The following is a 56,819-nucleotide window of genomic DNA, read 5'->3' as shown; positions in this document are numbered from 1 at the left end:
CACGATGCGCGGCGTGTGGCGGAAGAACGTGGCTTTCCCCACTATGTCCTGGACTATGAGAACATCTTCAAGGACGCGGTGATTGACGAATTCGCCGACAGTTATTTGGCCGGTGCCACCCCGGTGCCCTGCATCCGTTGCAATGAGCGGGTGAAGTTCAAGGACCTGCTGGAAACCGCCAAGGACCTTGAAGCCGACTGCATGGCCACCGGTCACTATATTCAGCGCAAGATGGGCCCCAACGGTCCCGAGTTGCACAGCGCCGAGGATGCGAACCGCGATCAGTCCTATTTCCTGTTCTCCACCACGCCTGAACAGTTGAACTACCTGCGCTTTCCTCTGGGCCACCTGCCCTCGAAGGATGCGACGCGCGAGATGGCAGCACAGTATGGCCTGGCTGTGGCCGACAAGCCGGACAGTCAGGACATCTGCTTTGTGCCCAACGGCAACTATGCCAGCGTTATCGAGAAACTGCGCCCCGGCGCAGCTGAACCGGGTGAGATCGTGCATGCCGATGGCCGTGTATTGGCGCAGCATGACGGAGTGATCCACTACACAATCGGTCAACGCCGCGGCCTGGGCATCGGCGGGCTGACCGAGCCGCTTTATGTGGTCAAATTGGATGTGGACAAGAAACAGGTCGTCGTCGGCCCCAAAGACATGTTGGCCACCCGCACGATCCCGGTGCGCGAAATTAACTGGTTGGGTGATGAACCATTTACGTCTCGTGATGAATGGCATCTGAAGGTCAAAGTTCGCTCGACCCGCCCCCCGCGCGAGGCAATCATTCGTCCCCTGTCCGACACCACCGCCGAGGTTGAACTGCTGACGCCCGAGGAAGGCGTCTCACCCGGCCAGGCCTGCGTGTTCTATGCATCTGAGGGCAGCCGCATCTTTGGCGGCGGCTGGATCTGGCGCGGCTACTAGGCCGAAACGGGCGTGACCTCGGTCTCGATCTCGACTTGCAGCGCATCGTTGAAGCGGTTGAACGCGCCGGTCAGGGCAATGCGCCATGTCAATTCCACGATCTGAGAATCGTTGAACCATGCGCGCAGGTCCGAGACTTCGGCATCGCGCATCCGGCCTGACCGCGTCGTGACCGCCTCGGCATAGCGCACCACCGCTTTGTCGCAATCGTCCAGTTCGGGGTGATCCTTGACATCAGGCAGACGCGCCGCGCCTTCAGGGCTTAGCCTGGTCACGGTCAGTTGTGGTGTATGATGCGATACGCAATAGTCGCATGCGTTCAATTTGGACACCGTAACCATCGCCAGTTCCAATGCACGGCGCGGCAGGTTTTCTTGCGCCTTGAATGCCGTCAGCATCTCAGCCACGTGTTCCAACACCGCAGGGCTATGGGCAGCAATGCGCGCCCAATTGTCGAATGGCCCATACGCCCCAAGCAGGGCCCGAGACGCGCGCGCGGCCTCGGTCATGTCGTCGTCGACGAGGGGCGGAATTCGGGACATCAAATTTCTCCTTCACCGGACATGGCTGGTCTTGGCGGTGGGCCATAAAGACCTGATAGGGCCGATTTGGTCAACGCATCACAACAGATCGGTGGGCGAGTTGAACAGGATATAGAGCCCGACGCACACCATGACATAGGGCGCGATCCGGTCCAGGCGCGCCACTTGCAGCCCAAGGCTTTTAGCCCGAGGCGCCCCCCAAGCCGCCACCGCGACCAATAGGAACGCGGCCACTACAGCACCCAGCAGGGCGGCCAGTCGGAAAGAAGGTGTGGAATCGGCCAGTAGCGGGGTCATGACGGCAAAGCTGTCGACCGACAGGCTGAGAAACAGGGTTACAACCGAACTGACAGCACCTTTCGCGCTTATGTCCTCGCCCGCGTCCCCGCGATATTGCTGCCAGATGCCGCGCAAGCCGAACACCAAGGGGATGACGCCCAGATATCCAATCCACTCGGGGATGCCGCTTTGATCAAGCCCGATTGCCACGATCATGGCAAGGGACAAGACCATAGCCTGTGCGACCGCAAATCCTGCGATGGCGCGGCGTTGCTCGATAATCAGGATCAGGCCCAACAGTACCGCTAGATTGTCCAGATTGGTCGAGATCATGGCTAAACCGGCCGAGACCGCAAAAAGAACGTGGTCGAGCATCAGCCTGCCATCCGCTCCAGCACGGCGCGGGCAGCGCGTAGACCCGGCGCTTCGCCACCCCGGCCCAGCCGCTGCATTGTCTCAGCCATCGCCTGCTGTTGAAGATCGGGCGTTGCCGCCACCTGCCCCAACGCCTCGGCGATCTTGTTTGGCTGGCAGTCATCAAGCAGGCATTCGGGCACGGTGCGGGTCTCGGACACCAGATTGACCAGTGTGACGGTATCGAGTTTGACCATCCGCTCGGCCATCTTTTGCGTCAGCCAGCTCAAACGATAGGCGATGACCATCGGCGTCGCCTGCGCTGCCAGTTCCAGTGACACGGTTCCAGAGGCAGCCAGAGCCAGATCGGCGGCTGCAAAGGCCGCGCGTTTTTGTGCGGTTGCCTCATCCGCGGGCAAGTTGCGGGGATCTACAACAACTGGATTACCGGGCCAGTTTTCCAGATGCGCCTGAACCGTCTCGACCATATGAGCTACGGCAGGTACCACTATGCGCGTATCGAGGTGATCGCTCAGATAAAGGTCAAGTGCCTGTCCAAAGACTGGGGCCAAGCGATCAACCTCGCCCCGGCGCGAACCGGGCAAGGTCAAGAGGATCGGCGCATTCCCCAGATCATAAGCGTTGCGGAACGCGGCGATATCGTCCTCGGTTGCTATGGGTTCACTTGCGACGGGATGGCCGACGAAATCACATTCCATCCCCGCGCGTTCCATATAGGGCGGCTCGAACGGCAATAGCGCCAGAACGTGGTCGATGACCTTGGCCATCTTGTCCGCCCGCCCCGGTCGCCATGCCCAGACGCTGGGGGCCACGTAATGCACCGTACGAATGTTGCTTTGCGCTTTTACCAGCTTGGCGACGCGAAGCGAGAAATCGGGGCTGTCGATGGTGATCAAAACATCAGGTTGTATGTCCAAAACTGCCTGAGCAGTCTCGGCTATGCGACGTTTGAGATGAAAGAACTTAGGCAGGACCTCGACCAGCCCCATCACCGAAAGCTCGGACATGGGAAAGCGGCTGTTTAATCCTTGCGCCTGCATTAGAGGGCCGCCGACCCCGTCGAACTGCACATCGGGTTGAAGACTGCGCAGCCCTTCCATCAGTGCGCCACCCAAGCGGTCGCCTGACGGTTCACCGGCGACCACGAAAACGCGCATCAGTTCGTCCGCTCGCGCACGTAAAGAAACAGTCCCAGCCGGTCACATTCGGCGATGACTTGCGGCCGTTGCAGCACCATCACCCCACCCTTTTCAATGACGATACCAGACAGCCCGGCGGCCACTGCATCCGCGACGGTATCCGGGCCAATCGCAGGCAAATCGGCACGTCGATCCTGATCGGGTTTGGGGGCCTTGAACAGGACGCCTCCGCCCGCATCGGGCCGTTGTGTCAGCGATTTCAGCATCCAGGCGGTCCCGAAAATCCCCTCGACCGCCAGCGCTTGCCCCTTCGAGACGACGCAAGCTTGCCCGATATCCGCAGCACCCATGGCGCGAACGATCCCAGCTGCTCGATTGGCGTCAGACAGGTCCGCGTCCGATGGCTGAGCCTCGGTCAGCGGTCCAAGAGCTGGCAAAAGGGCTGGCACGATTTCATGGGCGGCACGGACCTGTAGGCCCGCATCTTCAAAAATCCCGATCACCGCTCGCAAGGCCCCATCGTCGCCGGACATGATGGCCTGTTGCAAGATGGGCACCAAAGGCATGGTCGCGGCATCAATCCGGCTTGGATCAATTGCAGGGCGCCGCACCGCGCCTGCCATGCAAATCTGCGTTACGCCGCGTGCTTTCAAATCCGCGATGAATGTCCCCAACTGCTCAAGCGGGAAGGTCATATCCACGTCCAGAGTGTCGGGCGCGAACCCTTCCATCGCGCAGATCACCGGGCGGTTAGCCAGTTGGTCGACCACCTCGGTTGGCAAAGCGCCGGTTCCCGCAATCACGGCCAGCATGGGCTTACTTCCTCGGTGTCAGGAAAGAGCGGTCGGTCTGCCCAGTTACGAAGTCCACGATCCGCTGGACATATTCGCTTTCATTCTTGGCTCCGACGCGGTGGGCGCGCTCCATGAATGTACCGTCGCCGGTCGAAAGTTCCTTGAACGCCGCCCGCAGGGCCGAGATGTCTTCGCGCGACACACCTTTGCGTTTCAAGCCGACCAGATTCAGCCCGTCCAGTTCCCCGCGCGGAGCCTGAACAAGGCCATAAGGGATCACATCATTGGGGACCATGGTCAAAGCACCGATGATTGCGCCACGACCGACACGCACCCATTGGTGCAGACCCGAGATACCGCCAACGATCACGTCATCCTCGATGATACAATGCCCAGCGGCACCCGCATGGTTCACCATGATCACACGATTACCGATCTGAACGTCATGAGCCACATGGACGCCTGCCATCAGAAGACAGTCATCGCCGATCCGGGTCACGCCACCACCACCCTCGGTGCCGGTGTTTACCGTTACATGCTCGCGAATGCGGTTGCGTTTGCCGATCTCCAGCCGCGTGTTTTCGCCACCGAATTTCAGGTCCTGCGGGATTTCACCGATGACCGAGAAATTGAAAACGACGGTTTCATCGCCGATCACCGTATCGCCGGTGACCACAACATGCGACTTCAACTCGACCCGGTCGCCCAGCTTGACCTGGGAACCGACATAGCAAAACGGCCCGATGACACAGCCTTCACCGACTTGCGCACCGTCTTCGATGATCGCGCTTGGGTGAATGCCGCTCATGTCGTTTTTTCCATGTCCCAGTCCACATAGGCAGAGAATTCGGCCTCGGCCGCAACTTCGCCATCAACGGTCGCGCGGCCGGCGAATTTGAAGATCTTGCCGCCCTTCTTACCGCGCACGGTTTCCACATGCATTTCCAGCACATCACCGGGTACGACCTTGCGGCGGAATTTGCACTTGTCGATATTCATGAAGTAGATCAACAGCTCGCTGTCGATCACGTCCATGCCGACACCAAGCATCACACCTGCGGTTTGCGCCATCGCTTCGACGATGGTGACACCGGGCATGATTGGGGTGCCGGGAAAGTGGCCCTGAAAATGGGGCTCGTTCATGGTGACATTCTTGATGCCAACGGCGGATTGATAGCCTGAGATATCGACAACTTTATCAACCAGCAAAAACGGATAGCGATGTGGCAAGATCCGCTGGATCAGCTGAATATCTGCGCTTTTTGTTTCCGAGGTCATCTTTTGGTCGTCCCGTTATGGATTTCTCTTGGACGCGTGGTTAGCAACACAGCGCCGCAAGGGCAAGCGAACCTATTGGTCGCCATTCTTTTCAAGGGCGCTACCATCGCCAATGGCCGCGTTGATCCGTCCAATCGCGATCTCGGTCACATCCGTCCTGTCCGAGCTTAGAAAGACGCTGGAGCGTTCAATAATCACGGTCGCGCCAGAGTCGCGCAACAGTTCAATGAGAACTGGCTGGATCATTTCAAAAAACAACTGTTGCGCCTCATCGCTGCGACGCGCCAAGGCATCCAACTTGGCCCGTTGGCCATCTCTGTGGGACTGAACTTTGCTGTCGAATGCCTCGGCCAAGGGACGGAACTCATCTGCTGGCATTTCAGCCCGCTTTTCGGTCAATTCTTTTTCTTCGCGGCTTAACTCAGCCACGATGCGCTCGTTTTCATCTGCCAGCAAAGTTCCTTCAGCCTCAATCTCGCGCAATATGCGCTGACCGAAGGCAGAATCCGAATACAAACGGTCGCTGGAAATCGTCAGCACGGTCGTTTCTGGCACACCCAGTTGCTGTGCCTCAAGCGGTAGCGCTAAGGCATGGATGAAAATAAAATACAGGGCCCAGATAGGGCCCTGTAGATACGACTTCCAGAAGCTCATCATGAACGGATCAGAACCGTGCCTGAATGGTCAGGTCAAAGTTCTGTTCCTGGTCAAAATCTTCTTTCACGATCGCTTTCGAGAAGTTGAAGCGCAGCGGACCAAAGGGTGTCGTCCAAAGCACGGAAACACCAACAACGTGCCGGACCGACCCGTCCTCGCCCACGATATCCGCTCCTGCTGTGTTCACATCATCCAGATTGTAGAGGTTGCCGACATCATAGAACACCCCGCCCCGCAGGCCCAGTTCTTCGGGCAGGCCCAAAGGAAAGTCCGATTCAAACCGAGCGACCCAGTAATAGTTGCCACCAATGGCGTCATCCTGACCATTCGACAGGTCACGCGGACCCAGACCGGCAGGTTCAAAACCGCGGAATGTGCTAGGGCCAAGAACAAAACGGTCGACTGTGCGGCTGAAATCATCCCCAGTCCAGTGCAATGCGCCCAGTTCGAAAGAGGCACGCAGAACCACCTCTTCGCTCAGGACGCGAGTTTGGGCGATCGCGCGGGCCGTCGTCTGGAAGAACTCATTGTCACCACCCAGACCTGCGGCATCAACGCCAACCTCAAACAGCACTCCGGCATTGGGGTTCAGGCCACCACGACGGCTGTCATACACATACGAGACACCAAGAGCGCTCGTTGTCCGTTCGCCCTGCGCAATCTCGGACGCGACGACAACACCGTTCACTTCGTCGTCCTGCTGCGTCATCTCACTGCGATCCCACTCATAGCGCAGACGCAGAGAAGACAGTTCACCGATGGCGTAGCTCAGCTGGGGACGGAAGAACAGGCTGTCGGTGTCAAAGCTGGCAAAGCTCGAGTTTGTAGTCGCCAGGCCCAGACCCACATCGAATTGCAGTCGGCGTCCCAGCAGGAAAGGTTCAGTGAAATTCAACGTATACTGTTCCGAGTCCTGCGCCGTCGACAGGTTCAGCCCTAGGGTTTGTCCACGACCCAGAAAGTTCGTCTCGGTCAGGCCAACCGCGATACCGAAACCATCCGAGGCGGAGAAGCTACCGCCGAGGCTCAACGAGCCAGTAGGCTGTTCCTCGACATCCACATCGACGATGACTTGACTGGGGGTTGAGCCTTCGCGCGGTTCGACTTCAGCGTTGGCAAAGAAACCCAGAGCCCGAATTCGCTCAGCGGCCTGACGGATCTCGCGTGGATTGAACGGATCACCCTCGACCGTATCGAATTGGCGGCGAATGACACGGTCAAGCGTGGTGGTGTTGCCCTCGATATCGATCCGTTCAACAAAGATGCGCGGACCACGGGTCAGGACAAACTCGACGTCCAGGGTCAATTCGCGCGCATTGCGCGTCACCCGTGGCTCAACCCGCAGGAAATCGACGCCTTGTTTAAGGCCCAACCGCTCTTGCCGAGCGATCGAATTTTCCACCAAAGACGGGGTGTAGGTCACCCCAGGTTTGATTTTGAGCGCCGCTTGGTACTCCGCCGCGTTCACCCCTGGGATTTCACTGACTGTTGTGATGTTCCCGAACGAGAATTTCTGCCCCTCGGTAATGTTCATAACCAGGAAAAAGGCGTCCCGCTCCTGAGTGAATTCAACATTAGTGCTGTTGACGCGGAAATCGACATAGCCACGGGATAGGTAGAAATCCCGAATGACCTGTTTGTCGAACTCAATCCGGTCGCCGATGAACGTATCGCTGCGAATGAAAGTCCGAAGTATGTTTGCCTGCTTAGACTCCAGCACGCGACGCAAGCGACGGTCGGTGAAGGCGCGGTTACCCACAAAGCTGACACGCTCCACCTCGATCGTGGTGCCTTCGGACACTTCAAACACAAGGTCGACGCGGTTGTCACTGCGTCGGATAATGCGCGGAATAACCGTCGCTGACACCCGGCCCTGCGCCGAATAGATCTGCGCGATCAAATCTGCATCGGCTTCGGCAACCTGAGGCGTAAAGACACGACGGGGTTCGGACGAAATCGCCTCGAGCAAGACATCATCCTTGACCCGGCGATTCCCTTCGACGCTGATCTGGTTAATCGTTGGATATTCCTGAACCTCGATCACCAATGTATTGCCGCGCGGCGTCAGTTCGACTGTTTCAAAAACACCACTGTCAAGCAAACGCTGAAACGCGTCATTCAGTTCACCCGCGGTGACAGTCTGCCCCGGTTCGATCCCTGTTCGGGTGATAATCGTGGACGTTTCGATCCGTCGGTTACCCTCAACCTCGAAGGAGTTGATGATGAAACTTTGCGCCTTTGCCGATTGTGGCAGGGCAACTAAACCCACCAGAACAATAAAGGAAAAAACGGATAGCGCCCGCCACAAAATCTTGTTTGCCAGCGTCTGCCCTCCGCAGGATGTGCCTGCGCCTCGCCGATCAGTCATATTTTTCTCTACCCAAAATTATAGGACTTAGAAGCTGAGTAACGGGATTAATTATTCTTGTCAAAAGCCCAAAACAGAAAGCGGCCCAATGGGCCGCCAAACACTTTTCAATTTCGGTGCTTACAGAATCACATGCTGATCAAATAGGCCCAGCCTGCCATCGCAATTGCCGTCGCCGCAAAGAACAGGATCGAGTCCCAGTTCAGCATGAACAGGAAGCTGAAGCTTCGATAGGATTTTTTCAGCGCCTTTGCCATTGTAGCCTCTGACTCAGTTTGGATTTGGTCACAAACCTACAGATTGAATGCGGCGGAATTACGGCTTTTCTGGGCGGCTAAGGCCACATTCAACAGAAGAGATCGTTTGTTACAGAAAATACCATAAGACCAAGGATCAACGAGACCCCGATCCCCATCAATATCCGCAACGCGCCGTCGCTGGGCGGCTTGCCTGTCACGGCTTCATAAGCGTAAAACACCAAATGCCCACCATCCAGTGCAGGGATCGGGAACAAGTTCAGCAACCCGACTGCTGTGGACAAGACGGCAATGAAGAAGATGAAACTTTGCGCGCCCTGACTGGCCATAGCGCCTGACGTTTCCGCAATTCCGATGGGGCCCGAGATGTTGCACGTGCTAATTGCACCCGTCACCATGTGCCACATGCCCGACAGGGACGCGTCGATAATACGCAGGGTCTGACGCGCGCCCCCTGTCACAGAGGCCCACAGGCCGGCCGGTTCGGTCGCCGGTTCCAGCATCATGCCGCCCACAATGCCGATCCGCCAATGTGTGACGTACCCGCCATCAGGCTGCGGCTCATCCGTCCGACGCGGGGCTAGTGCAAAATCCAGCTCGGCCCCTTCACGCCACACGTTCAGCAACAGGACTTTTCCATTCGAGCCTTCGACATGCTCTTTAAGTTGTTCAAACGCAAAGATCGGATCGCCATCGACTGCAGTGATTACGTCACCCGGCTTCAGATCAATGTCATAGGCCGCGCTGCGTGGGGCAAGTTGTTGGATCAGAGGCGGGAACAACCAAGGGCCGGTTACGTCCTGCGTCTGGCCGTCCCTCAGGACAGTATAGTCCAAAACGGGCTGCACGGGTAGCGCATCGGTGAACTGCGTCCAGGCGTCCTGTTCGTCGAATTCGGGCACCTGAATACCGGCGATCGACAAGATCTCATCGCCTTCCCGCAATTGCTGTTCGGTGCCCGGCAGCGGGTGCAGGCTGCCGACGGTTAAAGGTTCCTTGGTCACGCCTTGCGATAGGAAAATTGTGCCAAAAACGATGATCGACATGACGAAATTGAACACCGGTCCAGCCGCAACTGTTGCCGTGCGTGCCCACAAAGGCGCGCCATGCATAGTGCGGCGTAGTTCTTCGGGGCTTTTCTGGGTGATTTCGTCCATCGCCGCCTCATCCTTGCCGGATGCCGCATTGGAATCGCCCAGAAACCGCACGTAGCCGCCAAAAGGCAGCGCAGCGATTTGCCACCGCGTTCCACGCTTGTCCACGCGGCTCAGTAGCACGGGTCCGAACCCAATCGAGAAAACCTCGGCATGGATGCCTGACCAGCGGCCGACGATGTAGTGTCCATACTCATGCACCGCGACGATCACCGACAAGGCGATGACAAAAGCCACAATTGTATACAGCAAGTTTCCAAACTGAGGGATCAGCGAGAGTATGTCCAAAATTCTATCCTGCTCTTTGGCCTATGGCTTCATCGACCCACTTACGTGCCAGATGGTCCGTTTGCAGCACGTTATCAAGGGTCAAAGGGGCATCAATAAGGCTGCTTTGGGCATCAAATCGGTCCAAAACAGCGGCAACGCAATCGGCCATCGACAAAAATCCGATCCTACGCGCGATGAAGTGATCAAGCGCGCGTTCCTTGGCGGCGTTGAACACGGCACCAGACAAGCCGCCACGTTGCATCACGTGCCGGGCCAGTTTCAGCGCAGGATAGCGTGCATCGTCGGGCTCGCTGAACCGCAACTGACCAAGCTTGGCCAGATTGAGCCGTTCGACCGGCAAGTCCTGCCGCGTGGGCCAGTGCAGCGCGTATCCGATGGCGTGGCGCATGTCGGGCGCACCCATATGTGCCATCAACGCCCCGTCGTTGAACCCGACTAGCGCGTGGACGATGGACTCTGGGTGAACCAGAACCTCAACCTGCTCAGGTGAAACCCCGAAATATTCCTTGGTTTCAATTACCTCCAACGCCTTGTTGAACATCGAGGCGCTGTCGATAGTAATTCGTTGACCCATGTTCCAGTTCGGATGGTTGGACGCCTGCTCGACCGTTGCGTTGGCCAGATCACCTAACGGCCAATCGCGGAATGCCCCACCACTGGCTGTGATGATGATCCGCTCGACGGCGCTCATATCCTCTCCGGCCAGGGCCTGAAACACAGCGGAGTGCTCGCTGTCAACCGGCAAAAGGGTAGCATTGTGTTTCCGCGCCGTATCAAGGACCAGCGGACCAGCGCAGACCAAAGTCTCTTTATTTGCCAGGGCAAGCGTCGCGCCCTGCTTCAAAGCTTCTAGCCCCGGTGGAAGTCCGGCAGCCCCAACTATGGCCGACATCACCCAATCCGCTGGCCGCGCGGCCGCTTCGGTCAGGGCCATAGAGCCAGCCGCTGCCTGTACGTCGGAACCCGCCAAAGCAGCCCGCAGATCCTCCAGCCGGTCCTGATGGGCGGTTACAGCCACATTGGCGCGCAGGCGTTTGGCATCCTCCGCCAGTTTGTGGATATTCGCCCCACCCGTCAGTGCCACCACGTCATACGCATCAGGGTTCCGGTCGATCAGGTCGATCGTGTTCTGCCCAATCGACCCGGTGGCGCCAAAAATCGAAACCCTGCGCATCACATCGGTCCCGGTGCGTATAGCAGCCCAGCAATCAGAACGAACAAAGCCGCACCCATCATCCCGTCAAACCGGTCCAGAAAGCCGCCATGGCCTGGGATCAGGTTCGAGCTGTCCTTGACGCCAAACTTCCGTTTTGTCGCGCTTTCCACTATGTCGCCGGCTTGACTGGCCATCGAGGCTGCGACGGACACCAACACGAACAAAAATCCGAACCCTGCGAAAGCCGCAAAAACAGCGCCGACGATCGCCGCCGCGAACCACCCGCCGGCAGTGCCCGACCATGTTTTCTTGGGGCTCACGCGCGGCCAGAATTTAGGCCCACCCAGCGCCTTGCCCACGAAATACCCCGCGACATCCGTCGCCACAACTACCGAGATCAGCCAGACCATCCAGCCAAACCCCATGTTTTCACGTATAGAGATAAACCCGAGCCCCGCCGCCGCAATCCACGCTGCAAACAGCAGATACGTACCCTTGGCCCGACTTACCTGCCCCGCCCCAACCAGTGCCGGAGCCAGCAGGAACGGCAATTTATAAAGCGGCGGAAGATGAAAACTGAGGACAACAGCAACCCCGGTCAACACTGCAAGCTGGATAGCGACCCCAGTCCGGTCCGGGTCGATCATCCGAACCAACTCCCAGGTCATCAGGCCGCAGGCGATAGCGATGAAGGCTTCGAACCACAGCCCGCCCAGCCAAACCTCAACCGAGCCGACGGCCACAAGCACCACAGCCGACAGAACCCGCGCTGTCAGATCAGACCATCGGCCGTCGCTCATGCTGGGACAGCCCCAAACCGACGTTCGCGAGACCCGAAATTCTGGCACAACCGCGCCAGTTCATCAGCAGTGAAATCCGGCCAGAGCGTGTCAATGAATTCATATTCCGAATATGCCGATTGCCACAAAAGAAAATTCGAAATTCGCGCCTCACCGCTGGTTCGGATCACCAGATCAGGATCGGGAAGAACGTGCGTGTCCAGATACTTGGGTAGGGTTTCCTCATCCACATCCTCGGGTCGCAACCGTCCTTCGGCCACGTCACGCGCCAGCCGCTTGGTGGCACGCGCAACCTCGTCCCGACCGCCATAGTTTATGGCAATGGTCAGATGCACCAGATCGTTATCCTTGGTGGCATTTTCCAGCGTGTCCATCAGGTCGATCAGCTTAGCGTCCAGACGCACCCGATCTCCAATGAACCGAACCCGAACCCCGTTTTTTGTCAGGTTCGCTGTTTCCTTAATGATGTAGCGCCGGAACAAGCTCATCAGCCCGGCCACTTCGGCCTGTGTCCGCTTCCAGTTCTCGGTCGAGAAGGCAAAGACAGTCAGATACTTTATGCCAAGCCCCGGGCAGGCCTCGACCACATCCCGCACGCGCCGCGCACCGGCCTGATGGCCAAACAGGCGCGGCCGTCCACGCGCCTGAGCCCAGCGACCGTTGCCATCCATGATGATCGCAACATGCCGAGGCCCATCCTGAGGCGCCGTCTGTGGGGTGTCAGGCATATCCGGTCTCAGACCTGCATGATCTCGGCCTGCTTGGTCTCAAGCGCGGCATCCACGGTTTTGATCATCTGATCGGTCAGGTCCTGAACTTCGCTTTCCCAGAACTTCTGATCGTCCTCGGACATCCCGTCTGCCTTGGCCTTTTTGATCTGGTCCATCCCATCCCGACGCACGTTACGAATCGAGACGCGCGCATGTTCAGCATACTGACCGGCGACTTTGCCCAGCTCGCGGCGACGTTCTTCGTTCAGCTCCGGAATCGGCAGCATGATGATCGTCCCGTTTAGTTGCGGATTGATCCCCAACCCACTTTCGCGAATGGCTTTTTCGACCTTGCCGACCAGACCTTTGTCCCAGACATTGACCGTCACCATACGCGGCTCGGGTACATTGACCGTGCCAACCTGATTGATGGGCGTCATCGAACCATAGGCATCAACCATCACCGGCTCCAGCATCGAGGCCGAAGCCCGCCCGGTCCGCAACGATGCGAATTCGGTTCTGAGGTTGGACATCGCGCCTTCCATGCGGCGCTTCAGATCATCGGTATCCAGTTCGAAATCGTCAGCCATTCTGCTCACTCCCCGTCTTCAGGTGCTGTTGGGATGGCTCATAAGCCATCACAATTGGGATGTATAGCGATGATGATCCGGAATTGCGCCAATGACCAGAGCTGTTTGCGGCATTTTCACGGTCGTTCAAGGGCGCAGGAACCGGCCCGGGCAGCGCCGGACCGGTGCGGTGTACTGACATGGGTTCAGGCGTTTACGTCCACAACCACCCGGCCTTTGACGTGCCCCTTAAGGATATCAGCGCCCAATTGTGGCAGATCACTCAGTGTGGCCGGGTGAACCATGGCCTCCAACTTGTCCATGGGCAGATCGGTCCCAACGCGTTTCCACGCCCGAACGCGGTTCTCGTAGGGCTGCATCACGCTATCGATCCCCAACAGGTTTACACCACGCAGCAGGAACGGAATGACGGTTGCCGGAAGTCCGGCGCCACCTGCCAAACCAACAGCCGAGATCGACGCACCGTATTTCATCTGCCCCAGAACACGGGCCAGCATGTCACCACCAACGGCATCGACACAGCCTGCCCATGTCTCGCTTTCCAGCGGACGCTTGGTCGTCTCGTTCAACTCATCACGAGGAACAATGGTCGTAGCCCCCAAAGATTTGAGATAATCGCCTGCTTCGGCCCGGCCCGTCACTGCTGCGACCTCGTAGCCCAAGTTTGCCAGAATCGCTGTCGCAACCGAACCAACACCGCCCGCAGCACCGGTTACAAGCACCGGCCCGTTGCCAGGCTTGAGGCCGTGATCCTCAAGCGCCATGACGGCCAGCATGGCGGTAAACCCAGCGGTTCCTACAGCCATCGCCTGACGCGTGTCCAACCCATCGGGCAGCGGTACCAGCCAGTCGGCTCTTGCGTTGGCCTTCTGACTATAACCACCCCAATGGGCCTCGCCCACACGCCAGCCAGTTAGCACAACCTTGTCGCCGGGCTTGTAACGATCATCCGCGGACGCCTCGACCGTACCAGCATAATCAATGCCCGGCACATGCGGGTAGCTGCGCACCAGACCGCCACCTTTGGGCGACATGCAAAGACCATCTTTGTAATTGACCGTCGAATACTCGACCGCAACTGTAACCTCACCCGTAGGCAGGTCATCGGTTGACAGCTGTTTGACCACGGGGCTGGCCAGACCGCTCTCGTCGTCTCTCTCCATCACCAACGCATTAAACATCTGAACGTTCCTTTCATCTCATGGTGCCAGGCCCCGTCCTTCACCTGGCAAAAAATATCCCGGGGGAGTCGCGCAGCGACGGGGGCAGAGCCCCAACCACGCCTAAGTCCAAAAATGCGCCTGTACGATTGCGCTACGCATCCCATCAGGTGTTTCAACCTCTACCTGGGTGCCGGCATCCCAATGGCTCAACCGCAACATCCCGATGGAAACATTGGTGCCAAAATCCGGAGACCAAGCAGCAGACGTCACCTGCCCCACCCGTCTCCCATCAACATAGACTGGCCAAGGCCGATCGCAGGGCGGTACCGCCGCGCCGTCAATCGCAATCGGCCGGATTTGCTGAACCGGCCCTTCCTTGGCCACGCGCAACAGCGCATCCCGACCGATACATCCAATTGCTGTGTGCGTATTACAGAACTTGCCCAACCCACATTCATGCGGCGTGTTGTCGTCGGTCATATCGTTGCCATAAGACAGCAAACCACCTTCGATCCTCTCGATCAGGTTCGGGCATCCCGCCCGCACATTCAAATCCTCCCCCGCCGCAAACAGCGCGTTCCACAGCGGCATACCGATATCTGAGCCCTCGACATAGATCTCAAACCCGCCCTGCTTGGAATAGCCCGAGCGTGCAACGGCCAAGTCGCGGCCTTCGAACGCGAACATGTCGAACTTGAAAAACCGGATATCGCGCACGCGGTCGCCGAATACACGCGACATCAGCTCATCGGCTTTGGGACCCTGCACGGCCAGAGGGGACACGTCCGGTTCATCCACCAGAACATCCAACCGATAGCCATTGGCGATACCCTTTACCCACAACAATAGGTCGCTATCGGCAATCGAAATCCACCAACGGTCCTCGGAAAGCTTCACGGCCACCGGGTCGTTCAGCATCCCGCCGGTTTCGTCCACGATGGGCACATAGAAACACTGACCTGGCAACATGCCGCGCAGATCACGTGGGGTCAGCATCTGCATCAAACGCGCTGCATCCGGGCCGCGCAACTCGACCTGACGTTCGCAGGACACATCCCAGACCTGCACATGTTCCTTGAGGTGTCGGTAGTCGGCCTCTACCGACTCGAAAACGGTGGGTAGCAACATCCGGTTATAGACAGTGTAGGCCTTGACCCCCGCCGCCTCGACGCCCTCAGAGAAAGGGGTCCGGCGCAACCGACGTGAAAACGAAACCTGAGCCATTCATCCCTCCTTTGGTAAGAAGACCAGATCGCTGACCGGCGCTGCCGATCCGGTCTCGGTCAACATTTTATGAATTTGACCCCGGTGGTGTGTCTGATGGTTGAAGAAATGCATTACACATTGCGCGTAGGGCTTCGTGACATCGGCTTGTTTTGCCGCTGAAAACCATGTGAAGGGCCCTGACAACGCCTCATCCTTCAGGCTGGCGACCCAACCTTCTATCCGGGTATCAACAACGTCACGCAACACCACCCACTCATCGACATCAGCACAGATCGCTGTGCTTTCCGGAGTGCCACCGTCGGGTCCTTCGCCTCCGTCGAAACGTGACATCCATATCCAGTCACCCCAAAGCAGATGATTGGCAGTCCCAAGAATCGACCCAAAAAACGCTCCGCGCTCACGGTTCAATTCCTCGGTGGTGAGTGCGCTAAAGAACTCTTTCAACTGACTGTTCTGCCAGCGATTATAGCGCGCCATCTCCTGCGCATAAGCCGCGGTGATCATCACTTGGGTCCATGCCAGTCGATTGGGCAAATCTCGGCCGATTTACCACCAAAATCCCACACCCGGCCATAGTCCCGCACCTTGGATTTGGTGCCACGCGCCACGATGATATCCGGACCCATCCAGTATTTCGAGTTCGAGACCATCACTGGGTGATCCGGATCCTTGCCCGCCATCATTTCAATTTCGCCCTGAATTTTTCGGCCGATCACGATACGCCGCTTGGTGCCGTCGCGTTCGATGACGACCGGAGCGCGCTCTGCCCCGATGATCTCACTGACCAGCATGGTGAACAGCCCGGTGGTGCCGCCCGCCTGCCCGCTGAAGATTTGCAGCAAACCGTTATAGGCCTTGCCGCTGGTGCGTTCATCGACATAAGCCGCGACTTTCCACTGTCCTTCGCCCATGCGGCCTGGAATGTCGACCAGAAGACCCACATTCAGTCCCGACAGGTCCTCGCCCTCGAAATGACCTTCGTCGATGATCACGCCCATCCAGGCATGGCAGTGCCCCTCAGTCGGAGGATGCGCGCCCAGCGAGACCACACAGGGGCAGAACACGTCACAGGAACAATTCAGGATCAGTTCACCTTTGATGGCCCAGTTGGTCGGGCTCATCTCGCGCCGTTTGGGGTTGGGCATGCGGCTGTCGATTCGTTGACTGATCGGCAAGCGGTTCGAATCTGTTTTTCTGTTTTTAGCCATCAGCTTATCCTCCGTAAGCAAAGGGATAGATGAGCAGCAAAGCGCCGCCCGCAATCAAAGCAAACCCCAGCGGACGCGTGATCGCGTGCCCGATCTGAGGCAGTTTTTCGAGAACCATGAAGAAAGTCGCAAGACCCATCCACAACAAGCTCATGACGCCACCAACAAAACCAAGCGCCATGAACCCCCAGCAACAGCCGACGCAGAATGCGCCAAGTCCAAGCCCCATCCGCAGTCCGCCAGTAAATCCGGTTTTCCAATGGCCCAGAAAATAACTCATTGGCGCATGGCAGACGCCATGGCAGACCTCTTTAGCTCGGGTGAATTGAAATGCGCCCACTGCGATCATCAAAGCGCCGGATAAGAACGTCGATTTGGGGATGCCCAGCATGTCAACCACGCCACCGAACAACAGCGCCAGTTGAACAGCCGTGATAAGTGCTGCAAACCCGACCCAAACAGCGAAGTAACCGGACAGCACGCCCAGCCACCCTGCCCGCGTGCCATTGGCGCTGCGGATCAGGTCGTCATAGCTGCGCAGGGTCGGAACCAATGTCGGCAGCATCATCGCAGCCATCATGATTGCCCACATCCAGAACAAGGGCCCGAACTCGGCCATCGGCATATACATGTCCATCCGCGGATCCATCGCGGCCATGGCCTGTCCCATCGGACCCGGACGGCCGATCCAGTCCAGGTCCATTGCGCGGCTCATGGTGAACATCATCCACCACGCCCACAGGATCAGAGCGTAAAACCCCAGCCAAAATCCATTGCGGAGAACTGCGCGACTCACTTGTCCCTCCCGACTCAGTCCTTGCAATTCAAATGTCAGACTTTTAAATGTCAGACAAATAAAAACGTACCAACAGGTGCCGGAATATGAAAATCGATCCTCAGAAGCCCGCCGACCTGTCCGCGCAGATTGCGCAGGCGATCCGCGATGCCATCGTCTCGGGCCAGTTGATCGTTGATGAGCGTTTGCCGTCCGAGGCAGAGTTGGCCGACCAATTTCAGGTGTCGCGCCCGACGGTGCGCGAGGCCTTGAAGCGGCTGGCTGCGCAGTCTCTAATCCGCACGCAACGGGGTGCGACCGGCGGTGCTTTTGTCAATCGGTTGAGCTTTGAGGACGCCTATTCCCAACAAATCACTACGTCGACACTGTTGTTGTCCATGAACACGGTCAGTTTCGACACGGCCTGCGAGGCGCGCTATGCCTTGGAACGCGCCTGCGCCCGATTGTCGGCACAGCGTCGGACGGCCGATCAACTGGCCACCATGCGGGCCGAGATCTTTCGCCAAGCGCAGCCTGGCCTGACGGATGAAGCTTTCTGCGCGTCAGATGTGGCCTTCCACCGTGCGCTGGTCGACGGCGCAGGAAACCCTGTGTTGTCCTACCAGTTGGCGGGTGCGGTCGAAGCGATGCAGCCGCTGATGAACATGATCACCTTCACCGCCCGGTCGCGTGAGGAAATCATTTCGCTGCACACTCGGATTACCGACGGCCTGGAAAACGGCGATGCAGACGCGGTTGAGGACAGCCTCACAAGGCTTGAAAAATACACACGAAAACTGGCCCATGATGTCGCGGAACAGCGACGCAAACCTGCTTAGAGAGGATCTGATGGTATCCGTCATGAATATCATTGCGGCCGTGCTAACTATCGGCTTTGGATTGTTCGGTTTTCTGGCTCCGGCTTATACCGCCAACGCGCTGGATCTGGCCCCGACCAACAGCACCATGGGGCTGAGCGAAATGCGTGCCTCGGTTGGCGGATTGTTTGTTGTGACGGGTATTGCGGTCCTATGGCTGAATGCGCCAATGGCCTACGCAATGTTGGGCGTGGTCTATGCAGGCGCAGCACTGGGGCGGTTCTTGTCGGTCATTCTGGACAATCCGCCTTTGGTCAAGGCTCTGACTTTTGGCGGAATCGAAGCGGTACTTGCCCTGTGGTTGATAGTGGCGAACTTGAATAAAGCACCGTAAGCAACTGTAATCATGTAATGCGCGCTCTAAAACTGAGCAATTGCATCCCCGACGACCCTCACCTATATAAGATGTGTCCCTCGGGACTATGGACATAAACGCGCTCGTAATAAGCGGATCGGACCCGGGGGCGGTACCCGGCGGCTCCACCAATCATCCTTCGTTTGAGGATTTCGGGGCCGAAATAGGATCGACGAACGTCTAAAGGGGTTAGCTTTGTCTCGGCTGTCTGCCACCGTTATCGGCGAAACTAGTACAATTGCAAACGACAATCGTGCTCCGGTTGCAGTTGCTGCGTAAGCAGTAACAAGACCGAAACTTAAGCCCTTGCGCCTAGCCGCGTAAGGCGGGGTTCGCAGGTACCTGGCAACAGAAACCTGCATTTCTCCACCTCATATTATCTTCAGTGTTCAGAGTTTGTTCACTCCTTTTGTTCATCTTTGTTCCAGCAAGACAGGAGAGCTGAGATGTCACATGCAGAGATCCTACGTGAGTGGTATTCCGAGGTTTGGGAAAACGGCAACACCGATGCGATTGATCGGTATTTCACGCCTGATACAGCGGCTGAGGGGTTGATCCCCGAGATGCAGGTCGGTGCCGACGACTTTCGTGATTTAGTCATGGCTTTTCGCCATATCTTGGGAGAAATCTCAATTGATGTACGTAAGACCATCGAGAACGGCGATTGGGTGTCCAGTATTTTGCACGTTCAAACCTCTCGGGCTGACAATGGTGCCCCGGTTGAGGTGACGGGTCAGGTCGTGGCGCGCTTTCGCGGCGACAAAATGGTTGAGGCATATAACCAATTCGACTTCATCTCGCTTTTCGAGCAATTAGGACAGTTCCCAAAGGATACATTGCCTGTTTGCATGACCGGGCAGCGGTTGGATTGGGTATAGTTTTGCAGGGCGCTTGACCCGTTTGTCTGATGCGCGTTAGCAACGGGCAGAGGGTCAGGTCGCGAACACCCGTGATGGGGTAACCCCAAGCTTCGCGTGGTCGTGCCTGAGGCAAGTGACATGCCGTGCCCTATTCAACCTATTCTGAATGTACTCCAAAGACAAAAACGCAATATTCCCGCCGTAACTCTTTGTTGCTTAGACCTAACTTCGCGCACTGAAAGTGGAATTGCTCGCAGCAGCTGTCGTTTGACGTCAGCGCAATACCTAGCCGTTTTCATGGACAGAACCAGATGACGCCCCCTTCGGTCCCCGAGTTGATCCGTGTTTTTGGACGTATTGGCCTGCTATCTTTTGGCGGACCCGCGGCGCAAATCTCATTGATGCACGAAGAACTTGTCGAAAAACACCCTTGGTTGGATGAACACACCTATCTGCGGGCGCTGTCACTTTGCATGCTGCTTCCCGGCCCCGAGGCAATGCAGTTGGCCACCTATGCCGGCTGGCGTTTGCGCGGCGTGCCCGGCGGTTTGATTGCCGGCACTCTATTTGTACTGCCTGGTGCAATAGTTATTGGCGCTCTGGTTTTGCTTTACGCTCGGTTTGGTGACCTTCCTTTCGTCCAAGCGGGCTTTCTAGGAGTGAAGGCAACAGTCATCGTCATTGTCATTCAAGCATTGCGCAATCTGTCACGCCGCGCGTTGACCAGTGGCGAAAGCAAACTTATCGCCCTGTTCGGTTTTCTGACCATCTTCGCACTGCAACTGCCCTTTCCTGTCATTATTCTGAGTGCCGCGGTTTGGGGGTATCTACGGCTTGATGGGGGCCAGTCTTCCGTATCGGGCATTTCCTCGCCCCAAACCAACCCTGTGCGCACCTGTCTGATTTGGATCACTCTGTGGCTGACACCTTTGTTTCTCCTCAGCATTGCAGGCGCTAAACTGTTAAGCGATCTGGGTTGGTTTTTCGCCCGTTTGGCAGTAGTCACATTTGGTGGCGCATATGCCGTTCTTGCGTATATGACGCAAACCGTCGTCCAAAGATACGAGTGGATCACAACCAACCAGATGATCGACGCATTGGGTTTGGCTGAAACGACCCCGGGCCCGCTTATCCTTGTTACCCAATTCGTCGCCATGCTGACCGGACAAACAACGGCAGGTTTGCCGTTGGCGTTGGCTGCGGGAATCGTTGCGCTTTGGGCTACATTCGTGCCGTGTTTCCTGTGGATATTCCTGACCGCACCATACTTGGACCAGCTGGCCGCCAGACCCCGCCTTTCAGCCGCATTGCATGGCATAACGGCGGCAGTTGTGGGTGTGATTCTCAACCTTTCTCTTTGGTTTGCCTTGCATGTTTTTTTCACGAACGTGAAAGAGATAGCGTGGGGGCTTGTTCGTTTGCCCTGGCCCGCTTCAAATACGCTCAATATCTCCGCCCTGATATTAACTGTGATCGCTGGAGTGTTGATATTTCGATTCAAATTCGGCATGGGAAAGACATTGGCCTTGATGGCCATAGCCGGTGTCGGAACGTATTTTCTTTGAACAATCCCGCGACTCTCGGTCTTTCGTTTCCAATGGAATCCCTTATGCTGAAGGGCACCATATTTGAGGATGACACATGTCGCAGGACATTGATTACGGGAACCTGATGCACACCGCCATGCGCGGGCTGATCAAAACGGTTCTGACCAGCGTTTCTGAAAACGGTCTTCCCGGAGCGCATCATTTCTTTATTACTTTCGACACGCGCCAGAACGGCGTTGAAATGGCCGATTGGCTGCGCGAGCGATATCCAGAAGAGATGACGATCGTCATGCAGCACTGGTTCGAAAATCTCGAAGTCGGAGACTCGGGTTTTGCAATTACGCTGAACTTCGGTGATGCGCCGGAACCGCTGTATATTCCGTATGTTGCGATCAAAACTTTCGTCGATCCCTCTGTCGAATTCGGACTGCGTTTTGAAAGCGCCGAAGATGAGGACGATGAGGTACCGATAGCAGAGGCGCCGATTGAAATCGAGGCCGAGCAGGACGAGCATCATGACGCTGATGTCGTGTCGCTAGACAGTTTCCGGAAGTAACCCTGTCGGGATTATTGTTTTTTCAGGAAGGTCTCGACCGAGCGGGACTTGATCCCGTTGCGAAACCGGGAAAAGGATAGATCAAGCCCACCCTCCGCCAGGGTGCGGTCGAACTGCTGCAGCTCGTATCCACCGTTTTCATCAATAAACAACGAAAACACGGTCAGGGTGTCGCCCATGATCCGGCCCCAGACGAATGGCTCGCCTTGCATCGGGTCCAACGGCACTTCGTGCCCGAAAACGTTTCGGCGCATCGCGGCCGAGAAAACATCAGACCGCTCAGAGGGGTTGAAGTCGATCGAGAAGGCCTGCTCTTTCACGCGCCCGTCATGCTTGTAGGTCGTCGTTTTCCAACTGACATTGAATCCGTTTTTGTTCTCTTGGATCGAAACGCTCATGTCCCTTGGGGTTTCGGTGCCATCCTGATCAACCATATTGGCCGAACCTACATAGTCACCGACAAAAGGCGTGATCTCAGCAGCATGCGATGGCAATGCGACGACCGAAAAAAACGCCACCCAACCTGCAACAAGGCCAATAAGTCTAAAGGAATGAACCGGAACTTGTAGGAGCACGTGCGCCTCCAAAATGATGATGATTTATTCTAGCTCACCTACCGGCGCGTACAATGGTCCGTTTCAAGTTTAACAGAAGAAAATGACACTCGGCACGATCTATACCTTTGCCCACCTTAAGTTTATGGTGCGCGCAACTGGCCGATTGCATGATGCTAAAGTTGTGCGTAAACGGCATGCAACGGCATACACGACGGAGTGACCGATGTCCCAGACCCGCACCGAATCCGACAGCTTTGGCCCGTTGGAGGTTCCCTCAGACAAGTATTGGGGCGCGCAGACGCAACGCTCGATCATGAATTTTCCCATCGGCTGGGAAAAACAGCCCGTCGCCATCGTGCGTGCGCTAGGGGTGATCAAGAAAGCCTGCGCCATGCAGAACAAGGCAACCGGCAAACTGGACGCAACGATTGCGGATGCGGTAATTCAGGCGGCTGGTGAGGTGTTTGAAGGGAAGTTCGACGACAACTTCCCGCTAGTAGTGTGGCAAACCGGCTCCGGCACCCAATCGAACATGAACTCGAACGAGGTGATTGCAAACCGCGCCATAGAGATTCTCGGCGGCGTGATCGGATCGAAGGACCCGGTGCATCCCAATGATCACTGCAATATGGGGCAATCGTCAAACGACACCTTCCCAACCGCCATGCATATCGCAACCGCGATGAGCGTTCGGGATGTCCTCTTGCCCGGCCTGGAAAAGCTGGCCAGTGGACTGGAACAGAAAGCGGATGAGTTCAAAGATATCATCAAGATCGGCCGTACCCATACGCAAGACGCGACCCCTCTGACGCTTGGCCAGGAATTTGGCGGCTATGCCCATCAAATCCGACAGGGAATCGCACGTGTAAACGCTGCAATGCCCGGCATTTATGAATTGGCCCAAGGCGGTACAGCTGTAGGTACCGGTTTGAACACGCAGCACGGATGGGGCGAGGCTGTGGCAGCGAATATGGCAGAAATCACCGACCTGCCCTTTGTCACCGCGCCCAACAAGTTCGAGGCGCTGGCCGCGCATGATGCCATGGTATTCCTGTCTGGCGCCTTGGCGACAATTGCCGGTAGCTGCTACAAGATTGCCAATGATATCAGGCTTTTGGGGTCCGGCCCACGTTCCGGCCTTGGTGAACTGATCCTGCCCGAGAATGAGCCCGGCTCGTCCATCATGCCCGGCAAAGTGAACCCAACACAGGCCGAAGCGCTGACCCAGGTGGCAGCGCATGTGATGGGCAATGACGCCGCGATCAAATTCGCAGGTAGTCAGGGTCATTTTGAACTGAACGTCTACAACCCGATGATGTCTTACAACTTGCTGCAATCCATCCAGTTGCTGGGCGATGCTGCGGACAGCTTTACGGAACGGATGCTGCTGGGCATTCAGGCCAACGAACCACGCATCGACAAGCTGATGAAGGAATCGCTGATGCTGGTGACAGCGCTGGCCCCCACCATTGGCTATGACAACGCCACTAAGGTTGCCAAAACGGCGCACAAGAATGGCACGACTTTGAAAGAAGAAGCCATCGCGCTGGGTTTCGTGGATGAGGCGACCTTTGACGCGGTTGTCCGCCCCGAACAGATGATTGGTCCAAAGGACTGATGGGCAAACCGGTCAATCTGAACCGGTACCGCAAGGAAAAAGCGCGGGCCAACAAAAAGGCCCGCGCTGACCAGAACGCCGTCGCTTTCGGGCGCAGTAAAGCTCAGAAAGAGGCGGACCGGCTGGATCGAGAAAAACAGACACGCGATCTGGACAATCACGAGTTAGATGAATGAGCGGGCGCCCTGTCAAACGCTCTGTGACCCTCAAAGGGCACCGAACCTCGGTCTCGCTTGAGGATGAATTTTGGTCCGCATTTCGGGATATTGCAAAGCAAAAACAAATGCCTATCAATGCGTTGGCTGCGCAGATTGATGTGGAGCGTGACCCTGATATCGGGTTAGCGTCGGCAATTCGGGTCTATGTGCTGAACTGGTACCGCAACCGTCCGTGAGCGATTGCTTTTTGGCCTGAGGCGCAGTAGCGTCAATGGAACAAAAAGGGTACATACATGTTGAAGACCGTACAAGGCCCGGACGGCCAACCCAGATGCGCCTGGTGTCAGGCCGCACCTGAGTTCTTTGCGTATCACGATGCTGAATGGGGATATCCAGTCGCGGATGATCAACGGTTATTCGAAAAGCTCTGCCTCGAAAGTTTTCAATCCGGCTTAAGCTGGCGCACAATCCTGTCCAAACGCGAAAATTTCCGTAAAGCGTTTAAACATTTCAATATCAAAGAGGTGGCGCAATTTGATGACGCGGATGTGGAACGGTTGTTGCAGGATGCAGGTATCATCCGGCATCGCGGCAAGATCGAGGCCGTGATCAACAACGCCCAACGGGCGCAGGAATTGATCGCGGCCGAGGGGTCGCTGGCAGCCTATGTGTGGCGGTATGAGACGACAATGCCCCCGGTTCCGCAAACGGCCTCAACCTCGGCCGAGTCCATTGCGATGTCGAAGGATTTGAAGAAACGGGGCTGGAAATTCGTGGGCCCCACCACGGTTTTTGCTTTCATGCAGGCGATGGGGCTTGTGAATGATCACGCGGAAGGGTGTGTGATGCGTGAAAAAGCGGCGCGTTTGCGCCGCGAATTCACAAAACCGGTTTAGGTCAGATCAGACCGAAGCCTGGAAGATCTTGTCGATATTGCCACCCAGCGCCGCGTTGAACTCGGCATCTGATTGCTGTTTCGACAAACCCTCGGTCAGCGCCCGCGAGAAAGATGCGATCATCTTGCCGTTCTCGGACAGCAGCGCACAGGCCTGATCAGTCGAATACCCACCCGAAAGCGCCACAACGCGCAGAACACGCGGGTGATCGGCCACAGCATCGTAAAGATTGGCGGTGCTGGGGATGGTCAGCTTCAGCATTACATCCTGCCCGTCCTCCAACTGGTTGAGATTCTTCAGGATTTCCGCTTTCAGGATGTCCTCAGCCTCGGCCTTGGTGGAAGAGTTGATGTTTACCTCAGGCTCGACAATCGGCACCATACCAGCTGCAACAACCTCGCGTGCGACGTCGAACTGTTGGGCGACCACAGCGGCGATGCCCTCTGCATTCGCCTCATGGATGACAGAACGTTCCTTGGTGCCGAAAACACCGTCGGCCTTGGCCAACGTATCCGCCAAGCCAGGGATCGGCTTCATCATCTGTACGCCGTTCGCTTCATCCTCTAGCCCCTTGTCGATCTTGAGGAACGGCACGATCCCTTTTTGCGACCACAGGTAATCGGCAACTTTCCTGCCGTCGATCTCTTCGCCCAGGGTACGTTCGAACAGGATGGCGCCGATCACTTTATCCTTAGTGAAGTCATCGGCCAGAATGATGCGCGCGCGCATCTTCTGGATTTCGCCGAACATCTCAGCATCCGAGCTGTAATCCGATGCCTCAACACCATAAAGCGCCAGCGCCTTGGGGGTCGAACCACCGCTTTGATCCAGAGCGGCGATAAACCCCGCCCCATTGGCCATTTGCGCGCGCTGTTCTGATTTGGACATAAGGTTTTCCCGTTCGAAATGATTCCGCTGTTTTCAACCGCATACAGCAACGTGATTGGTGATGGTAGTTTGTTAGCGCTCAACCACACGCAACCGAATGCCATCTTTTGAGCGAACGGTCAGATGAGCCACGGGAACCGGTGTTTGGCCTTCGACCAGTTCGAAGCGATAGCGGCGCAGCAGCGTAGACAGGATCAAAGGCCCTTCGACCATCGCGAACCCTGCCCCGCTACAGACCCGTGCGCCTGCCGAAAACGGAATAAACGCGGTGCGCTGGCAGGTTTTGCCATTCTCAGTGTGCCATCTGCCGGGGTCGAACCCGTCGGGATTGTCCCACAGGCGTTCATGACGATGCAGGTGCCAGGGGCTGATAACCATCTGAGCACCGGGTTGTATCTGCCGGTTCCGAAAGACTTCGGGGCATGTGGCCTGCCGCACCATCATCGGGACCGGCGGGTATAGGCGCAGGGTTTCGCGGAACACATCGCGGCTGATCTTCAAGCCAGCAACGGCGGTCATGCCGGGGGTGTCCAGCGCTGCGGCCTCTTCAGCCACCTTGTCCTGCCAGTCCGGATACAGTGCCAGTAGGTACAGGGCCCACGCTAATGCGGATGCGCTGGTCTCGTGGCCAGCCAGAAAGAAGATGGCCACCTGATCCACCATCTCGTCTGTGTCGAAACACTTGCCAGTCTGGGGGTCCGGGGTCGTCATGATCTTGGTCGCCAGATCGTTTGGCGCCATACCTTGGGCGATCAGCGCGGCGCGCGCTGAAACAAGATGTTCGATCAGCTCTCTGATTTCTCGGGCATTTTGTTTTGTTTGGCGTGAATGGAACCGAGGCATCCAGCTAGGCAGCGGTAGGAACGCGGCTAGGTTCAACAAGGGCTGTCTGCGTTGATAGGCGCGGAATTTAGTGAACACCTGCGCGGCAACTTCATGCTCGATGGGCACTGAAAACAGGGTCCGAAAGATCACATCCGCCGCCGCGTGGCTGGTGAATTTCTCACATTCGAGGATCTGGTTCAGGCTTTGCTGCAACCGATCGTTGGCGGCTTGCGCGGCATCCTGCATCGCCGGAAAGGTATCTTTCAGACGGCCGCCTTCAAAGGCAGGGTCAATGATCCGCCGCTGGCGTTTCCACGTGTCACCATTGGTCAGAAACACTGAATTGCCCAGCAAAGGGCGCAGGCCTTCGGCGATGCGGTTGGACTTGGGGAAGTCGTCGGGCCTCTTTTTCAATACAGTTTCAACCAGCTCTGGCTGGTTGATCATGTAGGATCGAAAGAAAACAGTCCGAAATTCAGCCATCCATGCCCGGTAGAGTCGTTGTGGCTGGGCCGACAAAAGATCCTGCCGAAACAGTTTGAGATATCGCCAAAGCGAGACCTTGTCTGGCCGCGGGGTCGGCTTGGGCGGTTTCATCCAACCACCGAGCGGTATTTCGACACAGGCGTATCAATGCGCGATTTGGAAGGTGCGCGACCCCCGAAACGTGCACCCAAGGTCAAAGGTCCAGCGGTCACACGGAAATAATCATAGGCGCTCACCCGGTCAAAAGCGCAAAGATACTGAAAATGCAGCCGAAAGAACCGCCAGCGCAACTGCCTCCACCGCTCTGGTGAAAGTGTCTGCGTAAAGGCGGCCGATAGTACCAAAGGCCATTTCTTCGCGTCGGTTCTAACGCCTGTCACAGAAACTGGATCACAAAGCGCAAAGGCGCATCCGTCGCCTGGGGCCGAGACATCGACCCACGTCACCCCCTCTTGCTGCGAGAGGAATTGCAGATCAGCGCGTAAGTCGGTCGCGTCCGGCAGAAAAGAGACCATCGGAACCACTTGACCAAGCGACAGAAAAGACAGTGTTGGACCGTCTCTGTCTGGGAGTGCAGACCGGATAAGCTCGGCCAGGACGGCGACACCAAGATGCGCGCCCGAACTGTGACCTACGACCAGAACTTCATCCACGTCATCCTTCAGCGCGGCGTCGACCAACGACGCGAATTCACAAAGGCGTTGCTGCAACGCAAGAGGCGTTCGCCCCCGACATGCGGCGGAATGGGCATAGTCATGCATCAGGTAATAGGCGAACAGGTGGTTGTCGATTTTGCGGAACCATCGCAGCACGGCATAGCCCAATGCGGTGGCAGGAAGGCAGGCCACCCAGCCCAGTATCGACGACAGAAGCGCCCATATTCCCAACGCGGCGCCGACAGCGACACCCAATTGGATCAGCAACATCGCAACCGGATAAATTGCGGCGATTACAGGACCTTTGCGGAGCTTCATCAACCGCCACAAAGCCCCAGTCGAGATATAGACCCACGCAGTTCTGATCAGTTGCCCATAGGTTGCCGCTATCGAGTTCGACATGCTGTCGCGCACGATATCCGACCACACGAGCACCTGAAACTCGGCCTCTACCGCCGTCCCGTCCTGCACGGATCGCACGTGCCAACCATAAGGCCCATCGCCAGTTCTGGGCGATAGTGTGATTTCATACCCTGATAGGGCCGCCTGAGCCGCGCTTTCGGTCCGGTAAAGCTCTCGGTACCGGCGGGGATGAATGGGGTCATAGCCGGGAATATAGAACACCCGACGTCGTTTGACCTGCCTGTGATTGTCGTGACTGCGCATGCCCTTACCTTCTGCGGCGCAGGTTAGCGCAGCGTTACCGGCAAGGTAAGAGGGGTCCGGTTTTTAACCGAAATTTGCCAACGTAGGGAAGGTTTCCAGCAGCCACCAGCTGAACTGAGTGAACAGGCCGGTGATCAGCATGATACCTACGAACAGCAGCAGGCCACCCATGACTTTCTCGATCGTCGCCATGTGCGGTTTGATCTTGTTCATCACAGTCATCGAGCGGTTCAGGAACATCGCTGCCAGCAGGAACGGAATACCCAGCCCGGCCGCATAAACGCCCAGCAACAAAGTTCCCCGAGCGACCGAGGCCTCGGACGCGGCCAGAGACAGAATCGCCCCCAGTTGCGGCCCGATGCAGGGCGTCCAGCCGAAGGCGAATGCAAGGCCCAGAATATAGGCTCCAAACACGGAACCACCCGAGTCGCCCGTTTCAATCCGCGCTTCCCGGTCCAGGAAAGGAATGCGGAACACGTTCAGAAAGTGCAGGCCGAACACGATAACAACCGCGCCCGACAGCTTTGCGAACAGCACTTGATTTTGCAGCACAAAGGCCCCGAAGGCCGATGCGGTAAAGCCCAGCAACAGGAAGACCGTCGACAGGCCAAGCACAAAGAACAACGCCGTTAGCGTTGCCTTGCGTCTGGCGGCGGCCTGATCCTGCATTTCGTTGATCGACACGCCGCTCATATAGGCCAAATAAGGCGGAACGATGGGCAAAACGCAAGGCGACAGAAAGCTGATCAGCCCGCCCAGCATCGCGATGAACATGGCAGGCAGCAGGCCCGCGTCTATGATATCAATTCCGAACATGTTTCAGCACATATGGTATGAAGCCGTGAACGTCACGGGGCCATTCGGTCACATCCTCGTGGTTGCACGCTGGACACCCAGCCAAGTTGGAAATATCTCAGGCCTATGTCAAACCCATCTGATACACTTGATGCGTTGGGGCTGCTATGCCCCCTACCCGTCCTCAAGGCACGTAAGCGCCTGAAATCTATGCCGGAAGGCGCATTATTGCGTGTCTTGGCCGACGATCCGGCAGCCGTTGTCGACGTTCCGCATTTTTGCGCGGAAAGCGGTCATCGCCTCGTTTCACAGGACGAGGCAGACGGGCATCAGATCTATATCATCCAGAAAATAGGCTAGAATTGTTTCAATACTGAACAAAAAAGGCGGGCCATTGGCCCGCCCTTTGGTCACTGTCCCAATGACCACCACCCACGCCTTTTCGGCTTAGCGGGCTTTTCAGGTTCGTCCGACACAACCTCAAGAACCGGTTCTTCGACCACAGGCTCTTGCGGAGCTTCAGCGACGGGTTCCGCTGCAGGTTCTTCCCTGGCTTCGGCAACGGGTTCAGCGGTTGGCTCGGCGCTAAGCTCTTCAACAGGTTCTGCTGCAGCCCCTTCTTCGGAAACTTCTTCGGCTTCGGGTTCTGCCACAGGTTCATCCGCTGCGACTGCAGGCTCCGCTTCTTGGGAATCCTCTGACGTCTCGGCCGCAGGTTCTTCGGCAGCTTCGACACGCGGTTCTTCAACCGCTGCCGCTTCAAGGGGTTCCGAAGGTGTCTCGGCCTCATCAGACGCCTCGGCGCTGACTTCATCTTCAACCGGTGCTTCTTCTTTCTTTTTGCGGCGCGGTGCACGACGACGCTTTGGTTTGACCTCTGCTTCCTCGTCGCTTTTCTCGGCTGCATCCGCTTCGGCAGGCGCATCTTCCGCAGAGGGTTCGTCCTGGCTTTCAGCCTCGTCCGCCGTCCCTTCGGCCTGATCGCCATTCCCATTGCCTTTCTTGCGACGCCGCCGACGACGTTTGCGTTTGGGTTTGACCTCTTCGTCGGTCACAGGCGTTTCTTCCTCAACCTTTTCCTCTTCATCTGCATCCACGAGATCCATTAGGGACGCGTCCACCGACACAACAGGCGCGGAGGCTTCGGGCACAATTCGGCTGGCAGTCTTGAACTTCTCCATCGAGAAATCGGGGCTGACCAGATGAATATCGCCTTCGATCCGAACCGACAGGCCATAGCGTGCCTCGATCTGCGCGATATGCTCGCGCTTCTGGTTCATCAGGAAGTTCGCAATGCTGACAGGGCAGCGTACCAACACCTCGCGTGAGCGGCGGCGGGTACCCTCTTCTTCGATCTGGCGCAGAATGGTCAGCGCCATATTATCATCCGAGCGGATCAGCCCTGTGCCATGGCACGATGGACAAGGCTGTGTCGTCGCCTCAAGCATGCCGGGGCGCAGACGTTGACGGCTCATCTCGAGCAGGCCAAAGCCGGAAATCCGACCCACCTGAATGCGGGCACGGTCGGTTTTCAACTTGTCCTTCAGGCGCTTTTCGACAGCCGAATTGTTCTTACGCTCGTCCATATCGATAAAGTCGATGACGATCAGACCGGCCAGATCGCGCAGGCGCAGCTGGCGCGCGACTTCCTCGGCCGCCTCAAGGTTGGTCTTGAGCGCGGTTTCCTCGATCGAGCCTTCCTTGGTCGCCCGCCCTGAGTTCACGTCGATCGCCACAAGCGCCTCAGTCACGCCGATCACGATATAGCCGCCGGATTTCAGCTGTACGGTCGGGTTGAACATCCCAGCCAGATAGCTTTCCACCTGATAACGCGCAAACAGAGGCAACGAATCCTCATACCGCTTCACGTTCTTGGCGTGTGACGGCATTATCATTTTCATGAAGTCCTTGGCGATGCGATAGCCGCCCTCGCCTTCGACCAGAACCTCGTCGATCTCGCGATTGTAAAGGTCGCGGATCGACCGTTTGATCAGATCGCCTTCCTCATAGATCTTCGCGGGCGCGATGGATTTCAGCGTCAGTTCGCGGATCTGCTCCCACATGCGCTGCAGGTATTCGTAGTCGCGCTTGATCTCGGACTTGGTACGTTTGGCGCCTGCGGTCCGAATGATCAGACCTGCGCCCGTGGGCACGTCAATCTCGGCAGCGATTTCCTTCAGCTTCTTACGATCCGGTGCGTTGGTGATCTTGCGGCTGATCCCACCGCCACGCGCGGTATTCGGCATCAACACGCAATAACGCCCTGCAAGCGAGAGATAGGTGGTCAGCGCGGCACCTTTATTGCCCCGCTCTTCCTTGACGACCTGCACCAGCAGAACCTGGCGGACTTTGATGACCTCTTGAATCTTGTACCGGCGCGGGCGCGGTTTGCGCGGAGGACGAATATCCTCGCTGTCATCCTCATCCGCTACAGATTCAATCGAGGCATCCTTGGCCGTCGCGTCTGCACGCGCCTCGCCCTCGTCCTCAGGTTTTCCTTCTGCCTCTTCGGTCTCCGCAGCATCTTCTGCCACCGCGTAATCCGTAACAGCCGCCTCAAGCTCAGCTTCCTCTGCGAGCTCTGGCTCTGCCGCTACATCCGGCTGGTCATCTTCCGATGCAACCTCAGTACCCGCCTCTTCAGTCTCAGCCGGAGTATCCTCGGATGTCGCATCCTCTTCGGGTTCTTCAACCGGTGTTTCTGCAACGCGATCGACCGGAGACGAGCCTTCGGGAACGGCCATATCGGCGTTCTCATCCCCGTCATCCAGGTCAATGGTTTCCATGCCCGACGGTTCCGACGACACCTCCAGCGTTTCCACTGCATCATCGGTTTTCACATCCGCTGCCTTGCTCCGCGACCGCGACCGGCGCTTCTTGGGCTTCGCTTCCTCAGCCTCGTCGCGCGCTTTCATCGCCTCGGCATAGGCGCGCTCTTCCTCCATCAGCGCCTCGCGGTCGGCGACGGGGATCTGGTAATAGTCCGGATGAATCTCGGAAAACGCAAGGAACCCATGCCGGTTCCCGCCATAGTCCACAAAAGCCGCCTGCAGCGACGGCTCGACCCGTGTTACTTTTGCAAGATAGATGTTACCAGCGAGCTGGCGTTTGTTTTCGGATTCAAAATCGAATTCCTCGACCTTGTTTCCATCGACCACCACAACCCGAGTTTCCTCGGCGTGGGTGGCATCGATAAGCATTTTCTTAGCCATTTGTCCTTGGTGCACCGCGCCAAACGCGTTGTCCTGACCCGTCCAGGCGGACAGGCACTTTTGGGGAGGTGTCTTGTACGGGCGATTTCGGACGGCGCGCGGCAGGGTCTGGCGCTGTGGCCCCCTGCCCGTATAGTCAATCGTTGCGCGCGCGTCATCGCGGTTCTTCTCCGACAGACGCGCCTTGACGCTGTCTGCCCATTATATTCCTTTCACCCGCATCCGCGGGTTCAGGCGTTCAACTGCCCCTTGATCGGGGCACAATCGGCCTGCTCAGCCTTTGTGGGAAGATGTCACCACCTGCGACCTCGCAGCGAAACTCAAAGATTCGGGACTTCAGGGCACAAAAATGGCCCGGCCCGTTCGGGTACAATAAAAGCAGTCCTGTGGAAAAGACAATGGGCAAACTGCATGCCGCCTCAATCCAGCACGCTCCCAAACCTTCTTCTGTTTAAAAAATACCTCGGGGGTGAATTGAGCCACAGGCTCAAGAGGGGGCTGGCCCCCTCCCAACCGTCACAAATAGTCCGAGCGTTGCAACCCGTATTTCGCCATCTTTTCGTTCAACGTCCGACGCGGCAGACACAGCTCATCCATCACCGAAGCGATCGAGCCTTTGTGCCGGCGCATGGTATTGTCGATTAGCATCCGCTCGAACGCCTCAACATATTCTTTCAGCGGCTTGCCCTCTGTGGTCATAACCGGTTGCATCTCTTCATGATCCGACATCAACAACGATGCGATCGTTCCAGACCCGCGCCGTGATTGCAGAACCGCACGTTCCGCAATGTTAATAAGCTGCCGCACATTACCCGGCCACGGTGCCTGCAACAGCTGCGCGGCCTCCTGCGCACTGACCTGCGGTGCATCACAGCCATATTCCTCGGCAAATTGCTCGCTAAGGCGCGTGAATAGCGTCAGGATATCTTCGCCGCGCTGGCGCAGCGGCGGCATGGTGATGCGCAGCGCAGCCAACCGATAGAACAAGTCCGGTCGCAGAACATCTTCCGAGGTCTTTCCCGCTTCCTGCAAATTCGAAATTGCGATAATGCGGGTCTCGGCAGGTGTGCCCTGATCATTCATCACGCTCAGCAATCGCGCCTGCAACGTGTCGCTCAACGCTTCGACATCTTCCAGCACCAGCGTGCCGCCACGCGCCTCTTCAATGGCAGGCAATTGCGCATCCTCGGGCATCATAGGCCCGAACAACCGTTTGGACAGCGCCTCTTCCTCCAAGGCTGCGCATGAGATCAGGACGAATTTCTTGCCTGCCCGACTGCCAACGGCGTGCAGAGCGTGCGCCACCAATGTCTTGCCAGTTCCGGTTTCACCGTCGATAAGAACATGCCCATCGGCCTGTCCCAGATCCAGAATATCTTCGCGCAGGCGCTCCATGACCGGGCTGGCCCCGATCAGTTTGCTCATGATCTGGGTGCCATCGGACAACTCACGCCGCAAAGCCCGGTTGTCGAGCGTCAGACGACGGGCGTTGCTGGCGCGTTTGGCCAGTTCGGACATCCGGTCGGGGTTGAAGGGCTTTTCCAGAAAGTCGAACGCGCCCACGCGCATCGCCTCAACCGCCATAGGCACGTCCCCATGCCCGGTGATCATGATCACCGGCAGTGTACTGTCCGCGCCCATGAGTTTCTTCAGCAACTGAATGCCGTCCATACCGGGCATCTTGATGTCCGAGATCACGATGCCGGGGTAGTCCGGCCCTAATACCTTGAGCGCATCCTCGGCGCTGGCAAAGGTTTCGGTGTCATATCCCGACAGTGCCAGCCATTGACTGATCGACTGGCGCATATCCTGTTCGTCGTCCACAATGGCGATCTTCATGGCTTGTGCCATTTTCTTACCCCGTTATTCCGCGGCCTCTAGGCCATCGCTTCCAAGTATTGGCAACTGCATCTCGAACACCGCGCCCCCGTTGGGACTGTTGCGGGCGGTCAGCCGTCCCCCATGGTCGTTCACGATCCCAGAGGAGATGGCAAGCCCCAGCCCAACCCCGTCGCCCGGCTGCTTGGTTGTATAGAACGGCTCGAACAGGTTCTCGATATCTTCGATACCATGCCCATTGTCGCGCACCGTCAACACCGCCATATCGCCTGCTGCCAAAATGATTTCAACGTCGGGCTCAGATACTGACTTGGTGGCGTCCAGCGCGTTGCGCAAGAGGTTTACCATAACCTGCTCGATCCGCATCCGGTCGCCCATGGCCAATACCGGTTCTTCGGGCAGAATCTGAGTGATCTTAACATGGCGTTGCCGCAACTGCGGTTCCATCATTGACAAGGCCGAGGCCAGCGCTTCGCCAAGATTTACAGGGGAAAACGCGTCCGCCCCCTTTCTTGCGTAAGACTTGAGCTGGCGGGTGATCGCCCCCATCCGCTCAATCAGCCCGTCTATGCGACCAAAGCTGGCCAATGCCTCTTCGGGACGGTTGCGGCGCAGCAAAAGGCGTGCCCCGGCCAGATAGGTTTTCATTGCAGCCAGAGGTTGATTAAGCTCATGACTGACGGCTGCCGACATCTCACCCAACGCCGCAAGTTTCGAGCTTTGAGCCAGCGTCTGCTCAGCCACTTCCAGCGTCTTTTCTACCCGTTCACGTTCAGCAATTTCCCGCTGCAAGCGGGCGTTCAATGCGCGAAGCTCTGCCGACTCGCGCTGAAACAGCGTCATGCGGAACGTGGCCCGGCGGCTGAGCGCATAGAAGGCCAGCGCCAGAAGAATCGCAAAGCCCATGATCTCCAACGCGATGACGCTGTTCACTTTTTCGCGGATAGAGGAATAGGTCGTGAATGATGTCATCTTCCATCCACGAAACGGAATGCGGGTTTCCATGCGCATCACGGCCTCGCCCTGCACATAGGCGTCGGCAGGCAGGGCTGTCCAATCGGCCGTCGCGCGTATGGCGCGTTCGATGGCAGAATCCGGCGATTGGCGTTGAATGGCAGTGTTTTCGTCCAGTCCGCGCCATTTGGGTTCGGTCGAAAGGATCACGGTCCCGGTGCTGTCCGCCACCATAACGGCATCCGAGATTCCGGCCCAAGCGCGTTCGAACTTTTGCAGATCGACCTCGACCACGATGACACCGAGGACTTCGGCATTTGCCTCAATCCGACGCGAATAAACAAAGCTGTATCCACCAGACTCCGTCTGGATCACGGTAAAGATCGTCGCGTTGGAGCGAACCGCATCAATGAAATAAGGCGAGTTTCTGTGCCCTTCGCCAAGACGGTTCCTGTCCGTCGCCGCCCGTGTCAGACCATCGCCGTCCAACAGCATCAGAGAGGCCGCGCCTATTTCCTCGACAAATGAAATCAAGCGTTGGCTGGAAAGCGTATAGTCACTGGACTGCAAGGCCGAGATCAGGCTGGGATCGCGCGCCAAAAGCTGCGGAACAATAGCATTGCGGCGTAGTTCGCTCAGCAAATTTCCGGAGTACAAAGCCAGCCGCAGTTCAGCGCGGTTGCGCGTGGATTCGGTAAAGCGGTCGATCAGCAACCGGTTCGTGACCCAAATCGTCGCCACAGTTGCCAGAAGAAGAACCGTGACCGCAACGCGCAATCGCCACCCCAAAGGGGCGCCTTGAAACGGGGTCTTGAAAGAAGACCAGCCTGAACGATTGTCGGAACTCATGCCCCGGAAACTACGCGGGCTGAATCGGTTCCTCAAGTCACGCTGGCGCAAGAACGCCTGATAATGCGCGGAACAATGCCGTTCCGTCCGTGCCGCCATGGCCCTGATCTGCCGCCCGTTCTGGGTGCGGCATCATCCCGAGAACCCTGCGGTTTTCCGACAGGATGCCTGCGATGTCCCCGACCGAGCCATTCGGATTCTCGGTATAGGTGAATGCGATGCGATCTTGATCACGAAGCGTGGACAATGTTGCGTCGTCAGCAAAATAGTTTCCATCATGATGGGCAATCGGCACGCCGATCTCGTCACCTGCGTTGTAGCCCTGCGTAAAGGCGCTGTCGCTGGTTTGAACTTTCAGGCCGACGGTCTTGCAGATGTACTTCAAGCCCGCATTGCGCAGCAGCGCCCCCGGCAAGATCCCGGTTTCGGTCAGGATCTGAAAACCGTTGCAAATCCCTACGGCATAGCCACCACGGTCGGTATGGTCGACAACCGCTTTGCAGATAGGAGACTGCGCGGCAATCGCACCGCAACGCAGGTAGTCACCGTACGAGAACCCGCCGGGCACGCCCACGATATCCACGCCCTCGGGCAGAGCGGCATCCTTGTGCCAGACCATGTCGACCTGAAAACCGGCCTGTTCAAAGGCCACGGCCAGGTCCCGGTCACAGTTGGAGCCGGGAAATACGATGACTGCTGCGCGCATGGCGGGGCCTCCTAATGCGTGAAATCGGTGACAACGGCAACGCCGGGCGGCGTCGGGTGGTCAAAGGCGGCAAGTTCTTCACTTACCTGGGACAAAGAAATATGCCGCGTCACCAGTGGGCTCAGGTCAACACTGCCCCCTGCGATCAACGACAAAAGCGAGGGGTAGCGCCAGCTGGGCATACCGCGGGTTCCGAATACGGCAAGCTGACCGGAATAAAGCGCATCCATCGGCAAGGTCATGTTGCTATGCGGTCCGGCGGGCATTCCTATTTGCACCATGCGACCCAGCTTACGCAGGGATTTCATGGCGGCGATTGTAGTAGTTTCGATCCCCAGCGCCTCGATCGCGACATGGGCACCACCGCAGGTGATATCCTTAATAGCCTCTGGCGCATTGCTGGTCGCCGCGTTGACCACCACATCTGCACCCAGAGTTTTGGCGTAGTTCAACTTGTCGTCGGCGATATCCACAACGATCACGCGCGCACCCAGCGCCTTGCCCAGCAACAGGGTCGATATCCCTACTCCACCGCCGCCGAAAACCGCTAGCCACTCACCGCCTTGCAACTGCGCACGCCCCACCAGGGCCTGCCAGGCCGTCGTGACACGACAGCCCAAGGCAGCAGCAATTTCAGGAGCCATTGTGTCAGGCAACACCGAAAGATTGGCATCTGCATGCGCCACCGAGACATATTCAGCAAATGCGCCATCGCAGGTAAAGCCAGGCACCACCTGATCGGCGCAGATTGTCTGATGGCCTTGCGCGCAATCCGGACAATGGCCGCAAGCCAGAATGAAGGGCGCGATCACCCGATCCCCTGCCTTCCAACGGCTGACACGCGCGCCAACCGCAACCACCTCGCCACAGAATTCGTGTCCGGGAATCATGGGAAGGACAACATCGGGGTCCGCACCGGACCATGCGTGCCAGTCGGAACGGCACACGCCGCAGGCCAGCACGCGCAGAACCACACCGTCCTCTCCCGGTTCCGGATCGGAAACCGAGGCCAGCTCGAGCGGCTGGCGATAGGTGATTAGACGCGCCGCCCGCATCCGCTTAGACCAGTTCGATCTCGTAGCGTTCGATGACCGTGTTTGCCAACAGTTTTTCGCACATCTGGGTCACGTCGGCTTCGGTCGCGCCGTCGGCCAGCTCAAGGTCGATCACCTTGCCCTGACGCACGCCTTCGACCTGATCAAAGCCCATGGCACCCAATGCGTGGCGCACGGCCTCGCCCTGCGGGTCGAGAACCCCATTCTTGAGCATCACATGCACACGTGCTTTCATTCCTGCAACTCCAGCTAAGGGCCAAAAGTCGCGGCCCGTTCCGTTGCGCGGGGGATAGCGCGCCTTTTGCCATTCGACAACCCTTGTCCGCACGCAGTTTGCCGCAGGAACCGGCGCAAAAGCAAAAACGCCGCGCAAGGGCACGGCGTTTCCAGTATTCCACGCAAGCGAGGCAGATCAGTTGATCAGCGTAGGCTTGGTCACATTGCTTTTGGGCAGAACGCCCAGACGGCGCGCGACCTCTGAATAGGCATCCGTCAGGCTGCCCAGATCGCGACGGAATACGTCCTTGTCCAGCTTCTGACCGCTTTCGATGTCCCACAGACGGCAACTGTCGGGGCTGATCTCATCGGCGACAATCAGGCGCTGGAAATCGCCTTCGTACACGCGCCCGATTTCGATCTTGAAATCGACCAGACGAATACCCACCGCCAGCATCATGCCGCTGAGGAAATCATTCACCCGCAGCGCAAGGCTGAGAATATCATCCATGTCCTGCTGGCTGGCCCAGCCAAAGGCGGCGATATGTTCCTCGGTCACCAGTGGATCACCCAGAGCGTCATCCTTGTAGCAATACTCTACGATCGGACGCGGCAATTGCGTGCCTTCGGCAATGCCCAGACGTTTGGACATCGACCCGGCGGCATAGTTGCGCACGATCACTTCCAACGGCACAATCTCGCAGCTACGCACCAGTTGTTCACGCATGTTCAGGCGGCGGATGAAGTGCGTCGGAACGCCAATCTGATTCAGACCGGTCATGAAAAACTCGCTCAGGCGGTTGTTCAGAACGCCCTTGCCGTCGATCACGTCTTTTTTTTCCGCGTTGAAGGCAGTGGCATCATCCTTGAAGTACTGAACGATCGTACCCGGCTCGGGGCCTTCATACAGAATTTTTGCCTTGCCTTCGTAGATTTTCTTGCGACGCGCCATAAGCGACCCTTCCAGACTGACGAGCGGGAATATTCCCGCTTCTTGGCGCTCTCATAGTCCAACCCCCCTTTTCCCGCAAGCGCAGTAAACCGAGAGGCTTTGACGCAGCGCAAATCCCTTGCGTCCGGGCGCGGCTATCGTCATATCATCAATCAAGAAGATATAACCGAAGAGGTCCCCAACCCATGACCACGTTTGACGAACGCGAAAACGCATTTGAAGCCAAATTCGCCCATGATGAGGAAATGCAGTTCAAGGCGCAGGCGCGTTGCAACAAGCTGCTGGGCCTGTGGGCCGCGGAAAAGCTGGGCAAGTCCGGTGCCGACGCTGAGGAATACGCCAAAACTGTTGTGATCGCCGATTTCGAGGAGGCAGGACACGAAGATGTCGTGCGCAAGGTCTCTGGCGATCTGGGCTCGCTGTCGTCGGATGACGAAATTCGCGCCAAGATGGCCGAGCTGCTGCCCCAAGCCAAGGCACAGGTTCTCAGCGAAACCGACTGAGGGCATTCGCCCCGCCTCATGATCTTCATGAGATTTATGAATTTGCTTTGAAGTCCCGGTCATGAGACACGGGGCTTCTTAGTTTTATCGGCTTCGCCGACTTTTTTGGAAAGCCCAATGACAAACGCACTGACGAAACTTCTGGAAACCAAAGATGCGATTCTGGCCGATGGGGCCACCGGAACAAACCTGTTCAACATGGGCTTGCAATCCGGTGACGCGCCTGAGCTGTGGAATGTAGACGCGCCTGACAAGATCAAGGCTTTGTATCAGGGCTCGGTCGATGCGGGCAGCGATCTGTTCCTGACCAACACCTTTGGCGGTACATCCGCTCGTTTGAAACTCCACGACGCGCAGAACCGCGTGGCTGGGTTGAACCGCATCGGGGCCGAGCTGGGCCGTGAGGTGGCCGACAAGGCCGGCCGCACCGTGATCGTCGCGGGCTCGGTCGGGCCGACCGGAGAGATTATGGAGCCCGTGGGCAGCCTTTCTCATGAAGGTGCCGTCGAGATGTTCCACGAGCAGGCCGAAGCGTTGAAAGCAGGCGGTGCCGATGTGCTGTGGCTTGAAACCATCAGCGCACCTGAGGAATTCCGCGCTGCCGCCGAAGCCTTTGCGCTGGCCGACATGCCCTGGTGCGGGACTATGAGCTTCGACACCGCAGGGCGCACCATGATGGGTGTGACTTCGGCCGACCTGGCGCAACTGGTTGAAACGCTACCGAACCCGCCCGTGGCCTTTGGCGCTAATTGCGGCACCGGAGCATCGGACATTTTGCGTACAGTTCTGGGCTTTGCGGCACAGGGCACCGAACGTCCTGTGATCTCGAAAGGCAATGCGGGTATCCCCAAATATGTGAACGGCCATATCCACTATGACGGCACGCCAGAGTTGATGGGCCTGTATGCGGCCATGGCCCGCGATGCCGGCGCAACAATCATCGGTGGCTGCTGCGGCACGATGCCCGATCACCTGCGCAAGATGCGCGAAGCGCTGGACGGCGCGCCGCGTGGTGTGCGCCCTACTCTGGATCAGATCACGGATGCGCTGGGGCCGTTCTCATCGGCCTCGGACGGCACGGGTGAGGATGCCGTGCCCGAGCGACGGACACGCCGCCGCCGCCGCGCCTGACGATCAGCGCCCCTCGAATTTCGGGGGGCGTTTTTCCATGAAGGCCACGACACCTTCGGCAAAATCACGCGAACGTCCGCATTCGCCCTGCAAATGGGCCTCGAACGTCAGTTGTTCGTCCAGCGTTTTTTCGTAAGTACCACGGATCGCTTTCTTGATCGCGCTGAACCCTGCGGTCGGACCATTTGCCAGATAAGTCGCCCGTTTGCGCCAATGTGCGTCGAATTCCGCGTCTGGGACGGCCTCCCAAATCATGCCCCACTCATCTGCTTGCCGGGCGCTGATCTTGTCAGCGAAAAGTGCGGCGCCCATCGCCTTGGCAAACCCCATCTGGCGCGGCGTGAACCAAGTGCCGCCCGCATCCGGCAACAGCCCGATCCGCGCGAAGGCTTGCAGGAAATAGGCGCTTTCCGTGGCAATCACTACATCGGCACATAGCGCCATATTGCACCCAGCCCCCGCCGCTGGACCGTTCACCGCGGCGATGGTCGGCACGGGGCAGTTGTAGATCGTTTCCAGCATCGGTTCGTATTCGTCGCGCAAGGTCCGCTCAAGGTCGATCTTGCCGGTGCTGGACGCATCCCCCAGATCCTGCCCGGAACAAAACGCTGCACCAGCGCCGGTCAGAACCACCGCACGCGCATTCGCGGCCGCCTGTTTCATCGCATAGGCGACCTCGGCCCGCATCTGCGCTGTCATCGCGTTCATCTTGTCGGGCCGGTTCAATGTCAGCACCGCCAGATTGTCCGAGATGTCGAGCAACACGGTTTCGTAATTCATCAGGATCCCCCCAAACAACAGTCTTGGGCAAACCCTGACGCAATTACATCACAAGGGAAAGGCCGACCAAGGGTTAGTCCTTGAGAATTTGTTCCAATCGCTTCTTTTCCGCCTCGCTGAGCGTATCCGAGCCCGCGGCCTGAACGTCCGAACGTTTTCTCAGGAAATTCCACCCCATCGCAGCGGCGATCAATAGCATGATCGGACCGGCCAGCCACAACATCAGGTTCGACCCCGTAACTGTTGGCTTCAGCAAGACATACTCGCCGTAACGATCTACAATGAACCGGATCGCCTCGTCATCCGTGTCCCCTGCAACCAGACGCTCGCGCAACAATAGGCGCAGGTCACGGGCCAGATCAGCGTTGCTTTCGTCGATACTTTCGTTGCGGCAAACAAGGCACCGCAGCCCGGTGCTCAGATCGCGGGCGCGTTGTTCAAGAACCGGATGGTCCAGCACTTCATCAGGCTGCACCGCAAACAGGGGTGAGGCGATTAGGGCGAAGATCAGGAAAAAGCGCTTCATTCCGCAGGTACTCCGCCACTTGGGGCCTTGCGCGCGCCCGCTGCGACCCGGAACCGCCGGTCCGACAGGCTGAGGAAACCACCCAGCGCCATCAGGATACACCCGCCCCAAATCCAGTTGGCCAGCGGTTTGATATAGGTCCGCATGACCCAGCCGCCATCGGCCTGCTGATCGCCGATCACAACATAAAGATCGCCTAAAAAGCGATAGTCGATCGCGGCCTCTGTTGTGGGCATGCGCGCAACTGGATAGTCGCGCTTTTCGGGATGCAGGCTGCCCATCGGACGACCATTCTTTTCGACCCGAACATCAGCAGTTGTTGAGAAATAGTTGGGACCTTCAACCCGTCTGACATCTTCCAGTGTCAGCGTAAATTGCCCAACCTCGAAAGGTTGGCCAGGTTGTGCGACGCGGATATCCTCGACTTCCCAAGCGGTCAAACCCGCAATAGCGAAAATGGTGACGCCAAGCCCCGTGTGAGCGACTGCCTTGCCCCAGTCCGCACCGGGCAGTCGGAACAGGCGTTGGATACTGCCTTTGCGGCCAGTGCGGCTCCACAGGTCCACCGCGGCCCCGAAGGTGATCCATGCGCCAAGAAACAGCCCAACCGGGCCCATGGCGCTGCGGCCGGTCTGCATCGCCCAAACCAGAATGGCCAATGCAACAGCCAGCACAAACGCATAGCGTAGCGAATATGCCGCTTTGCCGATCTTACCCCGCTTCCACGGCAGGATCGCCCCAATGGGCAGCACAAGGCCCAAAGCAATCATGAAGGGCGTGAAGGCGGCATTGAAGAACGGAGGCCCAACGGACAGTTTCCGATCAAACGCCATCTCGGCCACCATGGGCCACATGGTTCCGAAAAAGACCACGAAACAGCTAACGGCCAGCAAGATATTGTTCAGCACCAGCGCGCTTTCTCGGCTGACCATTCCAAAGACACCCTTGGCCTCCATCGCCTGCGCGCGTGCGGCAAACAACGTCAGCGCGCCGCCAATGAAGATCACAAGAATGAACAGGATGAACACGCCGCGTTCCGGGTCGTTTGCGAAGGCATGGACCGAGGTCAGCAACCCCGAGCGCACGATGAACGTGCCGATCAGCGAGAACCCAAATGCGATGATCGCTAGCAGGATGGTCCAGCTTTTCAGCGCCTCGCGTTTCTCGACCACAATGGCCGAGTGCAGCAGCGCCGCCGCCAAAAGCCATGGCATGAACGAGGCATTCTCAACCGGATCCCAGAACCAGAATCCACCCCAGCCGAGCTCGTAGTAAGCCCACCACGATCCCAGCGCGATACCGATGGTCAGAAACACCCATGCGGCCAATGTCCAGGGGCGTACCCACCGCCCCCAAGCCGCGTCTACGCGGCCCTCGATCAGGGCGGCGACGGCAAAGCTGAAGGCCATGCTCAGACCCACATAGCCCAGATACAGGAAGGGCGGATGAAAGGCCAATCCGGGGTCTTGCAGCAGAGGATTCAAGTCCCGCCCATCAAACGGAGCGACGATCAGGCGATCAAACGGGTTCGATGTAAACAGGATAAAGGCATAGAACGCGACACCAATTGCCGCCTGCACCGCCAAGACGCGTGCTTTCAGCGTTGGCGGCAACCCCGCGCCGAATATCGCTGCCATACCGCCGAAAATCGCCACGATGAAGACCCACAGCAACATAGACCCTTCGTGATTTCCCCATGTGCCGCTGATCTTATAAAGCATCGGCTTTGCGGAATGGCTGTTCTCAACCACGATGCGCAGCGAGAAGTCCGAAGTCGTGAAGGCCCAGACCAATGCACAGAAAGAGAACCCGACCAAAACGAACTGAGCGATGGCCGCCGTCTCGCCGAATGTCATCCACCCGGTCCACCTTTTGGCCGCGCCGATCAAGGGAACGACTGTTTGCACAATCGCAACGAGGAAGGCGAGGATGAGCGCGTAGTGACCGAGTTCTGTAATCATGGCCCCGGATATAGTCCTGTTGCGTCGCAAGCACCAATAACTTTCGCTTAAACAGCACGCACATAGTGTCGCGGGTCAGGCTGTTTTCGCGCGACGCCACTCTTCAAGTGCCGGGTTCTGGTCCGGGGTCAAGATCATCTCGGACAGTTCTGCGTCAGGGCCAGGATCCGACCGACCCACGCTGGTGTGACGTAGCGCATTCAGGGTCTCGATGTTTCCGGCAACCTGGGGTGCGCGCAGGACTGTGGCTGAGATTTCCCGCTGCAAATCCTGTGCCTTGGCCTGATGTCGCGCACCGAAATAAAACGACACGATGACCCCCAAAAGCCACCAAAGCGGTTCGGGCACCAAGGCGATTCCCTGCATTCGGGCGGCAAACCACAGCGGGTCGATCATGGCAGCCACAAACAACCCCATCGTTCCCAGCGCCAGCGCGGGGCGCGGCAGGCGGTTCAACCCGTCGATGAACCGGTCATAGGCGCCTTTCTGCGGCATCTGAAACTCGGCCCCAAACTGCGCAAGCGTTTGGCTTTGAACCGTCGCATCCCGGACAGCGCGGTTTTCGGCATTTTCGCGGAATACCTCAGCGGTTTCACGCACCACGTTGCGCCCTCCTCCGAACAGAAACGTCAAGACATCCGAGATCAATCCCATTGCGCAACCCTTTGCTGAAATTCGCGTTCGTTCAGGTGATAGCGGGCCGAAATGAACTCTTCCGCCCGGCGTATCCACCCGCCCTTCCCCCCGGCCCGCGTTCGCGCGTATTTTCGGGACGCAGGGCGACGGTCGGCCAGTCGAAAGTAATAGTTCCGGCGCGCAATCCCGTATGCATCGGCCAAGGCCGTTGGGCTCCTTTCGGCCGCCTTGAGGCTGGCCTGCGCGGTTTGCGGCCCGATGACCCCATCAACCGTCACCGCAAACCCCATATCGCGCAGCAAGTGTTGCAGGAGTTTCACGGCCTGCGCGCCGGTATTCACATACATGTCGAAAACTGACGCCTGAAGACCCTCGGGCAGCAAGGCCAGACGGGGACGGTCGAAATAATGCGTGACGAAAATCTCGACGGCTCGCGATAGGCTGAGCAGCCTGACATCCTCTGTCGTCATCTGACCGTCCGCGTTCAAATCCAGCCCCAAACGCTGCATCGTATGGATTGTGACGCCGTATTTGGTCGCGCCGCCGGGGTCGTCCGGGTCGTCCACGAACCCACCTTCGCGCGCCACGATCTGCTTTGCGATATCCCGAACCGTTTGCATGGCATCCTCCGCATCTGATTGCCGAGAACGCTGGCAGAGAACGGTTAATTCAGAACAATGACAAAGGGCGCTGCAAGGTTCATCCTCGCAACGCCCGTTTACTCAAATCTGAGCGGAGTTCAGCTATCGCTGCCTTCTTTGTAGACGCCTTGTTCCTTGAGCGCATCCACCACCTCTTTTGGCATGTATGTCTCATCGTGTTTCGCAAGGATTTCAGTGGCTTCAAACACGCCATTCACGTAGCTGCCTGTGCCAACCATACCCTGATTTTCGGTAAACAAATCAGGCAGGACACCGGTAAAGGCCACCGGTACACTTTCACCGCCATCTGTGACGACAAAGGTCACAGTCTCACCCTGCCCCCGCACGATTGAGCCTTCTTCGACCAACCCGCCGATGCGAAAAACCTCCGTCGGATTGGGTGGCTCGGCGATTACTTCGCTGGGGGACCGGAAAAAGTTGATTCCATCCTGCAAAGCCCACCCAATCAACGCCGTCGATGACACCAAGGCCACCACAGCCAGCAGAATGATTTGTACGCGACGACGTTTCTTGAGTGACTTCATGATATCCTCACGGGAACAGAGGGGCCATCATCAGGCCAAGGGTTTCAGTTTCACCTAACATCAGGTTCGCATTCTGCAAGGCTTGGCCACTGCTACCTTTTGTCAGGTTATCCAGCGCGCCGATCACAATGGCGCGACGTTCGATCCGGTCGCCCACCACGCCGATATGGCAAAAATTCGAGCCCCGCACATGATGGGTCGACGGGGTCTCACCGAAGGGCAGCATCTGGATGAAAGGTTCGTGTTCGTAGGTTTTGGCCAGCGTTTCATACACGCTTTCTGGATCGCCTTTCACGTAAGTGGTCGCCAGGATGCCCCGGTTGGCCGGTACCAGATGCGGCGTGAACTGCACATGGACCGGACGTCCTGCTAGGGCCGAGAACTCCTGATCGAACTCACCCAGATGCCGGTGCGTGCCACCCACGGCATAGGCGTTGTACCCTTCGCTGAGTTCGGCATGCAGCAGATTTTCCTTGAGCGACCGCCCCGCGCCGGACACCGCGCATTTGAGGTCCAGAATGATGTCATCCAGATCAATCACCCCGGCCGAGATCAGCGGGCGCAGCACATATTGCCCTGTGGCCGCGTTGCAGCCGGTACCGGCTACCAGACGTGCATTTCGGATATCATCGCGGTAGAACTCGGTCAGGCCATAGACGGATTCGTCCTGCTGCGCCAAAGCGGCATGCGGGTTGCCGTACCATTTCTCATACTCATCCGGGTCGCGCAGGCGGAAATCAGCGGAAAGGTCAATGATTTTAAGATCTTTGGGCAGATCGCGGATGACCTCTTGGCTGGTTTTGTGCGGCAAGGCGCAGAAACACAGGTCGATCTGCGAAAAGTCAATCTCGGCTATCTTGCACAGGTCCGGCAGATCCATATGGCGCAGATGCGGAAAGACCTGCGCCATGGACTGGCCCGCCTTACGCTCGGCGGCCAGCGCAGTGATCTCCATATTCGGATGCTCGGCGATCAGGCGCACGAGTTCGGCACCGGTGTAGCCGGAAGCGCCCAGAATTGCGATTTTATGGGTCATGTCAGACCTCTTCTATTCATATGTCACATATCACGACCGCCGATGCGCCGGCCTTGGTTTACGGATTCGTCCGCTTGGCGTCCTTGACCTAAGTCAGACAGCCTCGAAGGAGATTTGTCGTCGCAGGAACTGCGTTGCCCGGTCACTGACGAAGGCGGGCTTGCCGGTGGTCAGAAACCCAGCCTCGCCCTTGCCCAGCATGTTTGGATGCCGGGCTAGGTAATCCGCTAGGCTTTCGGCCACCAGATCACCTTGGCTAAACACCTGCACATTCGGACCAAGAGCCGCCTGGAAGGTCTCGGCCATAAGCGGGTAATGGGTGCAGCCCAAAATCGCGGCCTGCGGATCAGGCATCTTGCGTTTGAGCGCATCGACATGGCTGCGTACCAGGGCTTCGGCCAGAATCATGTCGCCGTCCTCGATGGCATCGACCACGCCGCCACAGGCCTGGGCCTCAACATCCACGCCAATGGCGCGAAAGGCCAGTTCGCGCTGAAATGCACGGCTGGAGACAGTCGCGGGCGTCGCAAACAGCGCCACATGTTTTACGGCAACCTCACGCGGAGGGCTGTTGTCGCCCCATTGCCGCTCGGTCAAAGCCTCGATCAGCGGTACAAAGACACCCAGCACGCGCTTGCCCTCGGGCATGCCTTCTTCTTGCATCCGGCGCAGCGCAGCAGCGCTGGCGGTGTTGCAGGCCAGGATCACCAGATCACAGCCGCGGTCCCACAACGCGTTCACCGCCCCGCGGGTCAGGTCATAAATGTTTTCCGCATCCCGCACGCCATAAGGCGCGTGCGCACTGTCTGCGTAATACAGGAAATCCACCTCCGGCAGACGTTTCTGCGCGGCGTCCAGAACGGTCAACCCGCCCAAACCAGAATCAAAAATACCTACTGCCATTTGCCCCTTCAGGCGCGATGCCGTTCCTCAAACTCATAGCCGTAGTCATAAGACTTCAACGGCTTCGGGGACAGCTCATACGTGGCTTTGCGCAGGAAATCCATCATCTTGCGTGTGTCACTGGCCAGAGGGTCTAGAACGTCGCGGCTGATCGGCTCCCCGATCGCCACTTTGACAGGAGTGTCGACACGTTTTTTGAACTCTTTGATCAGCAAACCCATGCGCAAAGTGCTGTGCAGATGACTGGCGATCTGAAACAGACGCGAGGTGTGGCCGTCAAAGAAGACCGGCACCACTGTTGCGTTCGATTTAGCGACCATACGTGCGGTAAAGCCGCGCCAGCCCGGATCCATCGGGTATGAGAACGGCTTAACCCCGGTGCTGACCGTACCACCGGGGAAAATCCCAATCGCGCCACCGTCACCCAGATAGTTCAGGGCCGTTTTGCGAGTTTGCAAGTTCAGCTTCATCGCTTCTTTGGTATCGTCAAACGACACAGGCAAAACGACCCGGTTCAAGTCCTCGGCCTTGCGGAACACGCTGTTGGCCAGAATGCGAAAATCGCCGCGCGTTTGCGACAGAATATGTCCCATCATCATCCCATCAAGAATGCCATAGGGGTGGTTGGCAATCAGGATCAGTGGGCCGGTATTGGGGATATTCGCGAGCGATCCACCCACCACATCCAGAGAAAGGCCATAACGGTCCACCATGACCGTCCAAAAATCGCGGCCCTGCGCGACCTCTTGCTCATAGCCGTCCGCGCGTTTGATCAGGCGCATCCGACCCGTCGTGTTTTCCATCAACTTGATGACCATGCGACCGCCTTTGGTTTCGGCGGAATAAGCATAGGAAATGTCACGAGCGACATGGCGGGGCGAAGGCATTGCGGTCTCCGAGGTTCTGTGGCCTGCAACTTAGGTGCAGCCCACAGGTTTGCCTAGAGATCGTGACAGGGATGTGACGATCTATTCCGCCGCCGCGCGCAAATCGGGCCCACCGCTGCGAATGACAGACAACAGTTCTTCGCGCCGCTTGGCGGCCTTGGCTTCGCTTTCCTTCAAGACCGGACCAAAGCCACGAATGTCCAGCGGCAGACACGCCAGTGCGATCACCGCGTCCCGTGTCTGAGCGTTGATCAGCGGAGTGATCTCTTTGAGATCACGCTCATATTGTTTGATCAGGGCGCGCTCCATCCGACGTTCGGAGCTGTAGCTAAAAATGTCCAGAGGCGTCGCTCGCAAGACTTTCAACTTGGACAAGAGCTTGAGCGGACCCAGCATCCATTCGCCATAGGTTCGTTTTTTCGGGCGACCATTCGGCCCCTTGCTGCCAAGAATGGGCGGGGCCAGATGCAGGGTTATTTGAAAATCGCCATCAAACTCGGCTGTGGCTTTTTCGCGACTGGTCAGCAGTAGACGCGCGACCTCGTATTCATCCTTGTAGGACAGAAGTTTGTGATAGCCCCGCGCCACGGCCTCGCGGATATCGGTATCCTCGAAGGCATCGACCATTTTGCGATACTTTTTGGCCAGACGCGCGCTTTGGTAATCGGTCAGGTGGTTAGCACGGAAATCAATGATCTGATCCAGCGTTTTGGGCAGTTCAGCGACGTTCGGTTTCAGGATATCGGCGACCTGCTGCGGGTGCAGAACCGCCCAGCGGCCGATATCAAAGGCGCGCTTATTGCGTTCCACCGCAGTGCCATTCAATTCGATAGCCTGTTCTATGGCCGAATGGCTGACCGGGAGTAATCCACGCTGCCACGCGGCCCCAAAGACCATCATGTTGGAATAGATCGAATCCCCCATCACGGCGCGCGCCAATGCGGTCGCGTCGAACAGGGAGACATCCTCTTTCAGCCGCGCTTCCAGTGCCAGTTCCAAACGTTCGCCAGGAATACGGAAGGCGGTGTCACGCGTAAAATCACCTGTCACCGTTTCATGGTTGTTGACCACGGCACCGGTCTGGCCTGCACGGGTCAGGCCCAGGGTCTTTGCCCCTGCGGACACGACAAGATCGCCACCAATCAGCGCATGAGCCTCGCCGGTGGCCACGCGGATGGCGCTGATATCTTCGGGGCGATTGGCCAGACGACAGTGGATATGCACCGCGCCGCCTTTTTGCGCCAGGCCAGCCATTTCCATCATGCCCGCACCTTTGCCGTCGATCTGCGCCGCCTGCGCCAATACCGCGCCCAGCGTCACCACGCCGGTCCCGCCAATTCCGGTAATCACCACGTTGTGCGTGCCATTGATCTCTGGCAGATCGGGCATTGGCAAATCCGGCAAATCGATTTCGGTGGTGGCCTCCTTACGGATCTTCGCACCTTCCAACGTGATGAAAGACGGGCAGAACCCGTTCACACAGGAAAAATCCTTGTTGCAACTGGATTGATCAATCGCGCGCTTCCGGCCCAGCTCGGTCTCTTTCGGAACGATCGAGACGCAGTTGGATTGAACCCCACAATCGCCGCAGCCTTCACAGATGTCAGTGTTGATGAAGACACGTTTATCCGGGTCCGGGAACGTTCCGCGTTTGCGACGGCGGCGTTTTTCAGCAGCGCAGGTCTGCACGTAGACAATGACCGAGACGCCCTCGATCTCGCGGAAATTTTCCTGAACCTGCATTAGTTCGGCGCGTTCGAACGTATCTACCCCCGATGGCAGCGCCTTGAAATTCACATCTTCCTTTTCGTCATAGACCAAAGCCACGTGCTGTACGCCCATCGCCTTGACCTCGGCCACGATGCGTTCGGCGGTCAAATCGCCCTCATTGCCCTGTCCACCTGTCATGGCAACGGCATCATTGAACAGGATCTTGAAGGTAATGTTCGTCCCCGCCGAAAGCGCCGCCCGGATGGCTTGCACGCCCGAGTGGTTATAGGTCCCGTCACCGAGGTTCTGAAAGACGTGCGGTGTGGTCGAGAATGGAGCCTCGCCAATCCAGTTCGCGCCTTCACCCCCCATCTGGGTAAAGCCCGAGGTATTTCGGTCCATCCATTGAACCATGTAGTGACACCCTATGCCTGCATAAGCACGGCTGCCGTCGGGCACCTTGGTCGAGCTGTTATGCGGACATCCCGAGCAGAAATAGGGCAAACGCGTCGCGATCTCTTCGGCATTGTCGGCCCGGCGCGACTCGGCCAGTTTGGCAAGCCCTGCACGCACACCGTCGGTTTCGCGCCCCTCTTCGATCAGGATATCGCCCAGCTTTTCCGCGATCATAATCGGATCAAGGGCACCGCGGGTCGGGAACAGCTCTTCCCGGTGTAGGGTCCCTGCACCACCTTTGTACCACCCATACACGCGCCGCCCGCGACGGTCGTCGAAGATGGCTTCCTTGACCTGAACCTCTATCAGCTTGCGTTTTTCTTCGACGATGACGATCAGGTCCAGCCCTTCGGCCCAGTCATGAAAACCCGCCATATCCAGCGGGAAGGTCTGGCCCACTTTGTAGGTCGTGATCCCCAGCCGTTCGGCCTCAGCCTCGTCGATATTGAGCAGCGACAGAGCATGGACCAGATCCAGCCAGTTCTTGCCCGCCGCGACGAAACCGATCTTGGCACCGGGTTTGCCCCAGACGCGCTTGTCCATCTTGTTGGCGTGCGAGAACGTCTCAGCCGCGAACCTTTTGGCGTCGATGATCCGCGCCTCTTGCAGGTGCGGCGTGTCGCCAAGACGGATGTTCAGGCCGCCTTGGGGCATGTCGAATTGCGGCGTGACCACTTTGATCCGATCCGGGCTGCCATCGACGACCGAGGTCACTTCGATCGTGTCCTTCATCGTCTTCAACCCGACCCACACGCCCGCAAACCGGCTGAGCGCATATCCGTAGATGCCGTAATCGAGGATCTCCTGAACACCCGCCGGGCTGACAATAGGCATATACATATCCACCAACGCCCACTCGGACTGGTGCAGCACGGTCGAGCTTTCGCCGGTGTGATCGTCGCCCATCGCAACAAGGACACCGCCATGTTCCGCCGTTCCCGCCATGTTGGCATGGCGCATCACGTCGCCCGAACGATCAACGCCGGGGCCTTTGCCGTACCACAGGCCGAACACGCCATCGAACTTGCCATCACCCCGCAGACCTGCCTGCTGACTGCCCCAGAGCGCGGTGGCAGCAAGATCTTCGTTCAGGCCGAATTGGAAGGTGACATCGCTTTCAGCCAGATGCTTTTGCGCCCGCATCATCTGCTGATCGACCGCACCCAACGGAGAGCCCCGATACCCTGTGACCAGACCTGCAGTATTCAAACCTGCCTGTCGGTCACGTTCCTTCTGCAACAGCATCAACCGCACAAGCGCCTGTGTGCCGTTCAAAAGGACGGGGTTCTTCTCAATATCAAACCGGTCGTTCAGCGATATCTGTGGCTGGCTCATCAGACGTCTCCCCTCGTCAGATCAGTGTGCGTATTTCCCTCGCATTTTAGGTCACAATTTCTGACCTGTATAGGGTTTACCCTCTGTAATCCTGCCAAAATCACAGTTTGAATGTAGAACTTGTTACCTATTTCATATAGGGCTTCCAAAAGATAACGAAAGTTGCGGCGATGGATTGGGACAAGCTTAGGATATTTCACGCGGTGGCCGATGCAGGCAGCCTGACTCATGCGGGCGACAAGCTGAATTTGTCGCAATCCGCCGTCAGCCGCCAAATTCGGGCGCTGGAGGAATCGCTTGATTCGACTCTTTTCCACCGCCACGCACGCGGACTGATCCTGACCGAACAGGGCGAGTTGCTGTTCGACGCCACCTCGGCCATGTCTAAACGTCTGGATGCCGCCGCCGCGCGTATCCGTGACAGTGAAGAAGAAGTGTTCGGCGTTCTGCGCGTCACCACAACGTTCGGCTTTGGCACGCTCTGGCTCGCACCGCGCCTACCGAAGCTTTACGAACAATACCCGGACCTTAACATTGACCTGATGCTAGAGGAGCGGGTTCTGGACTTGCCCATGCGTGAAGCAGACGTCGCCATTCGCATGAAAGAGCCCAGCCAGGCTGATCTAGTACGCAAACGCCTGATGACCGTTCAGATGCAACTTTACGCCACGCAAGAATATCTAGAGGAAAACGGCGCCCCTGAGGAGTTGGAGGAAATCGCGAACCACCGGCTGATCAGCCAGACGCCATCTGCGCCACAAGTTGGGGCAAGTGCTGCCATGGTACGGCACCTGATGACCTATAACCCCAGGTCCCTGTTGTCAGTGAACAACTATTTCGGCGTGCTGCAAGGCGTGCTTCACAACCTTGGCATCGGCGTCTTGCCGGACTACGTAACCCAGGATTTTCCGCATCTGGTACCCCTGCTCACCGATATCGAAACTGCAGATGTCCCCGTTTATCTGGCCTACCCCGAAGAACTGCGCCATTCCAAGCGTGTCGCCGCTTTCCGCGACTTCGTGCAGGACGAAATCATCGCGCAGCGCAAACAGTTGAAGCAGATGGGAAAACTCTAGCTATGCACCAAGGTCATAGCGGACATGACCTTTGATCAGTCTGAAACATCTTGATCGTTCATAAAGTGATCCCTAAATGAGCACATGAAGGCGATGATGCTGCAACGCTCATCATCTTCATACCTCCCTGTTGGACTATGGCCGAGCTTAGTGCTCGGCCTTTTTTTTGGCTTCCACCCTTGTCGCCCCCGCAAAACTACTGGGAAAAATTCCTCCAACCGCATATGATCCCGAAAAAGCTAAATAATTTGTGTTCGAGGGCTCATTCATGCTTCACCCACTTCGCCTGGCGCTGGCGATGGTCGCTGCGCTTTCTCTGGCGGTTCCCGTTTTTGCGCAGGATACCAGCGCGTCATCGGTCACAATTCCCGAGGATCTGACACCTGAACAGGTCGACGATCTTGTTGCGCGTATGTCTGACGATCAGGTGCGCGCGATTCTTCTGGAGCGGCTGGATGCCGTGGCCGAACAAAAAGCCGCTGAAAAAGCCAATGTCGAAGACCCACTGACCGAAATCAACGAAATCTGGGCCGAGATGGTTTCGTCCTGGACTCATGTTCTTACAACACTTCCCAGGATTGTAACGGCGCAGATCACAGCGTTCGGCAATTTCGCTGATACGTTCGGCACGACCGGGGTTTTCACTCTTTTAGGGCTCGTCTTGTCCGTCCTTCTGGTTGGGTATGTCGCCGAAAAACTGTTTATTTTCCTGACCCGTCATTGGCACGAAGCGACAGAGGTCGCGGACGAGGCCGATCTATGGGGCGCTGCCCGATACCTGTTTCGACGGTTTTGTAGGGAAATCGCGGGGCTAATCGTATTTTATGTGGTCGTCCGTGCATTCGGTCGCGGCGTGTTGACGCCCGAGCAGATCATCTATGCCGGACCCTTTGTGTTCTACCTGATCTGGGTGCCGCGTCTTGGGGCCGCTGTCTCGCGCTTTGTTCTGGCACCGCAAAAACCGCAGTTCCGGCTCGTCAACATTGATGATCACTGGGCAAAATACCTGCATCGCAATCTGATTGGCCTGCTCATCTTGATCGGCTTTACCCTGTTCATCCTGCGCTTCAATGGCTTGAATGACATAACATCAGACGATACGCGCATCGGATTCTGGCTGAACGCCGCGATCCACATCTATATCGGCCTGATCGCTTGGACTGCGCGCGAGGGCCTTTCCCAGATGATGTTGGGTACAGACCCCGATCACACCAAATTCGACGAAGAAGTTTCGCACTATTACCCCTATTTCGCAATTGGGGTCTCGGTCGCGATCTGGTTGCTGGTCGAATTCCTTGTGGCGCAGCGTGACCCCGCTGTCATGCGTGTTCTGGTCAACGGGGCGCATTTCACCACCATGTTCTGGCTGCTGATCGCGCCCGCACTTGATACATTGATTCGGGGCTTGGTGCGGCATCTTCAACCGCCGATGTCGGGTGAAGGGCCGCTAGCCGAACGGGCGCATCGCTCGGCCAAGCGCAGCTATATTCGCATCGGTCGCGTTATTGCGGGCCTTTTCGTTGTCTTCATGATCGCGAACGCCTGGCATCTGGACCTGCGCGATGTGGCCTCGGCCGGCGTCAGTGCCGAAGTGGGCGGCGCCGTGATCGAGTTCCTGCTGATCATCGCCATTGGCTATATCTTAAACGAGGTCGTCTCTCTTTGGATCAACCGTCGCTTGGCTAAGGAACAGACCGCAGCTGAGGCGCTGGACGAAGAAGCCGGTGGCGAAGGCGGCGGCGCGGGTGGTTCGCGTCTTGCGACTGTCCTGCCGCTGCTGCGCATCACAGCGCAGATCACCATCGCGGTAATCTTCGGCCTGCTTGCCCTCGGGGCGCTAGGCATCAACATCACGCCCTTACTGGCTGGTGCCGGTGTTCTGGGTCTGGCCATCGGCTTCGGCGCACAGAAACTGGTGGCTGACATCGTCGGCGGCATCTTCTTCCTGATCGACGATGCCTTCCGCGTGGGTGAATATGTCGATGTGGGCGGCACCATGGGTACTGTCGAAAAGATCTCGATCCGCTCCATGCAGTTGCGCCACCACCGCGGACCCGTTCACACGATCCCTTATGGTGAGATACAAAAGCTGACCAATTTCAGCCGCGACTGGGTCATCATGAAGCTGAAATTTACCGTGCCGTTTGATACTGATCCCAACAAGGTCAAGAAAATCTTCAAGAAGATCGGGGCCGAGATGATGCAGGACGAGACCCACAAGGATGGCTTCCTGCAACCGTTCAAATCTCAAGGAGTATTCGACTTCGACGATGTCGGCATGATTATCCGGGGCAAGTTCATGGCCAAACCGGGCAAACAGTTCACGCTCCGCAAAGAGATTTTCAATCGCGTGAAGGCGGAATTCAATGCCAACGGCATCGATTTTGCGCGCCGGGAAGTTCGGGTTGCCATTCCGGGATTGGAAGAGAACGAGAACCTCTCGGAAGAGCAAAAAGCAGCCGTCGGTGCCGCCGCCGCCGATGCAGTCAACAAGGGCGAAGCCCCGGCCTGAACCCACGCTTTTTGAACCAATACGCGGGCCCTGCACCTTTGCGGGGCCCGTTTTTCTTCATCCAGACCACCCTGCGGTGACTTGACCCTTCCCACGGGCGCGCCCTTGCCCTAAAAGGCGCGCAATCTCGGCCCCTTTGGACACAGGACATAAGATGCAAGAGCCCGCCATCACCCCGGATCTGATTGCCGCACACGGGCTTAAGCCCGACGAATATGACATGATCCTCGAAATCATCGGGCGCGAGCCGACCTTTACCGAGCTGGGTATTTTCTCGGCCATGTGGAACGAGCATTGTTCCTACAAGTCCTCCAAGAAATGGCTGCGCACCCTGCCCACCTCTGGCCCACAAGTGATCTGTGGCCCGGGTGAGAATGCGGGCGTGGTCGATATTGGCGACGGTCAGGCCGTGGTGTTCAAAATGGAAAGCCACAACCATCCCTCGTATATCGAACCCTACCAAGGCGCTGCGACCGGCGTGGGCGGCATCCTGCGCGACGTCTTTACCATGGGGGCGCGTCCCATTGCGTCGATGAATGCGCTGTCCTTTGGCGAACCCGGCCACCACAAAACCCGCCAGCTTGTGAATGGTGTGGTCGAAGGCATCGGCGGGTACGGCAACTGCTTCGGTGTGCCCTGCGTGGGTGGCGAGGTGCGGTTCCACCCGGCCTATAACGGCAACTGCCTTGTGAACGCCTTTGCTGCTGGTCTGGCGGATAGCGACAAGATATTCTACTCGGCCGCCTCGGGCGTCGGCATGCCTGTCGTCTATCTTGGCGCCAAAACCGGCCGTGATGGCGTTGGCGGTGCGACCATGGCCTCGGCCGAGTTCGATGACACCATCGAAGAAAAGCGCCCCACCGTTCAGGTTGGCGACCCCTTCACTGAAAAGCGCCTGATGGAGGCAACGCTGGAACTGATGCAGACCGGCGCCGTGATCTCGATCCAGGATATGGGTGCAGCTGGC

At 57.6% G+C, this 56,819-nt stretch carries 57 protein-coding genes and 1 other RNA gene (2 of these 58 running past the window's edge); 17 read left to right on the top strand and 41 right to left on the bottom strand.

The annotated features are described in order from the left end of the window. Nucleotides 1-927, top strand: partial view of a tRNA 2-thiouridine(34) synthase MnmA gene (mnmA, locus tag ACR0L1_RS18975; protein ID WP_170769709.1) — the 3' portion only. The gene continues 219 nt to the left of window position 1, outside the view; only the last 927 of its 1,146 coding nucleotides appear in the window; the start codon falls outside the window, past its left edge; the stop codon is at nt 925-927. Here the strand turns inward: mnmA and ACR0L1_RS18970 are convergent. The 19 genes from ACR0L1_RS18970 to ACR0L1_RS18880 all read right to left on the bottom strand — a co-directional run bounded on the left by ACR0L1_RS18970 (nt 924) and on the right by ACR0L1_RS18880 (nt 17,711). Continuing rightward, on the bottom strand, nt 924-1,469 hold the full coding sequence (locus tag ACR0L1_RS18970) for a carboxymuconolactone decarboxylase family protein (RefSeq protein WP_480860335.1): 546 nt from the start codon (nt 1,467-1,469) through the stop codon (nt 924-926). The two genes, mnmA and ACR0L1_RS18970, sit on opposite strands and share 4 nt — an antisense overlap. Before the next feature lie 78 nt (nt 1,470-1,547). Continuing rightward, a complete protein-coding gene (locus ACR0L1_RS18965) occupies nt 1,548-2,123 on the bottom strand; it encodes a hypothetical protein (RefSeq protein WP_480860333.1) in 576 nt (191 codons plus the stop codon). Beyond that, entirely contained in the window at nt 2,123-3,280 is a 1,158-nt protein-coding gene (gene lpxB / locus ACR0L1_RS18960; RefSeq protein WP_480860331.1) for a lipid-A-disaccharide synthase, read from the bottom strand. Before lpxB ends, ACR0L1_RS18965 begins: the two co-directional genes overlap by 1 nt. Next, nucleotides 3,280-4,074, bottom strand: a complete 795-nt coding sequence (locus ACR0L1_RS18955) for an LpxI family protein (RefSeq protein ID WP_170786697.1) — start codon at nt 4,072-4,074, stop codon at nt 3,280-3,282. The genes lpxB and ACR0L1_RS18955 overlap by 1 nt, the downstream gene beginning before the upstream one ends. Nucleotides 4,075-4,078: 4 nt before the next feature. Beyond that, complete coding sequence (gene lpxA, locus ACR0L1_RS18950; RefSeq protein WP_170786696.1) at nt 4,079-4,864, bottom strand: acyl-ACP--UDP-N-acetylglucosamine O-acyltransferase; 786 nt, start codon at nt 4,862-4,864, stop codon at nt 4,079-4,081. After that, complete coding sequence (gene fabZ, locus ACR0L1_RS18945; RefSeq protein WP_170769704.1) at nt 4,861-5,334, bottom strand: 3-hydroxyacyl-ACP dehydratase FabZ; 474 nt, start codon at nt 5,332-5,334, stop codon at nt 4,861-4,863. The genes lpxA and fabZ overlap by 4 nt, the downstream gene beginning before the upstream one ends. A gap of 72 nt (nt 5,335-5,406) precedes the next feature. Beyond that, on the bottom strand, nt 5,407-5,988 hold the full coding sequence (locus tag ACR0L1_RS18940; RefSeq protein ID WP_237218056.1) for an OmpH family outer membrane protein: 582 nt from the start codon (nt 5,986-5,988) through the stop codon (nt 5,407-5,409). A gap of 10 nt (nt 5,989-5,998) precedes the next feature. After that, nucleotides 5,999-8,359 carry an outer membrane protein assembly factor BamA gene (bamA, locus tag ACR0L1_RS18935; RefSeq protein WP_480860329.1) on the bottom strand — a complete coding sequence of 787 codons (2,361 nt, stop codon included), beginning with the start codon at nt 8,357-8,359 and terminating at the stop codon, nt 5,999-6,001. Between the two features lie 128 nt (nt 8,360-8,487). Further along, nucleotides 8,488-8,616: a hypothetical protein gene (locus ACR0L1_RS18930; RefSeq protein WP_269149762.1), complete on the bottom strand. Its 129-nt coding sequence runs from the start codon at nt 8,614-8,616 to the stop codon at nt 8,488-8,490. A gap of 89 nt (nt 8,617-8,705) precedes the next feature. Then, nucleotides 8,706-10,058, bottom strand: a complete 1,353-nt coding sequence (gene rseP / locus ACR0L1_RS18925) for an RIP metalloprotease RseP (RefSeq protein WP_170769701.1) — start codon at nt 10,056-10,058, stop codon at nt 8,706-8,708. A gap of 4 nt (nt 10,059-10,062) precedes the next feature. Continuing rightward, nucleotides 10,063-11,235, bottom strand: a complete 1,173-nt coding sequence (gene dxr / locus ACR0L1_RS18920) for a 1-deoxy-D-xylulose-5-phosphate reductoisomerase (RefSeq protein WP_480860327.1) — start codon at nt 11,233-11,235, stop codon at nt 10,063-10,065. Continuing rightward, nucleotides 11,235-12,017: a phosphatidate cytidylyltransferase gene (locus tag ACR0L1_RS18915; RefSeq protein ID WP_480860325.1), complete on the bottom strand. Its 783-nt coding sequence runs from the start codon at nt 12,015-12,017 to the stop codon at nt 11,235-11,237. The genes dxr and ACR0L1_RS18915 overlap by 1 nt, the downstream gene beginning before the upstream one ends. After that, nucleotides 12,014-12,745, bottom strand: a complete 732-nt coding sequence (locus ACR0L1_RS18910) for an isoprenyl transferase (protein ID WP_170790992.1) — start codon at nt 12,743-12,745, stop codon at nt 12,014-12,016. Before ACR0L1_RS18910 ends, ACR0L1_RS18915 begins: the two co-directional genes overlap by 4 nt. A gap of 8 nt (nt 12,746-12,753) precedes the next feature. After that, nucleotides 12,754-13,317, bottom strand: a complete 564-nt coding sequence (gene frr, locus ACR0L1_RS18905) for a ribosome recycling factor (RefSeq protein ID WP_170769697.1) — start codon at nt 13,315-13,317, stop codon at nt 12,754-12,756. A gap of 185 nt (nt 13,318-13,502) precedes the next feature. After that, complete coding sequence (gene acuI, locus ACR0L1_RS18900) at nt 13,503-14,498, bottom strand: acryloyl-CoA reductase (protein WP_480860324.1); 996 nt, start codon at nt 14,496-14,498, stop codon at nt 13,503-13,505. A 102-nt stretch (nt 14,499-14,600) separates the two neighbouring features. Continuing rightward, nucleotides 14,601-15,704, bottom strand: coding sequence for a dimethylsulfoniopropionate demethylase (locus ACR0L1_RS18895; RefSeq protein WP_170769695.1), 1,104 nt, complete (start codon nt 15,702-15,704; stop codon nt 14,601-14,603). Next, nucleotides 15,705-16,211 (bottom strand): DinB family protein, encoded by a 507-nt coding sequence (locus ACR0L1_RS18890; RefSeq protein ID WP_480860322.1) that lies wholly within the window; start codon nt 16,209-16,211, stop codon nt 15,705-15,707. After that, nucleotides 16,211-16,915 (bottom strand): DUF1326 domain-containing protein, encoded by a 705-nt coding sequence (locus ACR0L1_RS18885; RefSeq protein WP_480860320.1) that lies wholly within the window; start codon nt 16,913-16,915, stop codon nt 16,211-16,213. The genes ACR0L1_RS18890 and ACR0L1_RS18885 overlap by 1 nt, the downstream gene beginning before the upstream one ends. Before the next feature lie 4 nt (nt 16,916-16,919). Continuing rightward, nucleotides 16,920-17,711, bottom strand: coding sequence for a DUF2182 domain-containing protein (locus ACR0L1_RS18880; protein WP_480504356.1), 792 nt, complete (start codon nt 17,709-17,711; stop codon nt 16,920-16,922). 86 nt (nt 17,712-17,797) lie between these two features. Between ACR0L1_RS18880 and ACR0L1_RS18875 the strand changes: the two genes are divergently transcribed. The 6 genes from ACR0L1_RS18875 to ACR0L1_RS18850 all read left to right on the top strand — a co-directional run bounded on the left by ACR0L1_RS18875 (nt 17,798) and on the right by ACR0L1_RS18850 (nt 21,886). After that, nucleotides 17,798-18,529 (top strand): FadR/GntR family transcriptional regulator, encoded by a 732-nt coding sequence (locus ACR0L1_RS18875; RefSeq protein ID WP_480860318.1) that lies wholly within the window; start codon nt 17,798-17,800, stop codon nt 18,527-18,529. A gap of 10 nt (nt 18,530-18,539) precedes the next feature. Continuing rightward, nucleotides 18,540-18,902 (top strand): DUF4345 family protein, encoded by a 363-nt coding sequence (locus tag ACR0L1_RS18870; RefSeq protein WP_480860317.1) that lies wholly within the window; start codon nt 18,540-18,542, stop codon nt 18,900-18,902. Between the two features lie 36 nt (nt 18,903-18,938). Next, nucleotides 18,939-19,286: a transfer-messenger RNA gene (gene ssrA, locus ACR0L1_RS18865) on the top strand. 83 nt (nt 19,287-19,369) lie between these two features. After that, nucleotides 19,370-19,801, top strand: a complete 432-nt coding sequence (locus tag ACR0L1_RS18860) for an ester cyclase (RefSeq protein ID WP_170769690.1) — start codon at nt 19,370-19,372, stop codon at nt 19,799-19,801. A gap of 293 nt (nt 19,802-20,094) precedes the next feature. Next, entirely contained in the window at nt 20,095-21,348 is a 1,254-nt protein-coding gene (gene chrA / locus ACR0L1_RS18855) for a chromate efflux transporter (RefSeq protein ID WP_480860315.1), read from the top strand. 76 nt (nt 21,349-21,424) lie between these two features. Beyond that, nucleotides 21,425-21,886, top strand: coding sequence for an SspB family protein (locus ACR0L1_RS18850; protein WP_170786684.1), 462 nt, complete (start codon nt 21,425-21,427; stop codon nt 21,884-21,886). An 11-nt stretch (nt 21,887-21,897) separates the two neighbouring features. Here the strand turns inward: ACR0L1_RS18850 and ACR0L1_RS18845 are convergent, their stop codons facing one another. After that, a complete protein-coding gene (locus ACR0L1_RS18845) occupies nt 21,898-22,461 on the bottom strand; it encodes a hypothetical protein (RefSeq protein ID WP_480860313.1) in 564 nt (187 codons plus the stop codon). Nucleotides 22,462-22,666: 205 nt separating this feature from the next. Between ACR0L1_RS18845 and fumC the strand changes: the two genes are divergently transcribed. Genes fumC through ACR0L1_RS18825 form a run of 4 tightly spaced genes read left to right on the top strand, consistent with a single transcriptional unit; the run spans nt 22,667 to nt 25,115 of the window. Then, nucleotides 22,667-24,061: a class II fumarate hydratase gene (gene fumC / locus ACR0L1_RS18840; protein WP_170791004.1), complete on the top strand. Its 1,395-nt coding sequence runs from the start codon at nt 22,667-22,669 to the stop codon at nt 24,059-24,061. Continuing rightward, complete coding sequence (locus tag ACR0L1_RS18835; protein ID WP_170769686.1) at nt 24,061-24,237, top strand: DUF4169 family protein; 177 nt, start codon at nt 24,061-24,063, stop codon at nt 24,235-24,237. Before fumC ends, ACR0L1_RS18835 begins: the two co-directional genes overlap by 1 nt. Beyond that, the gene (locus ACR0L1_RS18830) at nt 24,234-24,455 is read left to right on the top strand and encodes a ribbon-helix-helix domain-containing protein (RefSeq protein WP_170769685.1); all 222 of its coding nucleotides are present in this window, start codon (nt 24,234-24,236) and stop codon (nt 24,453-24,455) included. The genes ACR0L1_RS18835 and ACR0L1_RS18830 overlap by 4 nt, the downstream gene beginning before the upstream one ends. Nucleotides 24,456-24,512: 57 nt before the next feature. Next, on the top strand, nt 24,513-25,115 hold the full coding sequence (locus ACR0L1_RS18825; protein WP_170769684.1) for a DNA-3-methyladenine glycosylase I: 603 nt from the start codon (nt 24,513-24,515) through the stop codon (nt 25,113-25,115). Between the two features lie 6 nt (nt 25,116-25,121). Here the strand turns inward: ACR0L1_RS18825 and ACR0L1_RS18820 are convergent, their stop codons facing one another. From ACR0L1_RS18820 to ACR0L1_RS18805, 4 genes are all read right to left on the bottom strand, one after another. Then, nucleotides 25,122-26,003 carry a fructose bisphosphate aldolase gene (locus ACR0L1_RS18820; protein ID WP_170769683.1) on the bottom strand — a complete coding sequence of 294 codons (882 nt, stop codon included), beginning with the start codon at nt 26,001-26,003 and terminating at the stop codon, nt 25,122-25,124. 72 nt (nt 26,004-26,075) lie between these two features. Further along, nucleotides 26,076-27,425, bottom strand: coding sequence for a cytochrome P450 (locus ACR0L1_RS18815; RefSeq protein ID WP_480504364.1), 1,350 nt, complete (start codon nt 27,423-27,425; stop codon nt 26,076-26,078). After that, nucleotides 27,422-28,636 (bottom strand): hypothetical protein, encoded by a 1,215-nt coding sequence (locus tag ACR0L1_RS18810; protein ID WP_480860309.1) that lies wholly within the window; start codon nt 28,634-28,636, stop codon nt 27,422-27,424. The genes ACR0L1_RS18815 and ACR0L1_RS18810 overlap by 4 nt, the downstream gene beginning before the upstream one ends. Before the next feature lie 63 nt (nt 28,637-28,699). Continuing rightward, the gene (locus tag ACR0L1_RS18805; RefSeq protein WP_480860307.1) at nt 28,700-29,452 is read right to left on the bottom strand and encodes a cytochrome c biogenesis CcdA family protein; all 753 of its coding nucleotides are present in this window, start codon (nt 29,450-29,452) and stop codon (nt 28,700-28,702) included. Nucleotides 29,453-29,557: 105 nt separating this feature from the next. Between ACR0L1_RS18805 and ACR0L1_RS18800 the strand changes: the two genes are divergently transcribed. After that, a complete protein-coding gene (locus ACR0L1_RS18800; protein WP_170769679.1) occupies nt 29,558-29,791 on the top strand; it encodes a sulfurtransferase TusA family protein in 234 nt (77 codons plus the stop codon). 50 nt (nt 29,792-29,841) lie between these two features. Here the strand turns inward: ACR0L1_RS18800 and ACR0L1_RS18795 are convergent, their stop codons facing one another. From ACR0L1_RS18795 to purC, 7 genes are all read right to left on the bottom strand, one after another. Further along, nucleotides 29,842-32,643, bottom strand: a complete 2,802-nt coding sequence (locus ACR0L1_RS18795) for an Rne/Rng family ribonuclease (RefSeq protein WP_480860306.1) — start codon at nt 32,641-32,643, stop codon at nt 29,842-29,844. A gap of 516 nt (nt 32,644-33,159) precedes the next feature. Beyond that, nucleotides 33,160-34,494 (bottom strand): sigma-54-dependent transcriptional regulator, encoded by a 1,335-nt coding sequence (locus ACR0L1_RS18790; RefSeq protein WP_170769677.1) that lies wholly within the window; start codon nt 34,492-34,494, stop codon nt 33,160-33,162. Nucleotides 34,495-34,506: 12 nt separating this feature from the next. Beyond that, the gene (locus tag ACR0L1_RS18785) at nt 34,507-36,285 is read right to left on the bottom strand and encodes a sensor histidine kinase (protein ID WP_170791023.1); all 1,779 of its coding nucleotides are present in this window, start codon (nt 36,283-36,285) and stop codon (nt 34,507-34,509) included. A 37-nt stretch (nt 36,286-36,322) separates the two neighbouring features. Then, the gene (purQ, locus tag ACR0L1_RS18780; RefSeq protein WP_170791025.1) at nt 36,323-36,991 is read right to left on the bottom strand and encodes a phosphoribosylformylglycinamidine synthase subunit PurQ; all 669 of its coding nucleotides are present in this window, start codon (nt 36,989-36,991) and stop codon (nt 36,323-36,325) included. An 11-nt stretch (nt 36,992-37,002) separates the two neighbouring features. Continuing rightward, complete coding sequence (locus tag ACR0L1_RS18775; RefSeq protein ID WP_480860303.1) at nt 37,003-38,046, bottom strand: zinc-dependent alcohol dehydrogenase family protein; 1,044 nt, start codon at nt 38,044-38,046, stop codon at nt 37,003-37,005. Nucleotides 38,047-38,050: 4 nt separating this feature from the next. Then, complete coding sequence (gene purS / locus ACR0L1_RS18770) at nt 38,051-38,281, bottom strand: phosphoribosylformylglycinamidine synthase subunit PurS (RefSeq protein ID WP_170769673.1); 231 nt, start codon at nt 38,279-38,281, stop codon at nt 38,051-38,053. 177 nt (nt 38,282-38,458) lie between these two features. Continuing rightward, on the bottom strand, nt 38,459-39,214 hold the full coding sequence (gene purC / locus ACR0L1_RS18765) for a phosphoribosylaminoimidazolesuccinocarboxamide synthase (protein WP_480860301.1): 756 nt from the start codon (nt 39,212-39,214) through the stop codon (nt 38,459-38,461). Between the two features lie 185 nt (nt 39,215-39,399). Between purC and ACR0L1_RS18760 the strand changes: the two genes are divergently transcribed. After that, nucleotides 39,400-39,717 (top strand): DUF1476 domain-containing protein, encoded by a 318-nt coding sequence (locus tag ACR0L1_RS18760; protein ID WP_170769671.1) that lies wholly within the window; start codon nt 39,400-39,402, stop codon nt 39,715-39,717. A 117-nt stretch (nt 39,718-39,834) separates the two neighbouring features. Then, on the top strand, nt 39,835-40,848 hold the full coding sequence (bmt, locus tag ACR0L1_RS18755) for a betaine--homocysteine S-methyltransferase (RefSeq protein ID WP_480860299.1): 1,014 nt from the start codon (nt 39,835-39,837) through the stop codon (nt 40,846-40,848). Between the two features lie 3 nt (nt 40,849-40,851). Here bmt and ACR0L1_RS18750 read toward each other — a convergent pair whose 3' ends face one another. The 10 genes from ACR0L1_RS18750 to ACR0L1_RS18705 all read right to left on the bottom strand — a co-directional run bounded on the left by ACR0L1_RS18750 (nt 40,852) and on the right by ACR0L1_RS18705 (nt 52,264). Continuing rightward, entirely contained in the window at nt 40,852-41,628 is a 777-nt protein-coding gene (locus ACR0L1_RS18750) for an enoyl-CoA hydratase-related protein (protein ID WP_480504370.1), read from the bottom strand. A gap of 73 nt (nt 41,629-41,701) precedes the next feature. Then, complete coding sequence (locus ACR0L1_RS18745) at nt 41,702-42,154, bottom strand: cytochrome c-type biogenesis protein (RefSeq protein ID WP_480860297.1); 453 nt, start codon at nt 42,152-42,154, stop codon at nt 41,702-41,704. Continuing rightward, entirely contained in the window at nt 42,151-44,115 is a 1,965-nt protein-coding gene (locus tag ACR0L1_RS18740) for a heme lyase CcmF/NrfE family subunit (RefSeq protein WP_170791037.1), read from the bottom strand. The genes ACR0L1_RS18745 and ACR0L1_RS18740 overlap by 4 nt, the downstream gene beginning before the upstream one ends. 75 nt (nt 44,116-44,190) lie before the next feature. After that, the gene (locus ACR0L1_RS18735; protein ID WP_480860296.1) at nt 44,191-44,769 is read right to left on the bottom strand and encodes a holin family protein; all 579 of its coding nucleotides are present in this window, start codon (nt 44,767-44,769) and stop codon (nt 44,191-44,193) included. Then, nucleotides 44,760-45,371 (bottom strand): holin-associated N-acetylmuramidase, encoded by a 612-nt coding sequence (locus ACR0L1_RS18730; RefSeq protein ID WP_480860294.1) that lies wholly within the window; start codon nt 45,369-45,371, stop codon nt 44,760-44,762. Before ACR0L1_RS18730 ends, ACR0L1_RS18735 begins: the two co-directional genes overlap by 10 nt. A gap of 119 nt (nt 45,372-45,490) precedes the next feature. Beyond that, on the bottom strand, nt 45,491-45,937 hold the full coding sequence (ccmE, locus tag ACR0L1_RS18725; protein WP_480860293.1) for a cytochrome c maturation protein CcmE: 447 nt from the start codon (nt 45,935-45,937) through the stop codon (nt 45,491-45,493). A gap of 7 nt (nt 45,938-45,944) precedes the next feature. After that, on the bottom strand, nt 45,945-46,973 hold the full coding sequence (argC, locus tag ACR0L1_RS18720) for an N-acetyl-gamma-glutamyl-phosphate reductase (RefSeq protein WP_480504373.1): 1,029 nt from the start codon (nt 46,971-46,973) through the stop codon (nt 45,945-45,947). A 93-nt stretch (nt 46,974-47,066) separates the two neighbouring features. Then, entirely contained in the window at nt 47,067-47,876 is an 810-nt protein-coding gene (gene murI, locus ACR0L1_RS18715; RefSeq protein ID WP_480860291.1) for a glutamate racemase, read from the bottom strand. 8 nt (nt 47,877-47,884) lie between these two features. After that, nucleotides 47,885-48,763: a lysophospholipid acyltransferase family protein gene (locus tag ACR0L1_RS18710; protein WP_170786655.1), complete on the bottom strand. Its 879-nt coding sequence runs from the start codon at nt 48,761-48,763 to the stop codon at nt 47,885-47,887. Nucleotides 48,764-48,844: 81 nt separating this feature from the next. Next, on the bottom strand, nt 48,845-52,264 hold the full coding sequence (locus ACR0L1_RS18705) for an indolepyruvate ferredoxin oxidoreductase family protein (protein WP_480860289.1): 3,420 nt from the start codon (nt 52,262-52,264) through the stop codon (nt 48,845-48,847). A 170-nt stretch (nt 52,265-52,434) separates the two neighbouring features. Here ACR0L1_RS18705 and ACR0L1_RS18700 point away from each other — a divergent pair, with 170 nt between their 5' ends. The 3 genes from ACR0L1_RS18700 to purL form a co-directional block, all read left to right on the top strand. Then, nucleotides 52,435-53,340 (top strand): LysR family transcriptional regulator, encoded by a 906-nt coding sequence (locus tag ACR0L1_RS18700; protein ID WP_170786651.1) that lies wholly within the window; start codon nt 52,435-52,437, stop codon nt 53,338-53,340. Between the two features lie 268 nt (nt 53,341-53,608). Next, entirely contained in the window at nt 53,609-55,852 is a 2,244-nt protein-coding gene (locus tag ACR0L1_RS18695) for a mechanosensitive ion channel family protein (protein ID WP_170769658.1), read from the top strand. Between the two features lie 154 nt (nt 55,853-56,006). Then, a protein-coding gene (purL, locus tag ACR0L1_RS18690) for a phosphoribosylformylglycinamidine synthase subunit PurL (protein ID WP_480860288.1) crosses the window boundary here: on the top strand, nt 56,007-56,819 show its 5' portion. Its footprint extends 1,347 nt past the window's final position; the window shows 813 of its 2,160 coding nt (coding positions 1-813); the start codon lies at nt 56,007-56,009; the stop codon falls past the right edge of the window.

Source organism: Ruegeria sp. J8, assembly GCF_056531925.1.
This window is presented reverse-complemented; position numbering and strand designations above follow the sequence as displayed.

Bases quoted from the DNA above. Each gene is read 5' to 3' on its own strand.
- ACR0L1_RS18970 (WP_480860335.1), bottom strand. From the start codon at position 1,469: ATGTCCCGAATTCCGCCCCTCGTCGACGACGACATGACCGAGGCCGCG.
- ACR0L1_RS18965 (WP_480860333.1), bottom strand. From the start codon at position 2,123: ATGCTCGACCACGTTCTTTTTGCGGTCTCGGCCGGTTTAGCCATGATC.
- lpxB (WP_480860331.1), bottom strand. From the start codon at position 3,280: ATGCGCGTTTTCGTGGTCGCCGGTGAACCGTCAGGCGACCGCTTGGGT.
- ACR0L1_RS18955 (WP_170786697.1), bottom strand. From the start codon at position 4,074: ATGCTGGCCGTGATTGCGGGAACCGGCGCTTTGCCAACCGAGGTGGTC.
- lpxA (WP_170786696.1), bottom strand. From the start codon at position 4,864: ATGAGCGGCATTCACCCAAGCGCGATCATCGAAGACGGTGCGCAAGTC.
- fabZ (WP_170769704.1), bottom strand. From the start codon at position 5,334: ATGACCTCGGAAACAAAAAGCGCAGATATTCAGCTGATCCAGCGGATC.
- ACR0L1_RS18940 (WP_237218056.1), bottom strand. From the start codon at position 5,988: ATGAGCTTCTGGAAGTCGTATCTACAGGGCCCTATCTGGGCCCTGTAT.
- bamA (WP_480860329.1), bottom strand. From the start codon at position 8,359: ATGACTGATCGGCGAGGCGCAGGCACATCCTGCGGAGGGCAGACGCTG.
- ACR0L1_RS18930 (WP_269149762.1), bottom strand. From the start codon at position 8,616: ATGGCAAAGGCGCTGAAAAAATCCTATCGAAGCTTCAGCTTCCTGTTC.
- dxr (WP_480860327.1), bottom strand. From the start codon at position 11,235: ATGCGCAGGGTTTCGATTTTTGGCGCCACCGGGTCGATTGGGCAGAAC.
- ACR0L1_RS18915 (WP_480860325.1), bottom strand. From the start codon at position 12,017: ATGAGCGACGGCCGATGGTCTGATCTGACAGCGCGGGTTCTGTCGGCT.
- ACR0L1_RS18910 (WP_170790992.1), bottom strand. From the start codon at position 12,745: ATGCCTGACACCCCACAGACGGCGCCTCAGGATGGGCCTCGGCATGTT.
- frr (WP_170769697.1), bottom strand. From the start codon at position 13,317: ATGGCTGACGATTTCGAACTGGATACCGATGATCTGAAGCGCCGCATG.
- acuI (WP_480860324.1), bottom strand. From the start codon at position 14,498: ATGTTTAATGCGTTGGTGATGGAGAGAGACGACGAGAGCGGTCTGGCC.
- ACR0L1_RS18895 (WP_170769695.1), bottom strand. From the start codon at position 15,704: ATGGCTCAGGTTTCGTTTTCACGTCGGTTGCGCCGGACCCCTTTCTCT.
- ACR0L1_RS18890 (WP_480860322.1), bottom strand. From the start codon at position 16,211: ATGATCACCGCGGCTTATGCGCAGGAGATGGCGCGCTATAATCGCTGG.
- ACR0L1_RS18885 (WP_480860320.1), bottom strand. From the start codon at position 16,915: ATGGCTAAAAACAGAAAAACAGATTCGAACCGCTTGCCGATCAGTCAA.
- ACR0L1_RS18875 (WP_480860318.1), top strand. From the start codon at position 17,798: ATGAAAATCGATCCTCAGAAGCCCGCCGACCTGTCCGCGCAGATTGCG.
- ACR0L1_RS18870 (WP_480860317.1), top strand. From the start codon at position 18,540: ATGGTATCCGTCATGAATATCATTGCGGCCGTGCTAACTATCGGCTTT.
- ACR0L1_RS18860 (WP_170769690.1), top strand. From the start codon at position 19,370: ATGTCACATGCAGAGATCCTACGTGAGTGGTATTCCGAGGTTTGGGAA.
- chrA (WP_480860315.1), top strand. From the start codon at position 20,095: ATGACGCCCCCTTCGGTCCCCGAGTTGATCCGTGTTTTTGGACGTATT.
- ACR0L1_RS18850 (WP_170786684.1), top strand. From the start codon at position 21,425: ATGTCGCAGGACATTGATTACGGGAACCTGATGCACACCGCCATGCGC.
- fumC (WP_170791004.1), top strand. From the start codon at position 22,667: ATGTCCCAGACCCGCACCGAATCCGACAGCTTTGGCCCGTTGGAGGTT.
- ACR0L1_RS18835 (WP_170769686.1), top strand. From the start codon at position 24,061: ATGGGCAAACCGGTCAATCTGAACCGGTACCGCAAGGAAAAAGCGCGG.
- ACR0L1_RS18830 (WP_170769685.1), top strand. From the start codon at position 24,234: ATGAGCGGGCGCCCTGTCAAACGCTCTGTGACCCTCAAAGGGCACCGA.
- ACR0L1_RS18825 (WP_170769684.1), top strand. From the start codon at position 24,513: ATGTTGAAGACCGTACAAGGCCCGGACGGCCAACCCAGATGCGCCTGG.
- ACR0L1_RS18820 (WP_170769683.1), bottom strand. From the start codon at position 26,003: ATGTCCAAATCAGAACAGCGCGCGCAAATGGCCAATGGGGCGGGGTTT.
- ACR0L1_RS18815 (WP_480504364.1), bottom strand. From the start codon at position 27,425: ATGAAACCGCCCAAGCCGACCCCGCGGCCAGACAAGGTCTCGCTTTGG.
- ACR0L1_RS18810 (WP_480860309.1), bottom strand. From the start codon at position 28,636: ATGCGCAGTCACGACAATCACAGGCAGGTCAAACGACGTCGGGTGTTC.
- ACR0L1_RS18805 (WP_480860307.1), bottom strand. From the start codon at position 29,452: ATGTTCGGAATTGATATCATAGACGCGGGCCTGCTGCCTGCCATGTTC.
- ACR0L1_RS18800 (WP_170769679.1), top strand. From the start codon at position 29,558: ATGTCAAACCCATCTGATACACTTGATGCGTTGGGGCTGCTATGCCCC.
- ACR0L1_RS18795 (WP_480860306.1), bottom strand. From the start codon at position 32,643: ATGGCTAAGAAAATGCTTATCGATGCCACCCACGCCGAGGAAACTCGG.
- ACR0L1_RS18790 (WP_170769677.1), bottom strand. From the start codon at position 34,494: ATGGCACAAGCCATGAAGATCGCCATTGTGGACGACGAACAGGATATG.
- ACR0L1_RS18785 (WP_170791023.1), bottom strand. From the start codon at position 36,285: ATGAGTTCCGACAATCGTTCAGGCTGGTCTTCTTTCAAGACCCCGTTT.
- purQ (WP_170791025.1), bottom strand. From the start codon at position 36,991: ATGCGCGCAGCAGTCATCGTATTTCCCGGCTCCAACTGTGACCGGGAC.
- ACR0L1_RS18775 (WP_480860303.1), bottom strand. From the start codon at position 38,046: ATGCGGGCGGCGCGTCTAATCACCTATCGCCAGCCGCTCGAGCTGGCC.
- purS (WP_170769673.1), bottom strand. From the start codon at position 38,281: ATGAAAGCACGTGTGCATGTGATGCTCAAGAATGGGGTTCTCGACCCG.
- purC (WP_480860301.1), bottom strand. From the start codon at position 39,214: ATGGCGCGTCGCAAGAAAATCTACGAAGGCAAGGCAAAAATTCTGTAT.
- ACR0L1_RS18760 (WP_170769671.1), top strand. From the start codon at position 39,400: ATGACCACGTTTGACGAACGCGAAAACGCATTTGAAGCCAAATTCGCC.
- bmt (WP_480860299.1), top strand. From the start codon at position 39,835: ATGACAAACGCACTGACGAAACTTCTGGAAACCAAAGATGCGATTCTG.
- ACR0L1_RS18750 (WP_480504370.1), bottom strand. From the start codon at position 41,628: ATGAATTACGAAACCGTGTTGCTCGACATCTCGGACAATCTGGCGGTG.
- ACR0L1_RS18745 (WP_480860297.1), bottom strand. From the start codon at position 42,154: ATGAAGCGCTTTTTCCTGATCTTCGCCCTAATCGCCTCACCCCTGTTT.
- ACR0L1_RS18740 (WP_170791037.1), bottom strand. From the start codon at position 44,115: ATGATTACAGAACTCGGTCACTACGCGCTCATCCTCGCCTTCCTCGTT.
- ACR0L1_RS18735 (WP_480860296.1), bottom strand. From the start codon at position 44,769: ATGGGATTGATCTCGGATGTCTTGACGTTTCTGTTCGGAGGAGGGCGC.
- ACR0L1_RS18730 (WP_480860294.1), bottom strand. From the start codon at position 45,371: ATGCAAACGGTTCGGGATATCGCAAAGCAGATCGTGGCGCGCGAAGGT.
- ccmE (WP_480860293.1), bottom strand. From the start codon at position 45,937: ATGAAGTCACTCAAGAAACGTCGTCGCGTACAAATCATTCTGCTGGCT.
- argC (WP_480504373.1), bottom strand. From the start codon at position 46,973: ATGACCCATAAAATCGCAATTCTGGGCGCTTCCGGCTACACCGGTGCC.
- murI (WP_480860291.1), bottom strand. From the start codon at position 47,876: ATGGCAGTAGGTATTTTTGATTCTGGTTTGGGCGGGTTGACCGTTCTG.
- ACR0L1_RS18710 (WP_170786655.1), bottom strand. From the start codon at position 48,763: ATGCCTTCGCCCCGCCATGTCGCTCGTGACATTTCCTATGCTTATTCC.
- ACR0L1_RS18705 (WP_480860289.1), bottom strand. From the start codon at position 52,264: ATGAGCCAGCCACAGATATCGCTGAACGACCGGTTTGATATTGAGAAG.
- ACR0L1_RS18700 (WP_170786651.1), top strand. From the start codon at position 52,435: ATGGATTGGGACAAGCTTAGGATATTTCACGCGGTGGCCGATGCAGGC.
- ACR0L1_RS18695 (WP_170769658.1), top strand. From the start codon at position 53,609: ATGCTTCACCCACTTCGCCTGGCGCTGGCGATGGTCGCTGCGCTTTCT.